Source organism: Pelovirga sp. C15f (assembly GCF_057178085.1).
Genome location: NZ_JBXUCV010000003.1, coordinates 1 through 57671 on the forward strand (window position 1 = coordinate 1; position 57671 = coordinate 57671).

At 53.2% G+C, this 57671-nt stretch carries 56 protein-coding genes and 1 pseudogene (1 of these 57 running past the window's edge); 28 read left to right on the forward strand and 29 right to left on the reverse strand.

Features of this window, described 5'->3' with window-relative positions:
- The 5 genes and pseudogenes from AC1931_RS09060 to AC1931_RS09080 form a co-directional block, all read left to right on the forward strand.
- A pseudogene (locus tag AC1931_RS09060) lies at positions 1-238 on the forward strand (hypothetical protein); the annotation flags it as partial.
- 294 nt (positions 239-532) lie between these two features.
- Positions 533-904, forward strand: coding sequence for a hypothetical protein (locus AC1931_RS09065; RefSeq protein WP_483876938.1), 372 nt, complete (start codon positions 533-535; stop codon positions 902-904).
- Between the two features lie 95 nt (positions 905-999).
- On the forward strand, positions 1000-1479 hold the full coding sequence (locus AC1931_RS09070) for a hypothetical protein (protein ID WP_483876939.1): 480 nt from the start codon (positions 1000-1002) through the stop codon (positions 1477-1479).
- 86 nt (positions 1480-1565) lie between these two features.
- On the forward strand, positions 1566-1862 hold the full coding sequence (locus tag AC1931_RS09075) for a hypothetical protein (RefSeq protein WP_483876940.1): 297 nt from the start codon (positions 1566-1568) through the stop codon (positions 1860-1862).
- A 272-nt stretch (positions 1863-2134) separates the two neighbouring features.
- The gene (locus tag AC1931_RS09080; RefSeq protein WP_483876941.1) at positions 2135-2584 is read left to right on the forward strand and encodes a ribose-5-phosphate isomerase; all 450 of its coding nucleotides are present in this window, start codon (positions 2135-2137) and stop codon (positions 2582-2584) included.
- Positions 2585-2647: 63 nt separating this feature from the next.
- Here the strand turns inward: AC1931_RS09080 and rsxE are convergent, their stop codons facing one another.
- The 8 genes from rsxE to AC1931_RS09120 form a co-directional block, all read right to left on the reverse strand.
- Positions 2648-3235: an electron transport complex subunit RsxE gene (rsxE, locus tag AC1931_RS09085; protein ID WP_483876942.1), complete on the reverse strand. Its 588-nt coding sequence runs from the start codon at positions 3233-3235 to the stop codon at positions 2648-2650.
- Complete coding sequence (locus AC1931_RS09090; RefSeq protein WP_483876943.1) at positions 3232-3834, reverse strand: RnfABCDGE type electron transport complex subunit G; 603 nt, start codon at positions 3832-3834, stop codon at positions 3232-3234. The genes rsxE and AC1931_RS09090 overlap by 4 nt, the downstream gene beginning before the upstream one ends.
- Complete coding sequence (locus AC1931_RS09095; RefSeq protein WP_483876944.1) at positions 3831-4832, reverse strand: RnfABCDGE type electron transport complex subunit D; 1002 nt, start codon at positions 4830-4832, stop codon at positions 3831-3833. The genes AC1931_RS09090 and AC1931_RS09095 overlap by 4 nt, the downstream gene beginning before the upstream one ends.
- A 1-nt stretch (position 4833) precedes the next feature.
- Complete coding sequence (gene rsxC / locus AC1931_RS09100) at positions 4834-6150, reverse strand: electron transport complex subunit RsxC (RefSeq protein ID WP_483876945.1); 1317 nt, start codon at positions 6148-6150, stop codon at positions 4834-4836.
- Positions 6151-6190: 40 nt separating this feature from the next.
- Positions 6191-7024, reverse strand: coding sequence for an RnfABCDGE type electron transport complex subunit B (locus AC1931_RS09105; protein ID WP_483876946.1), 834 nt, complete (start codon positions 7022-7024; stop codon positions 6191-6193).
- Positions 7025-7043: 19 nt separating this feature from the next.
- Entirely contained in the window at positions 7044-7625 is a 582-nt protein-coding gene (gene rsxA, locus AC1931_RS09110) for an electron transport complex subunit RsxA (RefSeq protein WP_483876947.1), read from the reverse strand.
- Positions 7626-7734: 109 nt separating this feature from the next.
- Positions 7735-8433, reverse strand: a complete 699-nt coding sequence (locus AC1931_RS09115) for a response regulator (protein WP_483876948.1) — start codon at positions 8431-8433, stop codon at positions 7735-7737.
- The gene (locus tag AC1931_RS09120; protein WP_483876949.1) at positions 8433-10043 is read right to left on the reverse strand and encodes an ATP-binding protein; all 1611 of its coding nucleotides are present in this window, start codon (positions 10041-10043) and stop codon (positions 8433-8435) included. The genes AC1931_RS09115 and AC1931_RS09120 overlap by 1 nt, the downstream gene beginning before the upstream one ends.
- Between AC1931_RS09120 and AC1931_RS09125 the strand changes: the two genes are divergently transcribed.
- From AC1931_RS09125 to AC1931_RS09140, 4 genes are all read left to right on the forward strand, one after another.
- Entirely contained in the window at positions 10023-10394 is a 372-nt protein-coding gene (locus AC1931_RS09125; protein WP_483876950.1) for a hypothetical protein, read from the forward strand. The two genes, AC1931_RS09120 and AC1931_RS09125, sit on opposite strands and share 21 nt — an antisense overlap.
- The gene (locus AC1931_RS09130; protein WP_483876951.1) at positions 10324-11295 is read left to right on the forward strand and encodes a Bug family tripartite tricarboxylate transporter substrate binding protein; all 972 of its coding nucleotides are present in this window, start codon (positions 10324-10326) and stop codon (positions 11293-11295) included. Before AC1931_RS09125 ends, AC1931_RS09130 begins: the two co-directional genes overlap by 71 nt.
- Positions 11296-11374: 79 nt before the next feature.
- Positions 11375-11815 carry a tripartite tricarboxylate transporter TctB family protein gene (locus AC1931_RS09135; RefSeq protein WP_483876952.1) on the forward strand — a complete coding sequence of 147 codons (441 nt, stop codon included), beginning with the start codon at positions 11375-11377 and terminating at the stop codon, positions 11813-11815.
- Positions 11815-13326, forward strand: a complete 1512-nt coding sequence (locus tag AC1931_RS09140; RefSeq protein ID WP_483876953.1) for a tripartite tricarboxylate transporter permease — start codon at positions 11815-11817, stop codon at positions 13324-13326. Before AC1931_RS09135 ends, AC1931_RS09140 begins: the two co-directional genes overlap by 1 nt.
- 156 nt (positions 13327-13482) lie before the next feature.
- Here the strand turns inward: AC1931_RS09140 and AC1931_RS09145 are convergent, their stop codons facing one another.
- From AC1931_RS09145 to AC1931_RS09160, 4 genes are all read right to left on the reverse strand, one after another.
- The gene (locus tag AC1931_RS09145; protein WP_483876954.1) at positions 13483-13794 is read right to left on the reverse strand and encodes a hypothetical protein; all 312 of its coding nucleotides are present in this window, start codon (positions 13792-13794) and stop codon (positions 13483-13485) included.
- Between the two features lie 67 nt (positions 13795-13861).
- The gene (locus AC1931_RS09150; RefSeq protein WP_483876955.1) at positions 13862-14785 is read right to left on the reverse strand and encodes an electron transfer flavoprotein subunit alpha/FixB family protein; all 924 of its coding nucleotides are present in this window, start codon (positions 14783-14785) and stop codon (positions 13862-13864) included.
- A gap of 10 nt (positions 14786-14795) precedes the next feature.
- Positions 14796-15569 carry an electron transfer flavoprotein subunit beta/FixA family protein gene (locus tag AC1931_RS09155; protein WP_483876956.1) on the reverse strand — a complete coding sequence of 258 codons (774 nt, stop codon included), beginning with the start codon at positions 15567-15569 and terminating at the stop codon, positions 14796-14798.
- An 84-nt stretch (positions 15570-15653) separates the two neighbouring features.
- Positions 15654-17660, reverse strand: a complete 2007-nt coding sequence (locus tag AC1931_RS09160) for a heterodisulfide reductase-related iron-sulfur binding cluster (protein WP_483876957.1) — start codon at positions 17658-17660, stop codon at positions 15654-15656.
- A gap of 249 nt (positions 17661-17909) precedes the next feature.
- Between AC1931_RS09160 and AC1931_RS09165 the strand changes: the two genes are divergently transcribed.
- Genes AC1931_RS09165 through AC1931_RS09175 form a run of 3 tightly spaced genes read left to right on the forward strand, consistent with a single transcriptional unit; the run spans position 17910 to position 19280 of the window.
- Entirely contained in the window at positions 17910-18320 is a 411-nt protein-coding gene (locus AC1931_RS09165) for a helix-turn-helix domain-containing protein (protein ID WP_483876958.1), read from the forward strand.
- Positions 18317-18733, forward strand: coding sequence for an acyl-CoA thioesterase (locus AC1931_RS09170; RefSeq protein ID WP_483876959.1), 417 nt, complete (start codon positions 18317-18319; stop codon positions 18731-18733). Before AC1931_RS09165 ends, AC1931_RS09170 begins: the two co-directional genes overlap by 4 nt.
- Positions 18734-18758: 25 nt before the next feature.
- On the forward strand, positions 18759-19280 hold the full coding sequence (locus AC1931_RS09175; RefSeq protein ID WP_483876960.1) for a PaaI family thioesterase: 522 nt from the start codon (positions 18759-18761) through the stop codon (positions 19278-19280).
- A gap of 85 nt (positions 19281-19365) precedes the next feature.
- Here the strand turns inward: AC1931_RS09175 and AC1931_RS09180 are convergent, their stop codons facing one another.
- Entirely contained in the window at positions 19366-19641 is a 276-nt protein-coding gene (locus AC1931_RS09180; protein ID WP_483876961.1) for a YciI family protein, read from the reverse strand.
- 159 nt (positions 19642-19800) lie between these two features.
- Positions 19801-21591 carry a methyl-accepting chemotaxis protein gene (locus AC1931_RS09185; RefSeq protein WP_483876962.1) on the reverse strand — a complete coding sequence of 597 codons (1791 nt, stop codon included), beginning with the start codon at positions 21589-21591 and terminating at the stop codon, positions 19801-19803.
- Between the two features lie 322 nt (positions 21592-21913).
- Here AC1931_RS09185 and AC1931_RS09190 point away from each other — a divergent pair, with 322 nt between their 5' ends.
- Positions 21914-22468 carry an NADPH-dependent FMN reductase gene (locus AC1931_RS09190; RefSeq protein ID WP_483876963.1) on the forward strand — a complete coding sequence of 185 codons (555 nt, stop codon included), beginning with the start codon at positions 21914-21916 and terminating at the stop codon, positions 22466-22468.
- 2 nt (positions 22469-22470) lie between these two features.
- On the forward strand, positions 22471-23493 hold the full coding sequence (locus AC1931_RS09195) for an FAD:protein FMN transferase (protein ID WP_483876964.1): 1023 nt from the start codon (positions 22471-22473) through the stop codon (positions 23491-23493).
- A gap of 8 nt (positions 23494-23501) precedes the next feature.
- Here the strand turns inward: AC1931_RS09195 and AC1931_RS09200 are convergent, their stop codons facing one another.
- Positions 23502-23795 (reverse strand): hypothetical protein, encoded by a 294-nt coding sequence (locus tag AC1931_RS09200; protein ID WP_483876965.1) that lies wholly within the window; start codon positions 23793-23795, stop codon positions 23502-23504.
- A gap of 18 nt (positions 23796-23813) precedes the next feature.
- On the opposite strand from AC1931_RS09200, the gene AC1931_RS09205 reads away from it, so the two are divergent.
- The 5 genes from AC1931_RS09205 (at position 23814) to AC1931_RS09225 (ending at position 30282) form a co-directional block, all read left to right on the forward strand.
- Complete coding sequence (locus AC1931_RS09205) at positions 23814-24515, forward strand: MgtC/SapB family protein (protein ID WP_483876966.1); 702 nt, start codon at positions 23814-23816, stop codon at positions 24513-24515.
- A 207-nt stretch (positions 24516-24722) separates the two neighbouring features.
- Positions 24723-26060, forward strand: coding sequence for an NTP/NDP exchange transporter (locus tag AC1931_RS09210; RefSeq protein ID WP_483876967.1), 1338 nt, complete (start codon positions 24723-24725; stop codon positions 26058-26060).
- Positions 26057-26995 (forward strand): aldo/keto reductase, encoded by a 939-nt coding sequence (locus tag AC1931_RS09215; protein ID WP_483876968.1) that lies wholly within the window; start codon positions 26057-26059, stop codon positions 26993-26995. Before AC1931_RS09210 ends, AC1931_RS09215 begins: the two co-directional genes overlap by 4 nt.
- Before the next feature lie 58 nt (positions 26996-27053).
- Complete coding sequence (locus AC1931_RS09220) at positions 27054-27746, forward strand: ABC transporter ATP-binding protein (protein ID WP_483876969.1); 693 nt, start codon at positions 27054-27056, stop codon at positions 27744-27746.
- A 25-nt stretch (positions 27747-27771) separates the two neighbouring features.
- Complete coding sequence (locus AC1931_RS09225) at positions 27772-30282, forward strand: ABC transporter permease (protein WP_483876970.1); 2511 nt, start codon at positions 27772-27774, stop codon at positions 30280-30282.
- A gap of 165 nt (positions 30283-30447) precedes the next feature.
- Here the strand turns inward: AC1931_RS09225 and AC1931_RS09230 are convergent, their stop codons facing one another.
- The 14 genes from AC1931_RS09230 to AC1931_RS09295 form a co-directional block, all read right to left on the reverse strand.
- Complete coding sequence (locus AC1931_RS09230; protein ID WP_483876971.1) at positions 30448-30900, reverse strand: gamma-glutamylcyclotransferase family protein; 453 nt, start codon at positions 30898-30900, stop codon at positions 30448-30450.
- A complete protein-coding gene (locus AC1931_RS09235) occupies positions 30885-31880 on the reverse strand; it encodes an amidoligase family protein (RefSeq protein WP_483876972.1) in 996 nt (331 codons plus the stop codon). The genes AC1931_RS09230 and AC1931_RS09235 overlap by 16 nt, the downstream gene beginning before the upstream one ends.
- A gap of 29 nt (positions 31881-31909) precedes the next feature.
- Positions 31910-32113, reverse strand: a complete 204-nt coding sequence (locus AC1931_RS09240) for a 4Fe-4S dicluster domain-containing protein (RefSeq protein ID WP_483876973.1) — start codon at positions 32111-32113, stop codon at positions 31910-31912.
- A gap of 211 nt (positions 32114-32324) precedes the next feature.
- On the reverse strand, positions 32325-33470 hold the full coding sequence (locus AC1931_RS09245) for an acyl-CoA dehydrogenase (RefSeq protein WP_483876974.1): 1146 nt from the start codon (positions 33468-33470) through the stop codon (positions 32325-32327).
- A 41-nt stretch (positions 33471-33511) separates the two neighbouring features.
- A complete protein-coding gene (locus tag AC1931_RS09250; RefSeq protein WP_483876975.1) occupies positions 33512-34291 on the reverse strand; it encodes an enoyl-CoA hydratase in 780 nt (259 codons plus the stop codon).
- A gap of 47 nt (positions 34292-34338) precedes the next feature.
- Positions 34339-35298, reverse strand: coding sequence for an MBL fold metallo-hydrolase (locus tag AC1931_RS09255; protein WP_483876976.1), 960 nt, complete (start codon positions 35296-35298; stop codon positions 34339-34341).
- A complete protein-coding gene (locus AC1931_RS09260; RefSeq protein WP_483876977.1) occupies positions 35295-37073 on the reverse strand; it encodes an acyl-CoA dehydrogenase family protein in 1779 nt (592 codons plus the stop codon). The genes AC1931_RS09255 and AC1931_RS09260 overlap by 4 nt, the downstream gene beginning before the upstream one ends.
- 175 nt (positions 37074-37248) lie before the next feature.
- Positions 37249-38421 carry an acetyl-CoA C-acyltransferase gene (locus AC1931_RS09265; RefSeq protein WP_483876978.1) on the reverse strand — a complete coding sequence of 391 codons (1173 nt, stop codon included), beginning with the start codon at positions 38419-38421 and terminating at the stop codon, positions 37249-37251.
- Positions 38422-38485: 64 nt separating this feature from the next.
- Positions 38486-40873, reverse strand: a complete 2388-nt coding sequence (locus AC1931_RS09270) for a 3-hydroxyacyl-CoA dehydrogenase/enoyl-CoA hydratase family protein (RefSeq protein ID WP_483876979.1) — start codon at positions 40871-40873, stop codon at positions 38486-38488.
- Complete coding sequence (locus AC1931_RS09275; RefSeq protein ID WP_483876980.1) at positions 40870-42705, reverse strand: AMP-dependent synthetase/ligase; 1836 nt, start codon at positions 42703-42705, stop codon at positions 40870-40872. The genes AC1931_RS09270 and AC1931_RS09275 overlap by 4 nt, the downstream gene beginning before the upstream one ends.
- A gap of 149 nt (positions 42706-42854) precedes the next feature.
- The gene (locus tag AC1931_RS09280; protein ID WP_483876981.1) at positions 42855-45185 is read right to left on the reverse strand and encodes an efflux RND transporter permease subunit; all 2331 of its coding nucleotides are present in this window, start codon (positions 45183-45185) and stop codon (positions 42855-42857) included.
- Positions 45186-45210: 25 nt separating this feature from the next.
- Complete coding sequence (locus AC1931_RS09285) at positions 45211-46170, reverse strand: YCF48-related protein (protein ID WP_483876982.1); 960 nt, start codon at positions 46168-46170, stop codon at positions 45211-45213.
- A gap of 179 nt (positions 46171-46349) precedes the next feature.
- Positions 46350-47711: a DUF1329 domain-containing protein gene (locus tag AC1931_RS09290; protein WP_483876983.1), complete on the reverse strand. Its 1362-nt coding sequence runs from the start codon at positions 47709-47711 to the stop codon at positions 46350-46352.
- A 21-nt stretch (positions 47712-47732) separates the two neighbouring features.
- The gene (locus AC1931_RS09295) at positions 47733-49781 is read right to left on the reverse strand and encodes a DUF1302 domain-containing protein (RefSeq protein ID WP_483876984.1); all 2049 of its coding nucleotides are present in this window, start codon (positions 49779-49781) and stop codon (positions 47733-47735) included.
- 464 nt (positions 49782-50245) lie between these two features.
- Between AC1931_RS09295 and hemL the strand changes: the two genes are divergently transcribed.
- The 9 genes from hemL to AC1931_RS09340 all read left to right on the forward strand — a co-directional run.
- Complete coding sequence (gene hemL, locus AC1931_RS09300) at positions 50246-51535, forward strand: glutamate-1-semialdehyde 2,1-aminomutase (protein WP_483876985.1); 1290 nt, start codon at positions 50246-50248, stop codon at positions 51533-51535.
- 99 nt (positions 51536-51634) lie between these two features.
- A complete protein-coding gene (locus AC1931_RS09305; RefSeq protein WP_191154302.1) occupies positions 51635-51895 on the forward strand; it encodes an AtpZ/AtpI family protein in 261 nt (86 codons plus the stop codon).
- Positions 51892-52263, forward strand: coding sequence for an ATP synthase subunit I (locus AC1931_RS09310; protein WP_483876986.1), 372 nt, complete (start codon positions 51892-51894; stop codon positions 52261-52263). Before AC1931_RS09305 ends, AC1931_RS09310 begins: the two co-directional genes overlap by 4 nt.
- Before the next feature lie 42 nt (positions 52264-52305).
- Complete coding sequence (atpB, locus tag AC1931_RS09315; protein WP_483876987.1) at positions 52306-52980, forward strand: F0F1 ATP synthase subunit A; 675 nt, start codon at positions 52306-52308, stop codon at positions 52978-52980.
- A gap of 96 nt (positions 52981-53076) precedes the next feature.
- Entirely contained in the window at positions 53077-53355 is a 279-nt protein-coding gene (atpE, locus tag AC1931_RS09320; RefSeq protein WP_191154305.1) for an ATP synthase F0 subunit C, read from the forward strand.
- Between the two features lie 349 nt (positions 53356-53704).
- Positions 53705-55558 carry a cytochrome C gene (locus AC1931_RS09325; protein ID WP_483876988.1) on the forward strand — a complete coding sequence of 618 codons (1854 nt, stop codon included), beginning with the start codon at positions 53705-53707 and terminating at the stop codon, positions 55556-55558.
- 69 nt (positions 55559-55627) lie between these two features.
- Positions 55628-55846 carry a hypothetical protein gene (locus AC1931_RS09330; RefSeq protein ID WP_483876989.1) on the forward strand — a complete coding sequence of 73 codons (219 nt, stop codon included), beginning with the start codon at positions 55628-55630 and terminating at the stop codon, positions 55844-55846.
- Between the two features lie 245 nt (positions 55847-56091).
- Positions 56092-57540 (forward strand): cytochrome c3 family protein, encoded by a 1449-nt coding sequence (locus AC1931_RS09335; protein WP_483876990.1) that lies wholly within the window; start codon positions 56092-56094, stop codon positions 57538-57540.
- Between the two features lie 70 nt (positions 57541-57610).
- On the forward strand, positions 57611-57671 hold the start of the coding sequence (locus AC1931_RS09340) for a cache domain-containing protein (RefSeq protein WP_483876991.1). The gene runs 419 nt beyond the window's last position; the window shows 61 of its 480 coding nt (coding positions 1-61); the start codon lies at positions 57611-57613; its stop codon lies beyond the right edge, outside the window.

Genomic DNA, 57671 nt, shown 5'->3' on the forward strand with positions numbered 1-57671 from the left:
AGAATGGATTGAAGCAGCCCTGGCCTCGAACCGGCAGCAACGGGAAGAGGTGTGGAGCCGAAGTATCGCCGTCGGCAGTGCCGCGTTCGTGCAGAAGACCAAGGAACTGCTGGGCTTGCGGGCCAAGAGGCGAAAGGTCGTCCTGGTGGGCGATGCTTTCATGCTGCGCGAAGCGCAAGAGCCATATGGCACCGATTTTACCTCTAAAAATAGACCTATAGGGGTGAAAACCGGGTAATCACGGGGCGTTTTCTCTTAAGTTTCAGGGGGATATCTTGGTCCGACCCCATCTGTAGCCGGAGCCCATGATTCAAAAACCTAGGAGCAAAATACGTCAAGGAAATTCCATCAAATATCCCTGGTCGAACTGTTTCATATTTGGAGTGGGCTACGGAAAATATCTAACAAGCAAATCAAGCGAATGGAATGGGGCTGGGTGCTTCCCGAAAAACAAAATCAAATTGTGGGAGTAGGCCGTTTCTTCGCGCCGCCACCGCTTATCGCGAACCGTTATGTGTAGGAGAGGGAGCCCATGATTAAAACTATTACCATAATTGGATTTCTATCGTTATTTATCGCCTTCAACGCGTATGCAGATGATAGTGATCGAATTGACCAGTTAGAAAAAGATGTTCAGGAGCTAAAGCTTCGAATCTCGAAACTAGAGTCTTTGCTTAGTAATCCAGCCGTTGCCCAAGATGTTGTAACCTCAAGTGATGGTTGGAAATCAATTTCGAATTGGAGAAAGCTAACCACAGGCATGAATCCAAGTGATGTGCGAAAAATACTAGGCGAGCCACAGAGGGTAGATGGAGGCAATATTGCATTTTGGCATTACCAAAATGGTGGAGTAGTCAATTTTTACAACGGAAAAGTAGACCGTTGGAGTGAACCGCGAGAGTGACACATAACAAGTGCATCGAGTCATTCGCTTCGCTCATTGGGACGCTCAAAAGCTACGCTTTTGTGCGGCCCTCACGCAAACGTTAAGCATATAAAATGACAAATAAAAAAATCGAAGATCAATTTATAGAGGCGCAAGAAGAAGCGACAAAACTACTCGCATCTTTAAAAATCGTCAAAAGTGCACCAAGAAAAATTTTAGGATTGGATGGTTGGATTTTTGAGCAAACGGTTCGCTATGCTATTGAAAAAGAATTAATAAAAGAAAAGATCTTTTGCGAATTTAAAGAACAAGAGGCAATTATTGGAAAAGCGAAGGTTGATCTTGTCTTTGGGCGTGCAGCAATTGAAGTTAAAGTGTCTGGATTTTATAGCGATGTTGAAAGTAAGTACTTGAAATATAAAAAATATTTGAATGAAAAAGGCTTAGAGTATTTTTACGTTACACTATACGAGGATTATTATCGCAATGTTGAAAAAGGAAGGCGGATATTTGGAAGAAATAGGATGTTCATATTAAAAGATGAAGGTGAATGGGAACGTTTTATAAAAGAATTAATAAAGGCCATAAAATAGCTTAACCACCCGCTGCAACCGATCGCTTTGCGTCGGGTGAGCTTGGCGTTAGGCGTGAAAATTAATATAAATTTGGAGGTGGTAATATGTCAGGCATGGCAGCAGACGATTTCCTCGTGCTTTTGGGAGGAATAGCCGGTTCAGCGGTGGGCGTTATTATCATTTTTCTCGTCATTTTCTACATCTTTCTATATTTTCTGATTCCCGTAATGGTCTTTTCAATTCATAAATCCTCTAAACGAACTGCAATAGCAGTAGAAAAAATTGCCAAACAGAATGAACAATTGGTCGACATCATTTCAAACAGTAGGGATTTCAGCTTTGGTGAAATTACGAGTGAAATATCAGAAAATAAATTCATCCAGTCCAAGAAAAAAGTTTAAGCTAATTGTTTGAACATTTGGCGCAATAAAACCTCCTAACAAACCAATGTCTTTAGGCTTTTAGTCAACTCGCTCTTTCACAATTCCAGACATAATGAACAACCTGACGGAAAAAACTTTTGCCGGTTTCGGAAAACTTCGGCGGTGTTCAAGCCGTTCATCGCTGCCGCTTATGGCTGGCGTTATCTGCCTTGAGCGTGGTTTGATCCAGCCAGCGACATGTAGACATGTATGAGATACGAATCATCCCAACCTGGAGTTAACTCGCAGATATGAAGATCGCACTGGGCACGGACCACGCAGGATATCGGCTAAAGGAGGCGGTCAAGGCTCACCTTATAAGGTTGGGCTATGACGTCGTAGATTTCGGTGCCGAGAACGAAGAATCGGTTGATTATCCCGATTACGTCATCCCTGCTGCCGAATGTGTATCTGCTCAGAATGCCGATTTAGCTATCGTGTTTGGAGGAAGCGGCAACGGAGAGGCGATCGCGGCGAATAAAGTAAAGGGTGTCAGGTGCGCCCTGTGCTGGAGCGAGGGGAGTGCACGTCTTGCGAAACAGCACAACAACGCCAATGTGATTGCGCTTGGCGGCCGGGTGGTTTCTCAGGAAGTCGGTCTCAAGATAGTTGATGCCTGGTTGACCTCAGACTTTGAAGGCGGAAGGCACCAGCGGCGCATAGATAAACTAACAACTTACGAATCGAATGGCGGCACATAACATGAGATAGAAGCAGGCAACAGAACCGCCTGGCCAGCGTCGCCATAAAACTGTTCATCTCCCCTACCGCTTTTCCACCTTGTTCATCAGCGCCAGCAGCAATCCCAGGGTGATAAAGGCGCCGGGCGGCAGAATCATCAGGATGACCGGTTGATAGCCGGCCCCGAAAACACTGAATCCAAGAAACTCACCGGCGCCGAACAGTTCACGAATGCCACCCAGGATAAAGAGGACCAGGGTAAATCCGGCCCCCATGCCAAGGCCGTCGGCAACAGCATTGCTGACCGGATTTTTTGAGGCAAAGGCTTCAGCACGTCCCAGAATCAGGCAGTTACAGACAATCAGGGGAATAAAGATGCCTAACGCCTGAAATAGATCGTAGGTATAAGCCTCCATCGCCAGTTGCACCACGGTAACAAAGGAGGCAATAATCAGGACAAAGCAGGGAATTCTGACCTTGGCGGGGATCAGATGGCGAAAGAGGGCAACGACGGCGTTGGAACAAACCAGCACAAAGGCCGTGGCCAGCCCCATGCCGAGGCCGTTTTCAGCACTGGTGGTAACCGCCAGCACCGGACACATTCCCAGCAGGAGTTTAAAAACGGCATTTTCCTTCCAGATCCCGCGCTTGAAATCAGTTGTCAGGCTCATGGGTTATCCCCCTGTGCGATGATTTTATCCTCATGCTCACGGTAAAGTTCCAGCCCGGTTCGCACCGCCCCGACCACTGCCCTGGAAGAGATCGTGGCACCGGTCAGTTGATCGAAGTCTCCCCCGTCTTTTTTTACTCGCCAATCATTGCTGTCAAGGGTCTTGTCGACAAACAGCGCCTTGTACCAGGGCTCGCTGATTTTATCCCCAAGGCCGGGTGTTTCCGAATGGGTGAGAATTTCGATAGCATGGACACGGTGATCGGGGCGTACACCAACCATCACTGTAATGTTGCCACTGTAACCGTCGGATGCCACAACTTGAAAGGCGGTTCCAACCAGTTGCTGGTCTTTACGTCCCCGATAAAAAATCGTATCGACTGGCCGGCCCTGACGGTCGCTGCCGGTGGTGATGGTCAGGGTATCGGTGTCAGGGCTGTTATCGAATTCCGGCAGTACGGCACTTAAGGCCCGCAGCATCTGCAGCCGGCGCTGTTCGGCAATCGGTTCGCGGGTCACGCTTTCAACCGCGGCGAGGATGGCGCCGGAAATGGCGGCAATCAGGGTCAGGGCAATGAGCAGGCGCGAAAATTCCTTCATTGCATCCCCCCGGCCTCATGGTTGTGGCCCCCATAGATTTCCGCCCTGGTATAGCGATCGATCAATGGAGTGGTCGCGTTCATCAGCAGAATGGCGAAGGAAACCCCTTCCGGGTAGCCGCCGAACAGGCGGATCAGCACAGTCAGCAGACCACAACCACAGCCGAAAATCAGCATTCCTCTTGCCGTAATGGGGGATGTGACCATATCGGTAGCCATGAAAAAGACGCCCAGCATCAGGCCCCCGGTCAGCAGGTGGAACAGCGGGCTGGGGTAGCGGGTCGGGTCAATCAGCCAGAAGATGCCGGCCATGACCACGACACTGCCGATAAAGCTGACCGGAATGTGCCAGCTAATTACTCGCTTAAAAATAAGAAAGAGGCCTCCCAGCAGCAGTACCAGTGCCGATACCTCCCCCAGGCTCCCTGCCATCAGTCCGTAAAAGTAGCGGTCAAAGCCACTGGTAGCCATCTCGGGCAATTGGCCGGTGAGCATCACCGCCGACTTCATTTCACCTAAGGGGGTAGCACTACTGACCGCATCAAACCCCATACTTAATGGTGCCGGGGCGGTCCAACTGGTCATCTGGACGGGGAAAGAGATGAGCAGGACAACGCGGGCCACCAGGGCCGGATTAAAGGGGTTATAGCCGAGACCACCAAAGATCATTTTAGCGATGACAATAGCGATAGCCGCGCCCAGCAGGGCCATCCACCAGGGACTGGAGGGCGGCAGGTTGAGGGCCAGCAGGATTCCGGTCAGGGCGGCCGACCCATCACCGATGGAAAGCGGCTGCTTCATCAGCTTGCAGCACAGCGCCTCACAGGCAACGCAGCCGAGGGTACAGATCAATAGTACCTTGAGGGCCGGCAGACCAAAAAATACCACCGCAACCGCAATCGCCGGCAGGAGCGCATAAATTACCAGCCGCATGATTTTGTCGGTGGTGACACCACTGTGGATGTGAGGTGATGAGGAAATATACAGGGCTTTGTCCACGTCAATGTTTCCTTTTGGCTTCCATAATCGCCCCCTTGATTTCACGAATCGATTGGACCAGGGGCAGGGTGGCCGGACACTGGTAGGTACAACAGCCACATTCGATGCAGTCAAGGGCATTATAGGCGTCGGCTTTTTCTACCAGACCGAGCCGCGCACAGAGGGCAATGACCGTCGGCTGCAGATGGATTGGGCACACTTTAACGCACTGACCGCAGCGTATGCAGGGGCCAGGCTTTTTAATTGAGATATCCTGGTGACGTAGCACCAACAGCCCGGAGGTGCCACGAATCACGGGAGCCTCCAGGGATATCTGGGAGCTGCCCATCATTGGCCCGCCCAGAATGATTTTCCCCGGGTCATCACTAAAGCCGCCGCATTGCTCAATCAGATGAGTCAGGGGGGTGCCGATGACGACCCTGAGGTTGTTGGGTGTGCGAATTCCCGCCCCGGTAACCGTTGTTATCCGTTCCACCAGGGGGCGGCCATGGCGCACAGCCGTGCTGACGGCAGCTGCGGTGCCGACATTCTGGACAACCGCACCACAATCCATTGGTAACTTGCCGCTGGGAACCTGGCGACCGGTGATCGCTTCGATCAGCTGTTTCTCGGCTCCTTGCGGGTATTTCACCGGCAGTGGTTGAACCTTGATCGGTGTACCGGCGCACAGCTTGCGCATGGCGTCGATGGCATCAGGTTTGTTGTCTTCGATGGCGAGAATCACCCGGTCAACGCCAAGAATTTTGCGCAGAATCAGAATCCCATCAACAATGGTGGGGCCTTCTTCCAGCATCAGGCGGTGGTCGCCGGTCAGGTAGGGTTCACATTCCACCCCGTTGATAATCAGGGCGCTGATCGGGCGATAAGCAGGGGGTGATAACTTGATATGGGTCGGAAACGTGGCGCCGCCGAGGCCAACAATCCCTGCCTGTTGCAACAACTGGCATAACTGGTCAGGGTTCAGGCTGTCCGGGTCGTTTGCCTGTAAACCTTCATGCCAGCGCTCAGCGCCATCCGGGCGAATAACGACGGCGGGTAAAGAGCGCCCGACCGGATGGGGACGGGCTTCAATGGCAATCACTTCGCCCGAGGTCGGGGCGTGGATCGGTACCGACACCGGGCCGACGGCAGCACCGATCTGCTCCCCTTTGGCAACCTGTTGACCAACCGAGACACAACATTCTGCCGGTGCACCGATATGTTGCAGCATGGGAACTATCAGCTCGTCCGGCAGCGGGCAGCTAACAATTGTCCTGGTGGCCGTGGTTGCTTTGTTGTCGGGGGGATGAATCCCGCCGGGGAATGTTGGTAGCTTCATGTTTTGACACTTTTTTAAGGCGGTTAAAACCTGCCGAACTCTACTCTGCTGATGACGTTGCTTCCGGGTCCGGATCTTTTGCCTCGCCGTTGTCAGCCAGATCGCGGATACATTTCATCGGACATTTGGCAATCGCCAGGGCCGCACTGTCTGCCTGAGCATAATTGACCCGGGCAAGAAAGTTATCGATGGTATAAGCCTCCGGGACGGTTTTTTTACAGATGTTGCAACCGATACAGCCGACCTGACAGTATTTTCGTACCTCGGCCCCCTTGTCGTGGCTGTTGCACAATACGTGGGTGGTCACCGCCTTGGGTGCCATGATGATCACCTGGCGGGGACAGGTTTTGAGGCACTGCTCGCAGCCGGTACATTTGTCACGATCAATAACAGCGAGATGTTCCGGAGTTATCGTGATCGCACCAAACAGGCAGGCGCGCACGCAGGAGCCAAGCCCAAGGCAGCCACCGGGACAGGATTTGGGGCCACCGGCCAGCTTTTGCGCGGCATTACAGTCCTCAAGTCCCAGATAATGATATTTCTGTCGGGCCAGATCGTCCCCGCCCTGACAGATCACCACAGCGACCGCCGGCTCTTTAACCGTGATCTTGACACCTAGAATAGCCGCCAGCGCTTCTGCTGTCTGCTGTCCGCCCGGTGGGCACAGATTCGGAGCCAGCCGCCCTTCGGCCACTGCCCGGGCGTAGCCGGAACAGCCTGGTTCGCCACAGGCGCCGCAGTTGACTCCCGGTAATGCGGCCAGAATGGCTGCTTCCCTGGGGTCGACCTCGACGGCAAACTTTTTGGCGGCGATCCCGAGAGCGGTGGCGGCGACCAGGCCGATGCCACCCAGGCAGGCTACGGCTGCAAGCATCAGCTTATTCCTTTTCTCATTACATTTTCACCAGTCCCGCAAAGCCCATAAACGCCAGCGACAGCAACCCGGCGGTGATCAGGGCGATGGCGGTACCGCGAAAGGCATCAGGAACCGGGCACAGGTCGATGCGTTCGCGCAGTCCGGCAAACAGCACCATGGCCAGGGTAAAACCGATCCCCGCGCCAATGGCAAAGACCAGCGATTCAATAAACGAGTAGGAAGTCTGAATGTTAAGAACTGCAACCCCGAGAACGGCACAATTGGTGGTGATCAGCGGCAGAAAGATGCCTAACGATTGATAAAGGACCGGACTGGTTTTCTGGACAATCATCTCCACCAGTTGCACCAGTGCCGCGATGACCAGAATAAACGCAATGGTTTGCAGATAATCAAGGTTAAAGGGGGCGAGAACGAAATATTGAATGAACCAGGTGACGACGGATGCAACCGCCATAACAAAGATAACAGCCATCCCCATACCGATAGAGGTCTCGACTTTTTTGGAAACGCCAAGAAACGGGCAGATGCCGAGAAATCGCGCCAGTACAAAATTATTGACAAAAACGGCACTGACAAGAATCAGGATGAGGGAAACCATAAGCGACACTCCCGTAGACATAACAACCGAGACGGCACACCATCATGAATGGAGGCCCCGGTTTTGTCAAAGAGATTTAACCAAACGCTGTTCGTCGGACGGGTCAGGATCAGGTTGACGGACGGGTCTGCTGCTTGAAATAACGGCGCTCCGGACGACCGACGGTTCCATACACCAGTTCGGTGGTCAGCTCGTTATGAGCCACCAGATACTCGAGATAACGCCTGGCTGTGGTGCGTCCGGCGCCGATCAGCGCGGCAACCTCTTCAGCACTTAAGCCCTGGGGGTGAGGTTGAACAAAAACCGCCTGGATTTTTTTCAGGGTCAGGGCGTCAATTCCCTTCGGGTGGATCGGCTCGCCGGCGGTGGCACTTTTGTAGGGATGCAGCAGGCGATCGACAGTGTGTTGATCCAGGGTTGCTTCAGCAGTCATACGCAGACGGTATTCACGAAACCGTTCAAGGGCTTCTTTGAAGCGCTGAAACATGACCGGTTTGAGGATATAATCGAAAACGCCGCCATGGATAGCTTCCTGCAGCGGTTCAAGTTCCTTGGCTGCGGTAATCAGAATAACATCGGTGGCCTGGTGACGGGCACGCAGGTTCCAGAGAATTTCAGTGCCCTTGCCTTCAGGAAAGTACAGATCAAGCAGAATCAGGTCCGGTTTCAGCAGGTCACTCATTTTTTCTGCATCGTCGAGATTGCCGGCAATGCCGCAAACACAGAAACCTTCCAGTTTTTCAGTGAAGTGGCGGTGAATTTCGGCAATCTGGGGATCATCATCAACAATGAGAATTTGTAGCGGCATCAATGACTATCCTTTTCTTTTGGGATGAAAACACTGAACATCGCCCCGCCCAGGTCACTATCGGAGATGGTCATCTGCCCGGCCAGGTCGGCCAGGGCAAGTTTTGCAAGATACAAGCCCTGACCCCTGTCGTTGCTTTTGGTGGTGAATCCGCGCATAAATATATCATTGGTCAATGCAGCCGGGACGCCGGCACCTGAGTCCTCGATTTCAAAAACCAGATCGTTGCCGATATCGGTCATTGTCAGCCTCACCCGGGGCGGACGGGTGTGGATGAGGGCCGCATCGAAGGCATTATCGATCAGGTTGCCGAGAATGGTGATGGTTTTTTCCCGATTGAGGGAGGCTGGAACGTCGATCAGCTGACTCTCCGGGTCGATGGTGAAATCGATACGCAACTCCTTGGCGTGGTTGTATTTGCCGATCAGAAATGCGGCCAGAATCGGATGCGGCACTGCTCGCGCCAAAAAGGCGATCAATCCCTGATAGCCGGCGGATTCCCGGCTGATCAGCTCCAGAGCCTGTTGGGCATGACCGGTCTGGATGAGTCCGGCGATGGTATGAAGTTTATTGGAATATTCATGGGTTTGCGCGCGCAGCATCTGGGAGTATTCCTTGACCTGGGAGAGTTGGCGCGCCAACGTGTCAATCTCATCCTTGCTTCTGAAGCTGGCTACAGCCCCGCAAATGGCATCATTTTCAATCATTGGTACCGTGTTGATAATCAGGGCACGGGTTCCTACCATCAACTCCTGGTCGACCCGTTGCTCGCCGCCGTCAAGAATTTTACTCAGTTTAGCTCCCGGTAAGACGTCACGAATGTGATGCTGCAGGACCTCCTGCTTGTCCTTCTTGCCTAGAATTTCCAGTGCCTGCTGGTTGACAACCGTTACGGCAGCATCGCGATCGATGGCAACAATGCCTTCGCGGATCGATTGGATGATGGTATCCCGCTCAGTAAAAAGATGGGCAATCTGTTCCGGTTCGAGATTGAAAATCGCCTTTTTGAATCGCCGCGCAATGGTGATCGCGCCAAGGATGCCCAGGAACATCAGGAGACTGACCATTCCCACCGCACGCAGACGATGCATCAGGACGATGTTTTCAACATCATCCAGAAGATAGCCAACCGACACAATACCGATGATCTCACCGGCCTGGTTAATAATCGGTGCCTTGCCCCGGATGGAAGGCCCCAGCGTGCCAACTGCGCGCGAAACATAAAACTCCCCCTGTTCAAGGGCCCGGTCGTTGTCGCCGCCGACCATTTCCTTGCCGAGACGATCAGGCATAGGGTGGGAAAAGCGGATGCTGTCGCGATTACCGATCACAATAAATTCAGCACCTGTCTCCTGGCGCAGATTTTCCGCCAGTTTCTGCAGTACCGCTTCCGGATCGGATGCGACTACCTGTTCTTTTACCTGGGGCAGCTGGGCGATCATTCTGGCGGCCTGCAGCGCCCGTTTGCCGATTTCATCTTCCAGTACATTGCCGATAATCAGGGTGTGGAATCCACCGACAATCAGGGTCAGCGGTAGGACCAGCAGACACACAAGCAGAATCATGCGGCTTTGCAGGCTGGAGAATAGTTGGGACAGGCGCAGCTGCATAGATGGTTCTCGCTCCCGGTTTTTTGTTCGGAAATGCTATTGCGCTGGTATGAAGCCGCCAATCTGCCGAAACAACGAATGCTACAGCGATGGATCAGGCTGACATTGTTGCATGAACAAAATGAACAGAATAGTCCTTATGAAACAAAAAATCATTATGGTGGAATTCTTTACAAGTTGCTTTGGTGGGCTACAATGACAAAAGAAAATCAAACACTGTTTTTGGCGGACTGCGGCATTGTCCGTATTCCTTGTTCCCCAGCCTATAAAGGAGATCGTGATGAAGTATTTAAAAGCTCTGGTTCTGGTCTGTGCGTTTTTGTTCATTCAGCAGTCGGCGATGGCGTTTGAGCCGCGTAACGTTCTGTGTATTGCCCCTTCTGATCCGGGCGGTGGCTGGGATTTCACCTGCCGCAATATGGCGCCGATTCTCTCCGACCTGGACCTGGTCAAAGGGCGGATCCGCACCCAGAATATGCCGGGTGCCGGTGGTGGCGTCGCTTACGCTCATGTGGTTGGTCAGCAGAAGGGTAACGCCAATCTCCTGGTAGCCGCATCGACGGCGACAACGACCCGTCTCGCGCAGAAGATGTTCCAGGGCTTTGATGCTGCGGATGTCCGCTGGGTCGCGGCTCTGGGTGCTGATTATGGTATCGTGGCCGTATCCCCCAAAAGTCGTTTCCAGACCCTGGATGACCTGATCGCAGCCCTGAAAGAAAATCCCGCCGGGATGAGTTTTGTCGGTGGTTCCGCCGTCGGTGGCTGGGATCATCTGAAAATGCTGATGCTTGCCGACGCAGCCGGTGTTCAGGATCTTAAGTCAGTCCGTTACACCAGTTTCAGCAGTGGTGGTCCGGCGATTATCGAGATCATGGGTGGTCGTGCCGATGTCTTTACCGGCGACGTCAGCGAGACCCTGACCCAACTGGAAGCCGGCAGCCTCAAGGTGCTCGCGGTTCTTGGTGACGAGCGACTGCCGGGAGTGCTGGCCGATGTGCCGACAGCTAAAGAACTTGGTTACGATGTCATCGGCGCCAACTGGCGTGGTTTTTATATGCCGGCGGGCGTGACAGATGAGGAATATGCTTACTGGAGTGATGCCATGAAAAAGCTGGCAGCATCCGAGAAGTTCATAGCCCTGCGTGAGCAGAACGGACTCGCCGCTTTTGAGCGCACGGGAACGGCAATGGATGAGTTTGTTCTGAATCAGGTCAAATCGCTGGAAAAATTGTTCGCCCGTATGGGGCAATAAATCAGAATTGTTGATATATCGGGTCCGGCCCTTTTTGGGCGGACCCGATAACTGCCTAATACGAGAAGAGAGCGGAACCATGAGCGATCGTATTGTTGCTGTTATGTTGCTGGTACTGGCACTGGTTTTCGGGCTTCAGGCCCTGGCCTATGTGCCGATTGGATTTACCGACCATCTGGGCGCACGGGTTTTTCCTCTGGCCGTTGCCCTGTTGATGGTGCCCTTGACCCTGGTGCTGTTCTTCGGTCGGCACATGGCCGGAGTCTGGCCCAGTGCACGAGCCTGGCGGGTGGTGATTCTGGCCCTGTCGGTGCTGGTGGTTTACGCGCTGGTGATTGAATCTGTCGGATTCATCATCGCGACAATGGGCGTATTCATTGTTTACGGGAAGCTCTATGGCGCCTCGTGGTGGAAAACTGTTGTTACCGGGATTATCGCCGCGATCGCCCTTTACGCACTTTTTGTCCTGGCCCTGGATATGTATCTGCCCCTCGGGTCGTTTTTTGAGGAGTTGTTCTGATGGATGCTTTTCAGTCATTAATGCAGGGATTTTCCGGTGCGTTGATTCCCCTCAATCTGCTGGTAGTGTTTCTCGGGGTCACGGCGGGGACCGTTATCGGTATGCTCCCCGGCATCGGTCCGATTAACGGGATTGCGATTCTTATTCCCATTACCTTCGCCATGGGAATTGATCCGACGTCGATGCTCATCCTCTTTGCCGGGATTTATTATGGTGCCCAGTATGGCAATTCCATCAGCACCATCCTGCTCAATGTGCCGGGAACGCCGTCGTCGGTTGCCACGGCGCTCGATGGTCACCCCATGGCCAAAAGTGGACGCGCCGGCCCGGCTCTGGCAATTTCTGCTATCGCTTCCTTTATTGGTGGGACGGTTGCGGTTGTCGGCTTGATGTTTTTGGCCCCGGTCCTGGCAAAATGGGCGATCCGCTTTGGTCCGGCGGAATATTTCGTGCTGATTCTGTTTACCTTTACCATGCTGTCAGCTTTGTCCGGGAAGCAGTTTATCAAAGGGTTGCTGGCCACCGGTATCGGCCTGATGCTGGCGACCATCGGCATCGATGCGGGAACCGGAATTCCACGTTATACCTTTGGTCATCTGGCTTTTTATGACGGGCTGGATTTTGCCGTGGTCACCATCGGACTGTTTGCTATTTCCGAAGTTTTTCTTCTGATCGAACAGACCCGGGGCGTCACTGAGTTGAATACCAAACTGGGTCGGGTGATGGTGACGGCAAAGGAGTTTGTTTCCTGCTGGTGGGGAATGATTCGTTCTGCTGTTATCGGCTTTTTGATTGGAGTTCTGCCGGGAGCCGGGGCAACTATCGCCAGCTTTATGGCCTATGCCACCGAGCAGCGCCTGACGGATAAAAAAGGAACCTTCGGGACGGGGGACATCCGGGCGGTAGCGGCACCGGAATCGGCCAACAATGCGGCGGTGTCAGGTGCTCTTATTCCGATGTTGACCCTTGGGGTGCCCGGTAGCGGCACCACGGCGGTGATTCTTGGCGCCCTGCTGGCCCTTAACCTTAATCCCGGCCCGTTGTTTATCGCTCAGCATGGTGACATGTTCTGGACCCTGATCGCGTCTATGTATATCGGCAATGTGATGCTGCTGATCCTCAACCTTCCCCTGGTCGGCCTGTTTGTTAAAGTGCTGTTGATTCCCCGTTATATCCTGGTGCCGGGAGTGGCGATGATCAGCTACGGCGCCATTTATGCCGCCAGCAGTTCGATAACTGACCTGATGTTGATGACCGGTTTCGGGTTGCTTGGTTATCTGATGCGCAAAACCGATTTTCCTCTGGCGCCGGTCATTCTCGCCCTGGTGCTGGGGCCGATGATGGAAACCAGTCTGCGCCGGGCGTTGTCATTGTCCAACGGTGACTGGGGGATTCTCTTTGCTTCCCCCCTGGTGATGGTACTGTGGGGACTGGTAGCGTTATCGGCACTGGTACCGATGATCCGTTCATTACGCCGCGCCCGTGCATACAACGACAGCGAACAGCATTGACGAGCGCTGGCAGGGATTGTTCAACAAAAAGATGTTGGTGACAAAAAACGGCTATCCGCGATCAGCTTCGTGGATAGCCGTTTTACTTTAGTGGCGATGCTCTCTTCAGGATCACAGCGCTTGAGTAGATACGGGTGCCAGCACTGCTCAGAAGGATCAGCTTTTACCACAGGCTTTCAGAAACAGCCGAAGAATATCAGGCTGGTTGGCTTTGATGTTGCCGGCCAGAAAGTCAGAGAGCCCCGGGCGGTAATCATCGTTCCAGACCTTGAGAAAAAACTCCTTGCTGGTTTTGCAGACACAGTCGGCCGCATCGGTCGTTCGTCCCTGATCGACTTTGCATTCCGTCGGATAAAGCCAGACCGTTCTTTTGATTTCGTCGATGGAAAAATAGATGCTGGTTGGTTCCCGGACGATGCCGGACTGATAGCTCTGCGGCAGATCGGTGAATATCTGTTCAATCATCATAAACTGCTCCGTAGTGCAGACAAGATCAGATGCCCGTAACCGGTTTTAAGGTTACGGGCATCGCTCGTCAGGAGTGCTGAGCGTTGATTTTCTCTGTCAGCAGCGGTACCAGCTGTTTCAGGTCACAGACTGCAAGTACGTCGGCGACCTCGCCGATAGGAGCATCCTTGTCGGTGTTGATGGCGATGACAAACTCCGATTTTTTCATGCCGGCCAGGTGCTGGATCGCACCGGAGATGCCGCAGGCAACGTAGAGTTTTGGTGCAACGGTCTGCCCGGTGGTGCCAACCTGGCGACTATGCTCAGCCCATTCGGCATCAACGACAGGCCGGCTGGCGGCATATTCGCCTTTCAGTGCTTTAGCCAGAGCGTCGATCATGCCTAGGTTTTCCGGCTTGCCGATGCCCCTGCCGGCGCCGACGATCACCGTGGCTTTTGACAGATCGACGCCCCCCGCTGCTGCCGCTTCATAACCATTGAAGCTGATCGTTCCCGGTTCCACCCCCGGCAGGTCAATGACTTGCGGCGTTGCCGACGCCGGGGTTTGAGGGGTAAATGCGCCGGCCTGCAAGGTGACTACGGTCAGGGCTGTTTTGACTTTAACCTGGCGGCGCAGTTTGCTGTTACAGCAGGGAACGATCAGGGTCCCCTCTGTCACATCAACCACTTCAGAAACCTGGGCAGCCTTGAGGGGCAAAGCAACGCGTGGTGCCAGATCCCAGCCGTAGGAGGAGTGGGGGAACACGATCATCTGCGGCTGCTCTTTGGCAACCACGTCAAGCAGGAGTTTTTTGTGGCCGTCAGGATTGAAATCACCGACGCCGGCGCTGTCGGCCAGGTACAAGGTTCCGGAAAAGTTGGGCAGGGAATTTTTTGAGCCCACCAGGAACATGGTCGCTTCAGCACCCAGGCGGGACGCGAACTCAATCAGTTCGGCACAGGTTCCCAGGGTTTTACCGTCTCGAGATTCGCCAACCAGAAGTATCTTCATCGTGGTCTCCTTACGCCAGGACCGTGGTTTTATCTTTAATGATCTTGAGGAGTTTTTCTGCCAGTTCGGCCGGATCCCCCTCAATAATCAGGCCACCGCTGCGTTTTTCAGGCAGGGTGACAGCGAGGGTTTGCTGCTGGGATTCCACCGGTTTGAAGTCGGCAAGGGGGACTGTCAGCAGCTCTTTTTTCTTGGCCTTCATGATGTTCGGAAGGGTTGGATAGCGAGGTTTGTTCAGACCCAACTGACAAGTAACCAGTGCCGGACTGTTGCAACTGACCAGTGCTCTGGAGCCCCCTTCCAGCTCCCGCTTGGCGATGACTTTACCGTCACTCCAGGTGAATTCTACCAGGGTCGTAAGGCTCGGCAGGCCGAGCATTTCGGCAACCAGAACCCCTACCTGCGCGCTACCGCGATCCTGGGATTGCATGCCGGTAAAAATCAGGTCAAAGGTGTGTTGGCGGGCGTATTCGGCAATGACAGCAGCTATTGTCATGGGGTCACGTTGGTGACTGTCGGAGTCCAGAATATGCACTCCTTTGTCCGCGCCCATGGCCAGGGCTTTCTTGATGGTTTCCTTGACCCGTTCCGGCCCGATACACAGGACTGTCAGCTCGGCCGTCCCGACCTGTTCTTTCAATTGTACTGCTTGTTCCACCGCATACTCATCGTATTCATTCATGCGCCAGGCAAGGTCAGTGTCGTCATACCAGGTCCCTGCGGCGTTGACCTTGAAGCGAGATTCCATATCGGGAACCTGTTTGATGCAGACAAGAATCTTCATAAGTTACTCCTCTATGTTGATTGCGGCTGAACCCGGTTGCGCGCTTTGACCAGAGCCGTTGTTAAGCAGACCCAACATCCGATTTCACCCTTTTTTATTGATTGCCATCTCCGCAGGTAGTCGGCTCAGCAGCAATTCCGCCAGGTCCAGTGGTTTAAGCTGATCACTCAGGTCGGCGCCCTTGATACCGTCTTCAAACATGGTCAGGCAAAAGGGGCAGCTCGACACCAGGGTGCCGGTGCCGGTGGCTGCGGCCATTTCAGCACGTGCTTCGCTGATCCTGCTACCAATGGTTTCATCAGCAAGTATCCGGCCACCGCCGGCACCGCAACAGAAAGACTCCTGTCCGTGCTTGTTCATTTCTGTCAACTGTGCCCCGGCAGCTGCCAGGAGCGCGCGCGGCGCCTGGTAGAGATCGTTATGCCGGCCCAGATAGCATGAATCATGATAGGTGCAATCGGCCTGTTCCGGCTGCAGTTGCAGCAGGCCGCTGTTGATCAGGCCGGCGAGAAAGTCGGTGTAGTGATGAACCGGCAGAGTCAACCCGAGCTCACGATAATCTTTATTCAGGGTGTTGTAACAATGGGGACAGGTGGTGACGATCTGCGGCGCGGAAGTCGCGGCAATATTCTCGATGTTTTCCCGGGCCAGGGTTTGATAGAGATATTCGTTTCCCATTTTGCGCATCGGTTCGCCGCAGCATTTTTCGGTTTTGCCGAGAATGGCGACTTTAACTCCGGCGGCAGCACAGAGGGTGACGAAGGCTTTGGCGACCGCTTGATTGCGTTTGTCAAAAGAAGCATAGCAACCGACGAAATAAAGAATGTCAGGGTTTTGGGTGTTTGTATCCACAGCCGGTAATCCCTGTGCCCAGTCACCACGCCCGGCAAACGCCAGACCGAAAGGGTTGCCGTTGACCTCGGTATGTTCCATCGCCGCGGTCACCTCGTCACCAGGGAATTCCCCTTCCATCAATACCAGGTTGCGCCTGACATCGACAATTTTGCGGACGTGTTCGATGACCGCGGGACAGCTTTCCTGACAAGCCAGGCAGGTCGTGCAGGACCAGAGGACATCCCGCTCAAGGGTCTCCGCCAGATTGGCCTGGGGTTGCTGGAAGGCGACCTCACCTATCTGCTTGACCAGTTTCATCGGCGACAGGGGTTTGTCCGTTGCCCACGCCGGACAGCGATCCTGACAGCGTTTGCAACTGGTGCAGGCATCGGCATCAAAGATATCCTTCCAGGTCAAGTCCATTACCGTTGCGGCACCGTAATTTTCGGCATCTTCGTTTTCCAGATCCACCGAGGTCAGCATCCCCTTGGGACCGAGATCGGAGAAAAAATAGTTGAGACTGGTAGTAAACAGATGGCGCAACTTGGTTAGCGGGATAATGGCGATAAAAAGGATCGCCAACAGTAGATGCCCCCACCAGGTGATCTGATGCAGGTTGCGCAGGGCCGTCTCCTCAAAACCGGCAAGACGGTTGGCAACGAGCAGGCCGATGGGCGACCACAGAGCCAAGGGCGTGCCAAGTTCGGTAACCGCCATCCGCGCCCCTTCGATGATAAAACCACTGATCAGAATTGCCACCAGTAAGCCGTGGATGATCCAGTCATCCTTGATGTTGTCGAGCCCCGGAGGGCGAACCAGAGTGCGTCGGATCAATAACCCTGCCAGCATGAAAATGGCCAACACACCGGCAATATCGAGAATCAGGGAAAAAAACAGATAGAAGGTGCCAGTCAAAAAGCGAACATCAAACAGGGGGTCTGTCAGGTCAGCCTGGATGAAGATCAGCAAGGTACCGATAAACAGGAGCAAAAAACCCCAGAAAAACAGGGCATGGGCGCTACCCGGAAGGCGCTGGTAAATGACCCTGGTTTGCAGCAGCGTGCCGCGGATCATATGCTCCAGACGCACGGGCCACTGATCAAAGCGACCCAGAGGCTGTCCCAGCCGATAGGTCTTGATGCGTCGTGAGAACTGATAGCCGAGGAAGGCAACAGCTGCTAGCGCCAGCAGGTACATCGGGAGCAGGGTGCCCAGGCTCTGGCCGATATTCCAGTAGATTTCGCGTGTATACTCCATGGCGTTCCTTAAAAAAAGACGGTGTGTTGGTATTGCTCAATGTCGATAAAAAAGAGTATATATCAGAGTTGCTGTCAACGCCTTGTGATTTTCTTTATATTACCTTAACGTAAAGGTTAGTTTAAAAAATAACAGCATTCTATTCATATTTCAACAATTAAAGACCCCATCAGGACAGTTTTCGAGCGGGATTGACAGCCTGAATCGAGGGTGTTATTAAGTGGAAAAGCTAACGTAAAGGTTACTCTCTTGAAGAATAACGACAAAGAATTGGTGCAGATTGGCGAGTTGGCCAACAGGTTGGGAATTACAACCCGGACAATCCGTTACTATGAGGAGATCGGCTTGATGGGACCTCCGGAACGGCGGGTTGGCGGGACCCGGACCTACGGTCGGGAGGATGTGTTACGTCTGAAATTTATTCTCAAGCTCAAAGAGCTGGGCATCACGCTCAAAGAGATGCAGGAGCTGGCGCAGAATTTTGATATCAATCAGCAGGATTTTCACACCATCACGCCAAAGCTGCTTGAAATTCTCGATACCCATATCGCTAAAGTAGATAAGAAAATAGCAAGCCTGGCCTCTCTGAGAACTGAAGTCGTGGCTTATCGATCCCGCATACTGGGTATTCTTAATGAAAGGGTCCCGGTAGTGAAATGAGCGCTGTCTCTTTTGAGTATACGACCGCGATTGAAATTCGCTTTGCTGATCTCGATGCCTATGGCCATGTCAATAACGCACTATTTTTCACTTATCTAGAACATGCTCGCGTCAAGATGTTTCAGGAATATTTCGGAGATTTTCTCGACAGCCCCCTGCTGTTTCTGGTGGTACGCGCCGAATGTGACTATCGCCTGCCCATTACCTTGAATGACCGCCTGCAGATTACCCTTAAGGTTGAACAGCTCAGACATTCAAGCTTTACCTTAACCTATCTGCTCCATGATGGCGGCAGTCGCGTTTTCGCTACGGCCAAAACCGTCATGGTCAGCTATGATCCGCAGGCGAAAAAACCAGCTGCACTGCCTGTCAACATTCGTGAAACCTTTGCCCGCTGTGGTTCGTCCGGGTGAGCGTGTCCTGGGTAAGGAGATTCTTGTGACCAAAACACAGAACACAACCTATCAGATCGTCGGCATGCAGCCGATTTCCCGTGAATGTCTGGTTTGTGGGACGGAAAACGCCCTGGGAATCAAGGCCCAGTTTTTTGAAACGACAACGAAGGAGTTGATCGCTCTTTTTACTCTGCACAACCAGCATCAGAGTTATCCCGGCATTGCCCATGGCGGTATTTCCGCCACCGTGCTGGATGAAGTGATCGGGCGGGCGATTATGATCGATCACGATCATCAGACCTTCGGCATCACCCTTGATCTGCAGGTGCGTTACCGGCAACCGGTGCCTCTGGATGTTGAGCTAAAGGTGGTAGGGCGTATCGACGCCAACAAGGGGCGCCTGTTTGAAGGTAGTGGAGAACTTTACCTGCCTGATGGTACCGTTGCGGTTGAAGCCCATGGTAAATACATGAAGCGCCGCATTGACCAGATTACCACCGCTGATTTTACAGAAACCTCGTGGGTGGTGCCCGAAGACGAGACCCCTTCAACAATTGTCATATAGTCTCTGTCCAACGCCGGAGCGGGAGTCCTGCACCCTGTGCTGCGACGGAGCAAAATACAGCCCGAAAAAATATATTATCAGGACGTTAGGGCAGTACCTTATTCCAGCGATCAATTGCCACCTGCTCGAACAGGCCGGCTCTGGCGTAGGGATCGCCGGAGGCAAAGCTTTCCGCGGCCTGGCGATCGGGCAAATCAAGAATAACCACCGATCCGCACATCTGTTCATCCCCATCAAGCAGTGGACCGGCAGCAAAGAGCTGAGGGCCGAAACTTTTTAAATACTCAACATGAGCGGGGCGATTTTTCTGCCGCACAGCCAGATGGCCTTTTTTATCAATACAACGGATGACAAAGAGCATGGTTGGCCTCCATTTTTTTTGATGTGATTGGTTTTTTAGGTAATCGAGACTAGCATAAACACAGAGGAAGGGTGAGACGATTTCGCTTTTCTATGGCCCCGAGGCCCTTCTTTACAGGCAGTGACAGGGGCAGCATCATTTTAGCCCCTGCCAGAGGATCTATTTCAATAAAATTTTCGGGTCAAAGCCGATTCTCACCCCTCCCCAGTGTCTGCCGTTGACGGTGATCGGCAGGGAAAGATCACACAGAATTTCCCCCGTATCACGCATATAGGTCTGGAGCAGAAAGCTTTCGCTGTTGCGCGCGCTGCGCAGACCGGTTTTGTCATTGAAGAGGCGTTTGTCGCGACTGTTGAGGGTGTCAAAATGGGGGTCACCCGTAATCGGTCTGGTATACTGACTGTTGTGGGTGGGCGCGTATCCATTGGTATCGACACAGATGGCAAAAATTCCGGAGGCAACTTGCTGCAAGGTTTGATCGCAAAGGGGCTGCAGCCGCTGGGCAAAAACTTGATCGTAGCTGGTGCGGTATTTAGCCGGTTTGGTATCAGGAACCTGCTGGTAAGAGGTGTCGAATACATTGGTTCCGGATTTCGCTAAATTTGTAATGTGTTCAGTGACCTGTTCCCGGAACTGTCGTCCGGCGCTGAGAACCTTCTCAAAAGGACCTTCGCCGGTAATAAAACGGGAGACCAGTTCCTGCAGGTCTTCACTGGTTTTCTGCAGATCAGTAGCCACCTCTTCAGACGAGTCGGTCTTTTCGGCAACGATCATGCTTAATTCATTGATGTTTTCAACCTGCTCATGGGTCTGCATGTTGGCTGCCGAGATCTCTTCTACTGAAGCGGTAATATGAGTCAGCAGGTTGTGGTTTTCCTCAAAGTCTCTGATCATCCCTTCATAACTGTCATAGGCGGTTCGTGAAGCGTTCATGGTGTGACCGGCAGCTTCATTGATCGCCCTGGATTCGCTTAGGGCGCGGTCGATGCTGGTCAGCATGTCGGTAATTTGTCCGGCAATCTGCTCGCTTGCCTGGTTGGCTTGCTCAGCCAGTTTTTTAACTTCGCTGGCAACAACGGAAAATCCCTTGCCCGCCTGGCCGGCACGGGCAGCTTCAACGGCTGCGTTAAGGGAGAGCAGCCCGGTTTGGAATGATATCCCCTGAATAGTCGAGATGATTTTCCGAATGTCGCGGGATTTGTCCCCCATCTCCTTGATGGAGAGGTCATGTTTGTGAATCTGGGTCAGCATGGTTTCCATGTTCTGGTTGACCGACTGCAGTTCCTTCATGGCTTGGCGTGCGGAATCGAGATTCTCCGAGGTAGAAGAGGCGATCTGCTGGGTGTTGTCGGAAATAGTATTAAGGGTTTGGGTAGCAACCTGACTGTTACCGAACACCAGTCGCGACAGCTCGCCCTGTTCGCAGGCTTTGCTCGAAGCCTCCTTGGCCTGTGACACCACGGTGGCGGCTCCCACTGCCGTATTGATTCCCATACGCCGCAAACTCAGGACCGTTTCTTTGAGACGTGATATGAAATTATTATAGTTTTCCGCTAAAGTACGAAATTCATCGTGGGTTTCTGCCGACAGTTTGCCGGTCAGATTCATATCGCCGGTATTCATGGCTGAAAGTTGCTGATTGAGTTTGCGTACCGGACGGACAACGAGATAGATCAGAAACAACAGAGAGCCGATCATGGCGATGGCTGATACGCCGATTATGCTTGCCGCCTGCCACAGGGTTCGATCAGCAATCCTGGCAATCTGTTCCGGCGGTGGAACGCTGTTGCCGGCCAGGAGTTCGCGCAGACCGATGATATTCAGATAAAGAGTTCCCAGCAGGATAAGTTGCAATACCAGCAACAGAACAATATTACCGGAGAGCTTAAGGGTCAGATTGTAAAAGAAACGTTTTTCCAGCCAGACGTATAGCTCACGAAAAAGATTCATGGTGAAGCCTCATTATGGGTGTTTTGAGGTACTGGCACCGGGGACCCAGCGCTTATTTTCAGAATAAATTATGTGATACGGCCTAAGACTGCTTTACTATATTAATCAGTTGGCCGGGGTCCCCTCCAAAATAAAACAGGGTTATTTTTCCCTGGAGGTCCAGATTCTTATAGAAACAGGAGAAAGTCAACATAAAAATAAACACAAACTCATTGTTCTATGCTAACAAAAAGGGTTGAAGTTGCTTTTTTGGTAATATACGTACTCGTGACTGCGCCACAATATGGCAAACGACAAACATCAAAGGTGAGGAAATTCAACGATGGAAAAGCTCAACGTATTGGGGATCTGTGGAAGCTTGCGTAAGGCGTCGACCAACCGGGGGCTGCTGCGCTGGGCACAGGGTTGCGCGCCGGAGGGAATCCAGATTGAGACAGCTGATCTGAGAGAAATTCCTTTTTTTAACGCCGATCATCAGCACGATAAACCGGAATCGGTGCTGACCTTGATGAACCAGACTGAAGGTGCCGATGCCCTGTTGCTGGCCTGCCCGGAATACAATTATTCGTTGGCGCCGGCCCTTAAAAATGCCCTTGATTGGTTGTCGCGGGCACCGGACAATCGCCTGTTGACGGGCAAACCGGTGGCGATCATGAGTTCGGGTGGTGGCCAGGGCGGCGCCAGGGCCCAGTATCATCTGCGCCAGGTTTGCGTCTACCTTAATCTGCACCCCCTCAATAAACCGGAAATATTCTGCCATGCATTCAGCGGCAGTTTTGACGAGCAGGGGAATCTGGTTGATAGCCGGGCCCAGCAGCAGGTCCGCGAGCTGCTGGTAGCGTTGCGTGACTGGCACAGTCAAGTCAGCCACCATTAAAGATGCTGTTACGGACCTCTTTGATTGGTGCGCTGCTCCTCGTGGTTGTGGCTTGCCAGCAGAACCGAGCTGACCGCTATGTCCATCTTTCCGGCGAGACCATGGGTACGACCTGGTCAGTTATCCTGCTGCCTGTCGATGCTGATACGAGAGCAATAAAGCAGGGGCTGGAGGGACACCTCGAACGCATCAATGCGCTGATGTCCACCTATAATCCGGGATCGGAAATATCCCGTTTTAATCAGCAGTCCGGCAGTGACTGGTTTTCTGTCAGTGAAGATACCGCGCGGGTGGTTGCGCTGGCGCTGGAGGTCAGCCGTCTGACTGATGGTGCCTTTGATGTCACTGTCGGGCCCCTGGTCGATCTCTGGGGGTTTGGCGCGGTACGGCCGGAGTCCTTACCCCCTTCTCCAGAGCAAATAGCCGAGATTGCTGCCGCTGTCGGTTACGAAAACCTGCAGCTGCGCCAGGAACCTCCGGCGATCCGCAAAAAAATTCCGCAGCTACACATCGATTTCGCCGCTATTGCCAAAGGGTACGCCGTCGATGTTCTGGCGAACTACCTGGATCAGCAAGGGATCGAACAGTATCTGGTAGAAATTGGTGGCGAGCTGAAAATGAGGGGGGTACGCAGCGACGGCAGTCCCTGGCGCATTGCGATTGAAGCACCGTTGGAGGAGGTTCGCGAAGTCGCGACGGTATTTTCATTAACGGATATCGCCCTGGCAACCTCCGGGAATTATCGCAATTATTACGAAGAAGATGGGCAGCGTTATGTTCATACCATCGATCCGGCCAGTGGTCAGCCGATTCAACATCAACTTGCTTCAGTAACGGTTCTTGACCCTGTTGCCGTCCGGGCGGATGCACTGGCAACAGCGCTGATGGTGATGGGGGAAAAACGCGGAAAGATGTTCTGCGAAGAACACCGGATTGCCGCGTATTTTATCATTCACAGCAAACCGGAGACGATTAGCTACTCCAGCCCGGCTTTTCAGGCGCTGTTGCAACAGATAAAACCTTGAAAATCTGTCTATAATTGAAGGCAGTTCACCAGGAATTTTAGTCGGTTTTCGAGGATCAACGGCGTATTCGCACCCAAACCTACCCATAATTTTTTGGCTGCCCCCGCCGCTGGTGGATGATCAGTAGCAGGTGCTGTGAGATTCTTCTGCATAACGAAACCTAAGTCAGGCAATCCCAGCAATTTAAGCTTGAGATGCCTTGCTGCTAGCGTTTTTGTTGTTAGAATTCTATTTACAGGTTCAGCAAATATGCTATTGGTGGAGCTCTTTACCGGAGAGCTTTGATCCGTTTGCTTACTCATTGTCCATTTGAGGCAGTTATGTATTTTGACTCAACCCTGCTGGAGAATTACGAGCTGGCTATCTTCGTCAAGATTATTCTGGCTGCTGTGGCCGGGGCAATTATTGGCCTGGAGCGAGAAGTTCATGGTCGCCCGGCGGGGTTGCGCACTCACTTGCTGGTTGCTGCCGGTTCCTGTCTGATGATGATCGTCTCTGAGGCGTTTTTTCTGAAATATGGTGACCTGCCGGGAACGGGCGTGGTCAGGCTTGATCCGAGTCGGGTGGCGGCCCAGATTGTCACCGGTATCGGTTTTCTTGGCGCCGGGGTGATTATCAAAGAAGGATTGATTGTTCGCGGCTTGACTACGGCCGCTAGTTTGTGGATGGTCGCCGGTATCGGCATGGCTTACGGTATGGGGATGCTCACCGTCGGCACTATCGGCACTGCAGTTTCCTTGTTTTCCTTGTTGGTTCTCAAAAGATTGGAACCGCGCATCAAAAAAAACCGTTATCTTCATCTTACAGTGACGGCAAGGGCGGTGCCGGATGTGTATCCCCAGCTTGAACAGGTGTTCAGCGAGAACAATTTACGTATGACTGATATCGAAGCCGATCTGGATATCGAAAAAAATCAGATTGTCTATCGCATGGTTTTAACCCAGCATAGAGCCCGCATTGGGCGTGAAATGTCTAAGATCATCTCGGGGATTGATGGAGTACAGAAAATCCTGTACAAATAATTTGAGAATCTTTATAAAAACTGCGGGAAATAGTTTTCCCAGCCAGAAAGGCATGCTGAAGCAACCCAGCGGCAATTAAATGCCCGGAAGCGGCTCTTTCCTGCCCTCCTAAATGACACGACGCATCCTGTCCGCGGCTCTTTTCTTGACAACTCCTTCTGATTTATAGTGGTTGAAACCCATGCCTTATCGTGGAGGTCAAGCTCCATGGCCAACCTGTATCATTCGACCGCAGACAGGTTCCGATCCTTCCTGTTCAGACTGGTCAAAGTGGAACTGGAAGAGATCAAGCCGCTGTTGTGGTCTTTCAGCTATTTTTTTGTCCTGCTTTGTTCGTACTACATCGTGCGACCCTTACGGGATGAAATGGGCATCGCCGGCGGGATCGAACATCTGCAATGGCTCTTCACCGGAACCTTCCTGGCGATGCTCGCAGCGGTCCCGCTGTTCGGCTGGATTTCTTCCCGTTTTCCGCGCACAAGATTTCTCCCCCTGGTTTATCTCTTCTTCATGGGCAACCTGCTGATATTTTATCTACTGTTCCATTCCGGATTGACCCATGCCTGGGTGGCTCGGGCCTTTTTTATCTGGACCAGCGTCTTTAATCTGTTCATCGTTTCGGTTTTCTGGAGCTTCATGACCGACCTGTTTACTGATGATCAGGCCAAACGTTTGTTCGGCTTTGTCGCCGCCGGTGGCACCGCCGGAGCTCTGGCAGGCCCGGCGATCACCGCTTCTCTGGCTGTCCCTCTTGGTGCGACCAACCTGCTGCTGATTTCTGTGGCGGGTCTGGGTTGGGCGATCCTCTGTATTTATCAACTGAGTGCCTGGAGTGAAAAGAAATCGCTTCCTTCGCCGATTACAGCGAGCCCCGACCAAAAACCACGCACAGAAAAAAATTCGGTTCTGGGTGGCGGAGCCCTGGACGGGTTGCGAATGATCATGACGTCGCCCTACCTGCTCGGAATATGTCTACTGATCCTGCTCTACACGACCCTTTCCACTTTTCTCTATTTTCAACAGGCTGAGATCATTCGTGACAGTTTCAATGATCCCGCTCAGCGAACCAGAGTCTTTGCCGCTATGGATCTGGCAACCAATGCGCTAACCATCCTCCTTCAGCTTTTTGTGACTGGCCGGATCGTCAAACGGTTCGGATTAGGCTGGGGCCTGGCACTGATCCCTCTCCTTTTGAGTTTTGGGTTTCTCGCGCTGGCATTTCTACCAGCGCTTGGAGTGCTTGTCGGCGTTCAGGTTGCGCGGCGAGCAGGGAACTATGCTTTAATGAAACCAGCGCGGGAGATGCTCTTTGTGATCCTTGACAAGGAGCAAAAATACAAAGCGAAGAATATCATCGACACGGTCATTTATCGCAGCGGCGACGTTGTCAGTGCCTGGGCCTATGCCGGTCTGCAGGCGCTCGGTCTGGGGCTATCCGCAATTGCCCTGTTCGCCGTTCCGCTCTGTGGCGGGTGGGCATGGGTCAGTTACCGCCTCGGCAAACAGCAGGAATCACGGACAGCAGAAAAGGAGATGACAGAATGAAAACCAATGAGCTCTCATTATCCAGACGGCAATTTGTCGCCACCATCAGCGTTGCCGTAGCATCCTTATATCTCACTCCCTGGCAGCTTAAAGCAGCCGAACCCGCTCTGTTGCGTAAAATCATTCCTGGAACTGCGGATAGTTTACCGGTGATTGGCCTGGGCAGTTCGCGTACCTTCGATATCGACAGCGACGCCGCGCTTATTGCAGATTTTGTGACATTGATTCGGGAATTCTTTGCCCAGGGTGGCGAGCTGATCGATTCATCCCCGATGTACGGTTCCGCCGAACAGGTCATCGGCATCTTGCTGAATAAGGCCGGTATAGGTGACCGATTGTTCGCCGCGACCAAGGTCTGGACCGATGGAGAGCAGGCCGGGATCAGACAAATGGAGAAGTCAGCACAACACTGGGGTGTTGACCGCTTTGATCTGATGCAGATCCACAATCTGCGTGACTGGCAAACCCACTTAAAAACCCTCAAAACCTGGAAGGCTGAGGGGAAAATCCGCTATCTGGGGATCACCACCTCACATGGGCGCAGCCATCGTGAGCTGGAAACCTTGTTGCGACAGGAGCCCTTTGATTTTGTCCAGCTCAGTTACAATATCGAGGATCGGTCGGTCGAGGAGCGATTGCTGCCGTTGGCGGCCGATCGCGGTATCGCGGTCTTGGTGAATCGCCCCTACCAGCGTGGATCGCTGTTCCGCGCCGTCAAAGGAAAAACTCTGCCCGACTGGGCTGCCGAGTTTGATTGCCGTAGCTGGGGCCAGTTTTTCCTCAAATATATTGTCTCTCACCCGGCGGTGACCTGCGTCATCCCGGCAACCACCAAACTACACCACCTTCAGGACAACATGGGTGCGGGGATTGGGCGGCAACCGGATGCTGCGCTGCGCAAAAAGATGGAGGTTTTTTTTGACGCACTGATCTAGAAGCGTCGAGATATAATATCTAACCGATTGAATTAAAAAGAAAAAACAGATTATCACATTGACAGGAGGCTTAGCCATTAGTACAAACTTCATCCTTGATCTTCATGAAACCCGTCTTGCTTACTCTTCAGAGAATGGTGAGATTGAGGTTCTTTGCGGTATCGATCTCTCCCTCGTCCCCGGTGAAACCGTTGCGGTTATGGGCCCCTCCGGATCCGGAAAGTCCTCGCTGATTGCCGTCGTCGGGGGCTTGGAAGTTCCGACCGGCGGAAGCACGAAGGTTCTCGGCCTTGATCTGGCAGCTGTCGGAGAAAAAGCGAGGACGCATCTACGGCGACAGCAAATAGGAGTAATTTTCCAAGCCTACCACTTAGTCCCGGCCATGACTGCTTTGCAGAATGTCGCCCTGCCGCTGTTGTTGGCTGGGGATGCCGGCGCGAATCAACAGGCAGAGCAACTGCTGAGAGATGTAGGCCTGGCGCATCGCCTGACGCATCGGCCGAGTGCGTTGTCTGGTGGAGAACAGCAACGGGTTGCCATTGCCCGCGCATTTGTTGCCAAACCGAAACTGATTCTGGCCGATGAGCCGACGGGTAATCTTGATCAGGCGACCGGAGCGGCCATCTCCGAGATCATGTTTTCGATGACCCGCGAAAGTGGCGCCTCAATGCTACTTGTCACCCACGATGCTGATCTTGCCCGCAGGTGCGATCGGATGATTACCATAGACGGCGGACGGATCAAGGTCTGATATGTCAATATTCACCGAGCGCCAAATGTCTCTTCGCATCCTTGCTGAGCTTCTTAAGACGGAACTGGTCGCCGGAGTGCTCGGATTGCGCTTGTTCCTTGCCTGTGTCGTGGTTGCGACGGTGATGCTGGCATCCGTGTGGCTGCTCGGCCAGGGGTTGAGCGGAGCGCTGGACGCTAGCGGACCCCGAATCCTCGGGGGTGATCTGGCGATTTCCGTTGTCAATGTTTCTCTCGATCAACAGTTACAGCAGCGTCTTACGGAGCTGGGAACGCTTTCGCGGGTGGCCGAACTGCGTACCTCTGCAACTGCAAAAAACAAGAGTCTGACGGTCGAACTCAAAGCCGTAGATGAAAACTATCCTCTCTTCGGCAACCTTGAGGTGCACAGCGAAGCACCGTTCTCCAACGATCTGCAGACGCCAAATGAACGCGGGGAGGCCTTGGTCGATCGTAGCCTGCTCGCGCATCTGGGTATAGAGCTGGGTGACACACTTCAGCTGGGAGAGACATTCTTCATCGTTCGTGCCCTTCTTGAGAGGGAACCTGATCGTCTCTCCTCTGGTCGTTTCATGGTCGGTCCTCGCGTGTTGATTTCTTTAAGCCGGCTTCCGGAGACAGGGCTAACCGGGTTCGGTTCGCTGATTGATTATCGCTATCGTTTGCGCCTTGACGATGCAGTTGATCTCGATAGCGCCCTTAAGGTCCTGGAACAATTGAGACCTGAGCATGGCTGGGAGGTGGAAACACCCGGGGATGCCGCCGAACGAGTTCGCCGAACGATTGAGCGGACAACGACTTTTCTGGGCATGGCCGGTATTGTCGCATTGATTATTGGCTTGAGCGGAGCCTGGGCGTCAGCTCAAGTTTGGGTTAGCCGTCGTTCCAAAACTATTGCGCTGTATCGCCTGTCAGGAGCGACCCCAAACACGGTGGTCTGGTTACATGGCACCATTATCGCCTTAAGTGGCGGGATGGGATTAGGCCTCGGGTTACTGCTGGCGATTGTGTTGGTCTACGCTCTCATGGAACAGGCAGTGGCCCAACTCCACCTGAACTGGGAGCTGTTGTCGCTCTTGGGTCCGGCGCTGCAAGTGAGTACCATCATGGCAATCGGACTGGTTGGGGCCAGTTGTGCGGCGTTATCCAGTGCTGCGAAAATTTCCCCCGGTGCGGCGATGCGCAGTGGCGAAGCGCAATTAACAGCACACCCTCGGCATGTCTGCGCCGGCGCCATCATCGTCGCCCTGGCTGTTCTGATAGCCGTGTTATCTCTGCCGGATCCGAAACTTGCCGGTACCGCCGCTGCAGGCCTTATTTGTGCTGTCGGTCTGCTAGGGCTGGGGGGCTGGCTGCTTGCTCGACAATCCACCAGGATCGTTCCTCGACGATTTACTTCCCTGGTTATATTGCAGGGATTGTCACTGTCGGGAGCAGTGGCCATCAAGGTCATTTCGATTGGTATTGGCATTGCCGGTATCACGGCAATTGTTGCCGCACAAAGTTCACTGGAGAACGCCCTGAGATCAGAGCTGCCTGATAAAATTCCTGACCTGGTGTTGCTGGATGTTCAGCAACACCAGGTCGATACGTTGAAAAATCATATCGAGCAAGATGTCAATCTGGGAGGGCTGCAATCCTCGCCTTTCATGCGAACCCATATTTTAGCGGTGAACGATGTACCTGCTGAGAAAGCCCTTGTTTTGGAACGAAAATCCTGGGTTATTGAAGGGGACCGGAGTTTTGCCTGGACGGCGGAAGCGACCGGCGCCGAACTGCTTGCAGGAGAGTGGTGGCCCCCCGACTATACAGGCCCGCCCCTGGTTTCCGCCGAGGAAGACCTGGCCGAAGCCTTCGATTTGCAACCGGGTGATAGGCTGACCTACAGTGTCCTGGGTAGAACCTTCAATTCTGAAGTTGTTAATATTCGTAAAGAATATCATCGAACCTTCCGCCCGGAGTTTCTCCTTGTCGCTTCTCCGGAACCCTTTCAGGACGCGCCGCATTCCTGGGTCATGTCGCTTGAAGCGACCAACGATCCTGCCGTTGATGGATTTATCAGACATCTGCAGAGATCTTATCCCAATATCACCACGATCGATGTTCGACCCATTGTTTCGGCCATTCGCGATATTCTCGATGGAGCCATCCTTGCGTCTTTGATCGTCGCTATGACGTTGTTGATGGCGGGAGCTTTATCACTCACGGCCGTGATTGCTGCTGATGTCGATGGCCGCAGGGGCGAAGCTCTGGCCTTTACCCTGATCGGAGCGTCCCGTCGGGAAATCGGCCTGGCACGGTTGGGAGAGGCCGCCAGTATTGGGGTATTGGCGGCTCTTATCGGTGGGTTAGGGGGCCTCCTGGGAGGCTACTGGCTGACACAGGAAGCGCTTCATATCAGCTGGCAGCCGGGGGGGTTAGCCTGGGTTATCCCGGTTTTGCTTGGACTTGTTGCTGCCCTGGTTGCCGGCACTGCCGGAGGATTGGGGGCGCTACCCAGAGGTCGTGGTGAGGTAGCACGCCACTTAGCCAACTGATTTTGTAAAAGGTGTTTGAATTAAGGTCGATACTCGCTCAGGCAATGTTTGCGAATTCAACAGTCATTCCTTGTTGAGCTGCCGCTTAACAAGGGATGGTGTGGACTGAAGATCCCCGGTACGGTACAAGGGGAGATTTCTCCCTGTTGTCCTCTGCTTCTCCTCTTATAGTCGCTGATAGACCCATGCGGTTTTCCCATCTGTCAGGGTTAGCTGGAGTCGATGATAGCGTTCTCCCGCCCGTTCATAACGGTCAAGACGCCGCAATCCCTGCGGAGTCACAGTAAAAACCACGCCCAGCGTTTTTGCTGATTCAGCTTCAATAATATCAAGCCCCTGTTTGCGGTAGCCGGGCAGGTGCGCCGGGGCTGGGTCTGTCAGTTCGCGGGTAATGAGCAGTCGCACCAGCGGATTGCGGAGGGTACCGTAGGCAAAAACACGCTGCTCACCAGCGTTTATCTCAACAGCAGTAGAAATGGGCGGAGAATAGTTAAACGGGCTGACGAAGGTCCACCACCCCCAGCCGCTGACAACCAGCACCAGTATGATCACCAGGTGCAACAGGCGTTGGCGCAAGGTGAATGGCCGGCGAGCAGGTCTGATCAGGGGGCCAGCCATTTATTTTCCAGTTCTTCACGCCAGCTACCGAACCAGCGCTGCAACGGGTTGCGCTGGAACTGTTGAAATCTTTCGCAGCAGGCATTAAGCCGCTCTGTATCCGCTGCTAATTCTTCGATTCTGACCCAGTCGTTCCAGGATAGATGAAGGCCCCAGTCGGCTTTATGAATATCGCAATTGGGCAGGCGATAGTGAAAGGTCGGTCGCGCTTTGATCAGTTCGTCGGCGGTTACGTTACGCACCCGTTTTTCATCAAGATGGAGAAACAGGGGAAGCATGTCCAGAGCGCGATTACGGGTCGGGTTGTGGTGCAGGTAGTCGTCGATCAAGGTGTCCATGTCAGGTTGGTAATCGGGATCGACGACCTTGAGAATGTATTCACTGGGGAAAGGATCAACGTAGCTGGTGATGCGGCGGGTGAGGTCAACAGCGGCACGATCAGCAATCCAGTCATAACAGCATAAAAAGGCTTTGAAGATAGCCCCGATGATGGCCGGGTCGGTGGCAGGTACTTCCGGGTTCAACTGCATACCAAAGGCGTTGACAATATGATCGGAGGTGCCCTTGGCTCCTGTGGCACGGAGTTTTGCAATGAGGTCTTCGGTCTGCGGCAGTCGCTCAAAGGGGAGCGGCGGGGAAACAATTTCCAGAGGGACAATGGTCTCGGCAGCCCAGGCGACCACTTCCTCAACTGAATTTTCGAGCCCCCCCTCCAGGGTGGTTGAGTCACGGGTTTCGCGCCCCATTTTTTTGAGCAGATTAAAATCCAGCTCAACCATCCAGTCACCGGCATCGTCACCATGCAGGATGCGGGCATAACGCCCATCGGAGGCAATTTCGAGCTCAAGGAAATCGGCGACAATGGCAGCCAGCTGATTGAGATCAAGGCCGCTCATTTCCAGTTCTATACCAACCCGGCGCGGCTTGCCCTCCGGATTTGTAAGCCATGGTGGCATCTTAAGCTCATGTTGCTGTTTCATCTTATTAAACCCTCCAACGGTGTCAGGCTTTAATTATTAGCCTTTTTGGTGATGGCACATAAGGGGCACTGATCAATGCAGTTACCACACCCGCTGCACAGGTAGGGGTCAACCACTGCCTTTTTTCTGCCATACCCCTGGGGCTGATCGCTCGACAGGGTCAGGGCAGCAAAAGGGCATGCAGCGACGCAAGCGCCACAGCCACTGCAGCGTTTGCTGATAGTAATTGTCATGGCAAGAGGGCTCCTTTTGCTGCAGCGGTGGTGTGGAACATTATGCAGAAAAGTCACCCACAGGAAAAGGTGGAAGGTAGTAGAACCTGCCGGCACCAGCCATCATCCTGGGGCACTGAGGATTTCAGCTTTCAGCCGCTTGAGGGATGTCTTTGAACATACGTATTCGCCAATCGCTTTTTATTGGCGGCAAATGTTCTTTAACGAAGACTTATCTCATCAGTGCCGAACCGATGACCAGCCGATGAATTTCATTGGTGCCTTCGTAGATCTGAGTGATCTTGGCGTCACGCATCATCCGCTCTACCGGAAAATCCCGGGTGTAGCCGTAGCCACCAAGCACCTGAACGGCTTCGGTAGTGACCCGCATGGCGACATCAGCGGCAAACATCTTGGCCATTGCTGCCTGTTGCCCATAAGCTAATCCATTACCGGCCCGGTACGCCGCCTGATAGACCAGCAGACGCGCTGCTTCAATCTCGGTTGCCATATCAGCAAGCTTGAATAAAACACCCTGAAAAGTATAGATTGGCTGGCTGAATTGTTTGCGTTCTTTGGCGTAGCTGGTTGCGGCTTCAAAGGCTCCCTGAGCGATGCCCAGGGCCTGGGCGGCGATGCCGATACGCCCGCCATCGAGGGTCTTCATCGCAATCTTGAAACCCTGCCCCTCGTCGCCCAGCAGATTGTCGGCCGGAATCCGGCAGTTGTCAAAAACCAGTTCCATGGTGGGCGAGGAGCGGATACCCATTTTCAGTTCTTTTTTGCCGAAGGAAAAACCGGGGGTGTTTTTCTCGACGATAAAGGCGCTGATTCCCCGATGTTTTTCGGCATTTTTATCGCTGCGCGCCAGGACGATATAGGTATCGGCGTCACCGCCGTTGGTAATGAAGTTTTTGCTGCCGTTTAACACCCACGCGTTGCCGTCTCGCACGGCGGTGGTTTTGGTGCCACCGGCATCAGAACCGGCACCACTTTCGGTAAGACCGAAGGCGCCGAGGGTAAGCCCTTGTGCCAGGGGCCTAAGATAGCCCTGCTTCTGTTCTTCGGTGCCGAACATAAAGAGCGGATTGGCTCCCAGGGAGAGGTGCGCTGACAGGGTGACCCCGGTCGAGGCACAGACCCGTGACAGTTCCTCCACCGCAATGGCGTAGCTGATATAATCGGCGCCGGCACCACCATACTCTTCCGGAAAAATAATCCCGGTCAAACCCAGCTCTGCCAGTCGGTTATGCATCAATGTTCGGTCAAAGCGCTCTTGTTCGTCCCGCTCAGCGGCAGAAGGAGCCAGCTCCGATTCAGAAAAGTCACGCACCATCTGACGCATCAATTTGTGTTCGTCGGTCAGCTCAAAGATCATGATCGTCTCCTGTTGTCATCCGCAAGGTGCTGATTCCATGTTTATGAGAATTGCGAAAAATCCGCCTTGCGCCCCTGTAAAAATGCGCTGATGGCTTCCTGTGCTTCCGGCTTCGCCAACTGGTTCAGGAACAGTTCTCCCTCTTTGCGCATGATTTCGGCAATTCGGGACACTTGGTGTTCCTTGAGCAGGGATTTAGTCAAACGCACGGACTCCGGCGGCTGGGCTGCCAGTCTGGTCGCTTTAGCGAGAACTTGCTCCTCCAGAGTTGCAGAGCCACAGAGTTGGTTGATCAAACCGTATTCCAGGGCTGTTACGGCATTAATCATTTCACCCAGCAGTAACATCTCCGCCGCCCGCTGCGGGCCGATTCGTTGGGGTAAAAGAAAGCTGGAAGCCGCTTCCGGACACAGACCCAGGTTGACAAAGGGCAGTTGAAAGCGTGCGGTTTCATCAGCGTAAACCAGATCGCAATGCAGCAGCAAGGTTGTGCCGATACCGACCGCAGGACCACTGACCATCGCCAGCAACGGCTTTGTGGCCTGGCTGATTGTCCGCAGGAAGCGGAACACCGGGCTGTTTTCTCCCTGCGGCGGGTGTTTGCTGAAATCAGACAGATCATTGCCACTGGTGAAGCAGTTGGCGGTGCCCTGTAACAGAATGACCCGCACCTGCCGATCCTGTTCTGCGGCTTCCAGGGCCGAGCTCAACGCATCGTACATCGCCATGGTCAGAGCGTTACGTTTCTCCGGTCGAGCAATCCCGATTCTGAAAATTCCGTCGTTAAAGCAGGTTGTTATAAGGGGTCTTTCGGTTGCCATTGGTTCTCCTTCCAGGAAAAACAATCATCCAGGTAGCAGCTCTCAGCTCAGATCGGTGTCAGTGCCGCGTCATAGAGATCGGCAACCGGGGAAAACAGACCGATGGTTTCCAACGCTTGCCGCAGCTGCCGGGGCTGGTGGAGAAAATCACGGATAAAGACCAGCTCCGAGGCTTTCAGGTAAATAGCAAATGGCGGACATTGTTTGCCGGCAAGGAGCTGTTGAGCAACCTCGGCGATTGAGTAAGCCGGGTCGATCTGCTTGATCTTCGTTGCGCGCTCCAGAAGCTTGGTGACGTAAAAAAGGATATTGGTATCGACTCCTTCAATTGAGTAACGATGACCGGGAAGAATGGTCCTGTCGCGCAGTTTGGCAAGCTTGAGCAAGGTCGCACAATAGGCATCGTAATTGCGAAAACGTTCACCGCTGAGAAGATCTACATCGAGCAGTGGTGACTGAAAAATTCCACGCAGCAGCACATCACCGGTGACAGCCCAGTGCGGGCCGGCCAGGACCAGATCGCTCTGGGAATGGCCCGGGCAGGGGATCACGTCGATGCCCAGATGGGATGGCAGTTCGTCCTCAATGATGAGGTAACGGGTCGGCAGAGCGGGAAACACCGAGCCATCTTCCATGCTGGCCGCAAAGCGGCTGAGAAATTCTTTGCTGAAGCCAAACACCTGCAGCAGTTCGTACATCAGTTTAAGACGTTTTTCGTGCTGTTCAATTTTCAGGCTGTCACGAAACGGTAGATAGACCGTCGCATCTGTGTTTTGCTCCAGCCAGTGGGCCAGCCCATAATGATCAATGTGGCAGTGGGTGATGATGACATGGCGCAAGCGCGTCATGTCGAGGTGCCGGAGCAGATATGTCTTGGCTTCCGGCGACGGCGGCCCGGTATCAAACAGAACATCTTCGCCGGCGATGGTTGTTGTATAACAATGAACCGGGCCGACCAGATAAGGAGTGTCGAGGGTATGCTGCTGCGGTAATATCTGCTGTTTCAAAACAGATATTTTTCCTTGTCAATTGCCGCTTTCGCCAAGGTTCGTTTGGCGTTGAGCAAGCCACCGGCATCATATTTGGTAAAGCGCCGAACCCCGGACAGGATCATGGTTAAGGTATCCCCCTCCTCCACAAAGTAGGCGGCCTTGCGGGCGGCGGTGGCCGCCTCCTCGCTGGCGTTGAAGGTGAAGACTTTAACCGCTGCAGCAAGCTGCTCCCGGCGCGCCCGGCTTAAGCCCGCGCTGATTTTTTCGGCGCGCAGAACGGCACTTTCAATGGCAAAAATCTGGATAATGATATCCGCCGCCGCCATCAGGATTTCCTGTTCATCGGAAAGTTTCTCCATGAATTTCTGAACGCCGGCACCTGCTAAAATAAGAAATAAAGTCTTCAGGTTCTGGATAGTTGCCTTTTCTGTGGCGAAGGGGATGCTGGTGTCGATCTCTTCGAAAGAAGGAGTCATCAGCGCTTCAAAGGCTTTCATTGCCTCGCTTTGGAGGGGTAATTCTCCTTTCATGGAGCGGCGCAGAATCACCCCCGTGATCAGCAGGCGGTTGATCTCGTTGGTACCTTCAAAAATCCGGTTGATCCGCTCATCCCGGTAGTAACGTTCAGCTGGATACTCACTGCAGAAGCCATAGCCGCCGTGGATCTGTACGACTTCATCGACGGTTTTGGCCAGGACTTCACTGCAGAAAACCTTGGAGATACCGCATTCGGCGGCATACTCTTCGATGGCCTTCTGATAGTGCTCGTAGTAGTCAGGAATCCCTTTTTCGATGGTTGCCAGCTTATCGTCAAGTAATCCAGCTAAACGGTAGACCAGTGACTCAGAGGCGTAGATGGCAGCGCTGAGATCGGCAATCTTCTCCTGGATGGCTCCAAAAGCGGAAATCGGCTGGCCGAACTGTTTGCGTTCATTGGCGTAACGGATCCCTTCTGCCAGGGCCATTTTGGCTGCACCGGTGACACCGGCGCCCAGCTTGAGGCGACCGATATTCAGGACGTTGAAGGCAATTTTGTGGCCTTTGCCGATCTCACCCAGAACGTTCTCCACCGGTACCCGGCAATTATCGAGAGTGATCTGGGTGGTCGAGCTGCCTTTGATTCCCATTTTCTTCTCTTCATTGCCGACGATCAGACCAGGAAAGCTTTTTTCCACCAGAAAGGCGGTAAAATGCTCTTTGTCGATCTTTGCAAAGATGGTGAACAGTTCCGCAAAACCGCCGTTGGTGATGTATTGCTTGGTGCCGTTTAGCAGGTAATGAGTGCCGTCGTCGCTTAAGGTGGCGCTGGTTTGAGCGCTCAAGGCATCGCTGCCGGAACCGGGCTCGGTCAGACAATAGGCAGAACACCAGTCTCCACTGATGATCTTTTCAAGGTACTTTTCCTTCTGTTGCGCCGTTCCGTAATAGATCAACGGCAGGGTGCCGATGCCGGTGTGGGCGGCAAAAGCAACCGAGAAGGAACCGCTGGTGGAGATCTTTTCACCGACCAGCATGCTTGACGCCTTGTCCAACTCCAGACCGCCGTCTTCCTCGGCAGCATCCATCATCAGCAGGCCGAGTTCGCCACACTTGCGCATGCCGTCAACGACGTAGGAAAACTCCTGGTTTTCAATCTCCTCCAGATGGGGCAGGATTGTATCGGTGACAAATTTTTCCGTCGTTTCCGCAAACGCACGCTGCTCATCGCTGAAATCTTCCGGGGTAAAAACATCCTGACATTGTGTGTCGGCAATGAGAAAATCTCCGCCCTTCCTGATCTTTCCAGCCATAATGAGTACCTCGCAAATAGTGTAAAAGTGTGTAAGCTTTATCCATACAGGTCATTTTAATGATTTATCAATGGGAGTACGTTTCCTTGCGGGTAAAATTCGTTTTGCTTTAAACAGCTACCCGCAGCGTTCGCGCACATCCAACTGCAGATGGATAAATCTTCATGCACCAGCGTCATATTTTCTCAAATATCCCCGCCGCCCCCATGCCGCCGCCGATGCACATGGAGATCATGCCGTAGCGGCAGTCGCGGCGTTGCATCGCGTGCAGCAGGGTGGCGGTCAACTTGGCGCCGGTGCAGCCCAGGGGGTGCCCCAGGGCGATAGCGCCGCCGTTGACATTAATCAGCTCCGGATTCAGATCGAGATCCTGGATGACGGCCAGCGACTGGGCCGCGAAGGCCTCGTTGAGTTCGATCAGGTCAATGTCGCCTAATTTCAGCCCGGCCATCCTCAGTGCGGCCGGAATCGCCTCGACCGGACCGATACCCATGATCTCCGGGGGGACTCCTTTGACGGCAAAGCTGACAAAGCGTGCCAGGGGTTTGGCAGTGAGCGTTTTAAGAAACTCCTCCGATACAACCAGGACCGCAGCGGCACCATCGGTCATCTGCGAGCTGGTGCCGGCAGTGACCGTGCCGTTCAGTTTGAATGCCGGAGCGAGCCGGGCGAGCCCTTCGATGCTGGTGTCGGCGCGCACACCATCATCAATGCTGATCAGTTTTCGATTTTTCTGCAGCTTATTGTTGACAATTACCGTCTCTTGAGCTTCTACCGGAATTATTTCGTCACTGAAGTTGCCGGCGGTAATCGCCGCCGCTGCTTTGCGGTGACTGGCAACCGCAAAAAAATCCTGCTGCTCACGGCTGATGGCATATTTGTCGGCAACTAACTCGGCAGTGATGCCCATGGAGGCGTAGCTTTCCGGCCAGGAGTTCACCAGTCCGGGGTTGGCGCTGTACTTGTTGCCACCCATGGGAATCATGGTCATGGACTCGGCACCGCCGGCAACGATACAGTCGGCGAAACCGGCGATAATCCGTTCGGCAGCGCTGGCAACAGTCTGCAGGCCCGAAGAGCAGAAACGATTGATGGTCTGGGCCGGAACCTGGTAGGGCAGACCTGCTTTTAATGCAGCGATACGGGCGAAGTTCATCCCCTGCTCCGCTTCCGGAAAGGCGCAACCGATCATGACATCATCAACGTTCATGGGATCAATGTTGCTGCGTTCGATCAGTCCCTTGATGGCAGCAGCGGCCAGATCATCCGGACGCATATCCTTGAAGCCGCCCTTTTTTGCCCGGCAGCCGGGAGTGCGGTAGGCCGCGAGTATGTATGCTGTTTTCATGGTGGTTTTCCTCCCGATATTATCCGTAGGGGCACGGCGCGCCGTGCCCCTACCTGAATTCTGATTAGTTACGCAACGGCTTGCCTTTTTTCAGCATGTGCTGAATGCGTTCGGCGGTTTTCTTGTTGCCACAAAGCTTAAGGAATGCCTGACGCTCCAGCTGCAGCAGATAATCCTCGGAAATCATGGTGCCGGCGGCAACATCACCACCACAGATGACATCAGCGATAATACCGCCAATCTCCTTTTCATAGGCGGTGACATAGCCACCCTGTTCCATGTTCCAGAGGCTGGTTCTGATGCTGGCAGCAATATCGCGGCCAGGTGCCGGAATATTTTCCAGCGGCTTCTGTGGACGGTAGTTGACGGCCAATCCGAGGACCTTCTGTTTGGCGTCCGCGATCAAACGATCGAGATCCATGCTGATGCTGTCACCGCGCCGCATGTAATTCAGTTCGTACATCTCAGCTGCGCCCATGGACACCGTGGCCATGCCGATCTGCTTGAAATATTTGAAGATAAAAGGACTCGGATCGATATCGCCGTGGCGCGCCAGCTCGACCGCACGCAGGCACATCTCCTTGGTGCCGCCCCCCGCCGGGATCAGACCTACACCGATTTCAACCAGTCCCATATAGGTTTCCGCGTAGGCGTTGATGGCGTCGGCATGGAGGCTGAATTCGCAGCCACCGCCGAGGGTCATACCGAAAGGCGCTGCTACCACCGGGACCTCAGAATATTTGACGGCCATGGTGGCTTTCTGAAAGGCGCGAACCATCATGTCGATGTCCTCAAAAGCCCCCTCCGCCAGCGCGACGGCGAGCAGCATCAGGTTGGCGCCAACGGAGAAGTTGGTACCCTGATTGCCGATGACCAGTCCAACCCCCTCTGTCTCGGCGCGCCTGATCGCTTTGTGGGTCATTGCCAGAATATCGCCGCTGATGGAGTTCATCTTGGAGTGAAATTCAAAACCAAAGACCCCGTCGCCCAGATCGAGCAACGAACAGCTGGCATTTTTCTCAACCACGCCACTGCTTTTCTTGAGGATCTGCAGGTTGATCTCCCCGTCTTTTAAGGGGACGGGGCGATACTCACCGCCGTTCAGATCGAAATATTCCTTTTGGCCCGCGTCGTTGAAGCGGTAAAAGGAGGTCACCTTTCTCAGTATGGCCGGAACCGCCACGCCATCCTGCTCAGCGCGTTTCGCGAAGTCAGCAACGCCAATGGCATCGAGCATTTCAAAGGGGCCGATTTCCCAGTTGAAACCCCACTTCATGGCATTATCGATGTTAAGCACATCGTCAGCTATTTCCGGAATCCGGTTGACTGTATAGATCAGGGTGTCGCGCAGGGTCTTCCAGGCGTATTCCGCCGCCTTGTCCTGTCCGCTCACCACCATCCTGATCTTCTGTGCCGGATCATCGACCATTTTGACGGCCGTAATCGATGCGAACTTCGGCTTTTCAGCTGGTTTGAATGAACCACTGGTGTAATCGTAGTAGAAAATCTGGCGCTGCCCGTCGACTTGCTGTTTTTTGTAAAACCCTGCCCTGCTCTTGTTTCCGAGCAGGCCATTGTCGATCATCTGCTGCATGAATTCAGGGACGACAAAGGTCTCCCGCTGTTCGTCGTCGGGGAGCAGTTCGTAGGAGTTTTTACAAATGTGCGCCAGAGTGTCGATACCGACCAGGTCAACGGTACGAAAAGCGGCTGATTTTGGGCGTGCCGTGGCCGGACCGGCAATGGCGTCAACCTCTTCAACGGACATCCCCATGGCAAGCATGTGCTCGATTCCTTTGAAGATGGCGTAGACACCGATGCGATTGGCGATGAAGTTGGGCGTATCCTTGGCGTAAACGATGCCTTTGCCGAGGCGGCGGCTGATGAAGTCGGCCATGCCCGTTACGACCGCCGGATCGGTTTCCCGGCAGGGGACGATTTCGAGCAGGCGCATGTAGCGGGGTGGATTGAAAAAATGGGTAATCAGAAAGTTTTTGCGGATCGCGGGCGGCAATACCTGTGACATCTCGTTGATCGACAAGCCGCTGGTATTGGAGGAGAGAATCGCTCCCGGCGCCAGATGGGGAATCAGTTTTTCGAACAGCTGTTTTTTTATCGGCAGATGTTCGATGACGACCTCAATCACCCAGTCACAATCTTTCAGTTGTGGCAGATCATCCTCGAGATTGCCGATGCTGATTCGGTCGGCGTAGGCGGACAGGTAGAATGGCGCCGGCTTCATTTTGAGCAGTCCCGCCAATCCATCGTGGGCGATCCGGTTGCGCACTTGTCGATTTTCCAGGGTCAACCCTCGGGCCTGTTCAGCGGCGTTCGGCCCTTTGGGAATAATGTCAAGGAGCTGCACGTCAAGGCCGGCGTTGGCAAGATGGGCAGCAATGGTGGCTCCCATGACTCCAGCCCCGAGAACGGCGACGCGTTTGATCTGTCTCATTTTTCACCTCCGTTGGCCAGATAGAGTTTTTCTATCTGCTCTTTGTGGATGGTATAGATTTCCTTGCGCTTCTGCTTCATGGTCGGGGTCAGTTCTCCCCCTTCAATAGAGAACTCCCGGGCGAGCAAGGCAAACTTTTTAATTGTTTGATAGGAGGGTTGACCCTGATTGAACAGCTCTACCCGTTCGTGAAAGAGCTCCAGCACGCGGCGGTTGTTAACCAGTTCGTCGACCGCCAGGTAGTCAAGTTTCTCCCGCTGTGCCAGTTCAATCAAACGTTCAAGGTTCGGCGTCAGCAGCGCGACCAGATAAGGTTTGGTGTCACCGTAAACAAAGGCCTGTGAAATATATTTATCCAGCTTCAGGGCGTTTTCCAGTAGCTGGGGAGGGATGTTCTTGCCGGCGGCGGTAATGATAATCTCTTTTTTTCGGTCAACAATGGTAACGAACCCCTGGTCATCGATGGTGGCGATATCGCCGCTTCGAAGCCAGCCGTCAGCCATGGCTGCTTCGCTAGCGGCTTTATCTTTATAGTAGCCCTGCATCACCTGCGGCCCTTTGATCAGCAGTTCACCATCTTCCGCAAGTTGTAGCTGGGTCCCTTTCAGGGGGGTGCCTACCGAGCCAAAGCGCAGATTCTGGTGATTGTTCAGGGTCACCGCCGGACTGGTTTCGGTCAGCCCGTAGCCTTCAAAGACCGGCAGGCCGATAATCCACATAAACTCGTTGATGGTTTTATCCAGGGGGGCTCCGCCGCAGATGAACGAGCGCAGATTACCGCCGAACTTTGCGCGAATCTTGCTGAATACCAGCTTGTCATAAATACTGTACTTCAAGCCCAGCAATCCAGGAGGTTGCTTGCTAATGTAGCGTTTTTGGACATAATCACGCCCGACCTCAATCGCACGGTGGAATAGCTGGCGTTTCAGAGGAGAACTTTGGTGGACGCTTTCGTAGATACGTGAGTGGATCTTTTCGAACAATCGCGGCACGCTGACAATGAAGGTCGGTTTGATTTCAATAATATTTTCAAGGACGGTATGGACACTCTCGGCGAAGGCTATATGGCTGCCGAGCAGCAGCGCGCTGTGATAGCCGGCGGTGCGCTCCAGAACGTGACTTAAGGGTAAAAAGCTGAGGAAGGTGTCTTCCTCACTCAAGCCACCGAGATGTTGATGGCCGGTTGTTGCGTTGCTCAGCAGATTGGCTTGGCTCAGCAGCACTCCCTTGGGTTCACCGGTCGTGCCCGATGTATAGATAATTGTGGCCGGCATGTCAGCAGTGATCGAATCAACTTCATTTTCAATGAGCGTTTTTTCGTCTGCGGTCAAAGGATGTGAGATTTCAGAAAGCTGGTAAAGAGTGTAGACCGGCAGTTTCTGGTCGCCAAGAAAGCGCTCAAAAGAAATAATCAGTTCTACCTGAGGCAGTTGATTGCGCACCCCCAGAAGTTTTTCATACTGCTGTCGATCGGAGACAAAAATGATCTTCGCGGCGCAGTGATTGATGATGTAAGCGGCCTGGGCGCCGGTATTGGTGGCGTAGATTGGAACACTTGCACCTCCGGCGGACTGAATACCGAAATCTGCAATGGCCCAGCCAATGCGGTTTTCGGAGAAGATGGCAACATTATCGCCAAACTTCATCCCGGCTTTACGCAAGCCCCGAGCTGTCATCAGCGCCCTGATGTAAAATTGCTGGTAGTTCAGGGTGATATAGCTGCCGCTGCGTTTATTGCTGAGTGCCGGCCTTGCGGCATGGAGTTCAGCGGTTCGGCGCAGCATCTGCGGCAACGATTGATAGGGACAGTTCGCATGAGGGGTGGTGGTCATGGTCTGAGTCTCTCGCTGGTTCTGGTAACGCTGCGGTGTAAATCCGGCTGTGCATTGTTCGTTTAGTCTATCTAACCTTAACGTTCACGTCAAATTAATAAAACGTTTTTCTATTGCCCTGCAGAGGATTGTTGGCACCACAGATATGGCTAGGGTTGTTCGGATTTTTTTATCGGCAGCAGCATGCAGGCCAGCGCCGGCAGCAATAGAATGGCGCCGAGCATGTTTACCAGAAACATGAAGGTCAACAGAATACCCATGTCGGCCTGAAACTTCAGGGGCGAAAAGATCCAGGTCGCGACGCCGATGGCAAGGGTGACCCCGGTAAATACAACACCGTTTCCGGTGACTGCCAGGGTATGCAGATAGGCCTGTTGCAGGGTCATCCCCTGACTGAGGTTGCTGCGCAGACGACTGAAAATGTAAATACCGTAATCAACCCCGACGCCAACCCCCAAGGCAACCACCGGCAGGGTCGATACCTTCAGGCCGATTTCCAGCAGACTCATCAGGGCATAGGCGAGCAGTGATACCAGTCCGAGGGGCAGAACGATACAGAGTACCGCTCTGATCGAGCGGAACTGGGCATAACAGAGCAGCATAATCGCACCGAAAACATAGAGCAGAATGGGAAACTGGGCTGCCGAGACCTCTTCATTGGTCGCCGCCATCACGCCGACATTGCCGGTCGCCAGACGAAAAGAGATGTTTTCGTGGCTCTGTTGCTGACGGTAGTTTTTCACCTCCATGATGATGCGATCTATGGTTTCGGCTTTATGATCCTCGGTGAAAATCATGATCGGCATCACGCTGCAATCGGAATTGAGGAGGCGACTGCTGGTCGGAACATAACCGACTGCCTGCACCATGCTCGACTGGTTGCGGGGCAGCACGCGCCATTTAAGGCTTCCTTCGTTCCAGCCGGAATAGATGGTTTTGGCTATTCCCGGCAACCCGACCACCGATTGTACGCCGGGTACGTTGTTCATGTGCCAGGCAAAACGGTCAATAGCGGTCATGATATCATGATCAATACAGCCATCCGCATCGGTCTCGACGATGACTGACAGCAGATCAACGCCGATGGAAAAATGGCTGGTAATGACCTCGCTGTCAATGTTGTAGCGCGAATCGGTGCGCAGCTCCGGTACCCCGCGATGCATATCACCGATCTTGACATCAGCACCTTTCCAGGCTCCAAACGCAAAAAGGACCAGCGCTATGGCGATAATAATACGGGCAGGGCGCGGTTCGGCAGCTTGTTCGAAAAAACGCCACACCGGCTTGAGCACCTCAACCTGTTGATTAACCCGGCGGTTGTAGCGGTTGCCGGTTCTGACATAGGAAAGCAGGATCGGCAGCAGGATCAGATTTGTCAGAATGATGGCGGCGACACCAAGGCTGGCGGTGACTGCCATCTCCTGAATCACCTGGATCTCGATCAGGTGGATGGTAATAAAGCCGATGGTGTCACTGGCCAGGGCTACAAAGCCGGGCAGCAGCAGTTGCCGAAAACTGGCCCTGGCTGCGTCAATCCGCTCGGTGCCGGCCCGGACTTCGGCCGTGTTAGCGGTAATCATCTGCACCGCATGGCTGACCGCGATGGCAAAAATCAGAAATGGTACCAGCAGCCCCATGGGGTCGATTCCGTAGCCGAGAAGCGGCAGCAGGCCGAGTTGCCAGATCACTGCGGTTAAGGAACAGGCCAGGGGGATGAGCGTGAGGATCACTGAACGGGTATAGAGAAACACCAGGATCGTGGTAATGACAAAGGCGATCAGAAAAAACAGCACGACCCGCTGGGCACCGGCAGCAATGTCTCCCACCACTTTGGCAAAGCCGATGATGTGGACATCGATCTGGTCGCTCTGATACTTCTCGCGGATCTGCTCTTCGAGCAGGCGGGAGACATGGATAAAGTCGAGTCGTTCGCCACTGCCGGGATCAATTTCCAACAGTTCAGCGCTGATCATGGCGCCGCTGAAGTCCGTGGCTACCAGACGCCCGACGATGCCGGCTTTGAGAATGTTTTCGCGAACCCGCTCAAGCCCTTCCGCGGTGGGGGTAAAATCGGCCGGAACCACATTGCCGCCGGCGATGCCATCTTCTACCACTTCGGTATAGCGGACATTCGGAGTAAACAGGGAGCTGACCTGGGAGCGGTCGACGCCGGGGATGAAGAAAACGTCATTAGTCGCCTGCTCAAGGGTTGTAAAAAACTCAGCAGTAAAGATGTCTCCCTCTTTGGCCATCAGGGCGATCATGACCCGATTGGCGCCACCGAATTCCTTGCCGTGGTCAATGTAGGTCTGCATGTACTCGTGCTCAAGCGGGAGCAGTTTGGAAAAGCCGGCATCGATGCGCAGCTGGCTGAGGGAGATCGCCATCAGGATGGTAATAACGAGGAAAATGCCCAGGAGCAGTGGGCGCTTACCAAAAATAACACCTTCCAGCAAGTTGGTGATCCGATCGCGTTTCATGTTTTTCTCTCGTCGTAAGCGACAGTTAGTGGAGCAGGGATTGCGGCAGCAGGGTCACACCAAAATCTCCAACAGCAATGACCTGGCCGGCAGTCGTTTCCAGCAGTTTGCTGAACCCCTTCCGATCCGGTTCCTCGCGGGTCTTTATGCTGAAATCTTGTTCAGTAACAATAAGTAACGTGCCACTTAATCCCGCAATCAGCAAAGTGCCATCTGCAAGCTGCACAGCGCTGGTCAGGCCGGCATCGGTGCCGGTATCGAGTGGGCGCCAGGTTTCCCCCCCATCGTCAGAATGGAACAGATTGCCACGCAGGCCATACAGGAACAGGCTGTTTTCAGTGACCGGGAGAAGGCCGAAAAATGACCCCTCATAGTCGGGGTAGAGTTCATTAAAGGTTTCGCCGTGATCGCCGGATTTGTATACCGTTCCAGCTTCAGCCGCGATGTAAATGGCGGTGCCGGTAGTGGCGATGGCGTTCAGGTGGAAATCATCCTCGCTGATCCAGCGCTGTTCCCAGTTGAGCCCACCATCGGTTGACTCAAAAAAGGTTCCGTAGGCACCAACCGCAAAGGCAACTTTTTCATCGATAAACAGGACATCGAGAAAGGGTGGTTGTTCGTCGCGATCTTCGTGAACCAGCTGCCAGCTGTTGCCACCATCCGCAGTACGCAGAATGGTGAGATCGTGACCAACGGCCAACCCCTGCTGGCGGTCGCTAAAGGCAACGGCGGTAAGGGTAGCCCGGGTTGGAACGATGATCTGCTGCCAGCTTTTTCCGTTGTCGGTACTGCGCAATATGTGTCCGCGTTCGCCAACAACGATCAGGGTGTCATCCGCTTTTGCCGCTCCCAGCAGCAGGGACTCCGTCGCCAGGAGGGCGGGGACGGAATTGTCGGCGGCTGTGACATTGATCGGACCCATGGTGATAATCAGCAGACAGATCAGGCTGATGAGTTGATGTGATGTTTTGATGAGAAGACTCATAACATTCCTGCTATGTCGAGGGCGATGGATATTGAGGGGAATTGCAAAGGGCGGGTTTGATTCCCTCCAGGTGTTGCCGTCTTAGGGGTGCCGCATTCCTCGCCTGATGTTTCGGTGCGGTTGATGGCTGACCGGGTGATGGCAGGGGCGCCGCATGCGCCGCCCCTGCCGGTTTAACCTCAACGCCGTCCGGCGCGTCGCAAAGCGCCCTGAGAGAAATCCTGCTCGCTCAGGGTTACATCGAAATTATAGGTAGTCGACTCATTGTCCATTCCCAGCGCCAGATAGCGCCCCGACTGCAGGTCATAATGAGCTTCCACCGTGGTCCAGTAGGTGGGCACATCATAATAGTTGATGCCGTGCCCTTCCGAGACCCGCCACAGCTGGTCACGGTTATCGTAGAGATCGGCGGCGACGATCTGCCAGGAGTCTTCATCAACATAAAAGGTGCGTTTTTTGTAAAGATGGCGTGATCCGTCACGCAGGGTTGCTTCGATCACCCAGACTCGATGCAGCTCATAGCGCAGATGCTCCGGATTCAGGTGCAGCGGGGTGAGCATATCGCTGTAACGCAGCTGATTGCTGTGGAGCTTATAGCTGTTGTAGGGGACGTACAGTTCTTTTTTGCCGATCAGTTTCCAGTCATAGCGGTCAGGGGCGCCGTTGAACATGTCGAACTGGTCGGTGGTGCGCAGGCTGTCCGAGGCGGTGCCGGGGTTGTCGTAGGCGACATTGGGTGCACGTCGGACGCGGCGCTGACCGGGATTGTACACCCAGGCACTGCGTGGCTCGGCCACCTGATCGAGGGTTTCATGAACCAGCAGCACTTCACCTGCCAGACGCGCCGGAGCTGTGACCTCCTGGCGGAACATGAGGATGCGATTGTTCATTTTCTCTTCGGTCATCCCTTCCTGGGAATAGACCAGGCTGAACATGTCCTCAAACTGAACCAGAGTATAGTCACCACCTCGTGTTAATGCCGCCTGGGCAATGCTGCGGGTAGCATAATCTCCACGATAGCGCAGCATGTGATTCCATAGCACTTCAATCCCGCTTTTGGGAATCGGGAAGGGGATACCGACAACGGTACCTTTGACGCCGTCACCATTGTTGACCAGCTCGGCCGTCTGGGCGACCTGCTTGGTGGCGTCGTAGATGCGTTGCGGTACCGAGGCGCTGCGGCGGGTCGGATAAACATTCATCACATAAGTATCGTAGTTTTCCAGCAGGGCCTGATGACCGACAGTCAGCCTGTCGCGGTATTGATCGATATTGGCGGCGCTGATGGTGAACTGAATCTGGTCCCCGGCAAAGGGGTCGACATGGTGCTGGCCCTTGACATAGCCGGCGGGTGGGTTAGTGATCCCCCCGTCCCAGGGCGGGATGGTGCCGGCGGCGTTGGCGGCGCGCTCAGCGCCCAGGGGGGTCAGATCCTGCCCGAGGCGGGCGGCCTCTTCAGCGGAGATGGCTGCCAGAGAGGTGCCGGCAGTGCCGACGATCAGCAGTGCTGCGGATAGCCAGGAAAATATATGCTTCAACATGGTGGTGGCTCCTTGTGAAAATTAGAAAAAGTACTTGATCTCAGCGGCCAGGAAATCACGATCATTAATCAGATTGTAACGTCCGGCACCAAAAAACTCGGTATAGCTGATATCGGTCGCCCATTTGTTCTGATAATTAGCGCCGAGGCCCAGAGTGACCGCCTTGCGTCCTTCAACAAAGTTGCCGCCCGGTCCGGGAGTGGTTCCGCTCACATCATGCGCCCAGGCAACCCGTGGCGACAGAGTGACCGAGCCGATGGCGTTGTTGAAATCCAGCTTGGCGACCATGCGGTAGCCCCAGGAAGTAGCGTCGGCAAAGGCAGAGGAGGGTTCGGTTTCCCCGTAATGCGCGCTCGCAAGTTGTTCGTTTCCACTGATCGGAGTGCCGGGGCCATCAAATCGGAGTTCTTCCTTACTCGGCATGCCATGGACGTGAGTCAAACCGACTTCTCCAACCAAAGTAAACTGGCTGGCCCCGAAGGTAGGCCCGAAAAGTTTGGTCGCAGTTGTTTGAAGCTGAGTGACATCTTTGAGTTGATAACCCTGGATGTAATGTTCATAAGGATTTGTCAGGGTGTCTGTATTGAAAATTTGGTTGAAGTTGGCAAGGCCGGGGTTGATTGGTCCTAGAGCTGCAAATAACAATTCAATGTCGTCCATTTGAAGTGGAACATCTTTTTTATAGGAGATCTCTCCCTGAAGAGCGATCCCTGTATTTTGAAGGAGGGTATTGAAGCTTGCCCCAACAAGCTTGATATCTTCCGGATACTCAACAATGTATTCGGCTGTTTTAGCATATTCATTTACAGCATATGCCTGTGCTAGAGCAGCATCGCCCGTTGTGGCTGCATTAACTGCCCCTGTGGCGACTGTTTGTGCCGTTGTCACGTCAAGGCCCCCGGAAACACCGGCAGTAGTCCCTGCTGTAATTCCGGCACTAATAGCGGAGGCAGGATCTGATGGATTGGAGGCAAATGTTGCCGCGAAAGTTTGCGCAGCGGTTCCAGCTACTAGTGTTCTAAGTGCCCCTATTCCGGTTCCAGTACGAGCACTAAGAACCGGAAGACGACTATGGTAGTTAACAAAGAAAAAGCCAAATTCAGTGTCATTAAGCCCCGGAGCAAACAGGCGCATGGCGATACCATACTGGCCGTCGTCATCTGCATAGATGGTTTTCCCGCGCGGCACCATGTTAAACCGATCATCAGAATCAGAAAATAAGGCTCCGGTCCAACTTTCACCTTGATCGGACCATTGTCCAAAGCCGAGCATAACCCTGTCACCACTTTCGCCGGCAAAATCATTGGTGCTCCAGTAGCTGCCGGTCGGGTCAATCTTGGTTTCTTCCCATTCGTACTGATAGAAGGCTTCAAAGCTGATATTTTCCGTCGTGCTGATAGAGCCGGAAACCATGCCTACCGGAACCAGCCCTTCACGCAGTTCGGCCCCGGCGACACGCAGCTTGCTGACATCGAAGGGGTTGATGATGTTGATGCCGTTCTGGATGAAGGTGCTCTCTCCCCAGCTTAGCACCTGCTGGCCGACGCGTAGCTGAGCCGGAGCGGAGGCGATGTCGAAATCCCAGTTGAGGTAGGCATCCAGCAGGGTGGCATCCTTGCCGACCATATCCTTGGCATCGCTGCTTAATTCCGTGCGGGCACGGCTGCCATCGTTGTTCTCAAAATCGTAAAAGGCGGTGCCGCGTACAAACAGGCCGAAATTACGCCAGTTCAGGGCCAGCTCACTGGTGACTTTGGCGGTATGGTTGATCAGGTCGCCTTCGTCGTAGTTGAGGTTGCCGTCATCAAAGTTCAGAGAATAAGCATCACCTTTGCCGGAGTTATACTGCCGATTGGCCACACCGATCAGGTCTGAATCTCGGTCCTTCATGCGCCAGGCGGCACCGTAGGACAGGGTGGTGTCGAGGTTGCCGCTGACTTCATCTCCAAGGCTGAACTGGAAAGCGGCAGCAGGGGTGGCCATGCTGATCGGCAGCGCCACCAGGACGCTGACCAGCAGGGCATTGAGGCGGTGAACCAGAGGGTGCTTTGACGCAGGTCGGCTGTTCATTCGGTTCCTCCTTGAATCGCTAGTGTACGGCAGGGGCCGCATGAAAAACCCTTTAAAATACTCATCTCAGGCAGCATATTGAATTTGCCGTGACGATAATGCCAGGATGAACATCTTTGCCGGGTTTATATAAAATAAAGCAGAATCTTAGCCTTGACGATCTGGAGGTGCAAGGATAAAAAACCGTTACATCCGTTGCTCGAAGTACTTTCTGCTGGTGATGGGTCCCCCTGAAGGAAGAACATCTATCATTATTGACATGTCATGTTCTTCAGGTTTTACTTACATCTTACGTTAAGGTCAATAAAAAAAATAACATCGTTCTGTTTTGGTGGCGTCTGTTTCTCTTTCCGGGATTGCGGTAGCGGATATTTTCCTTGGCGCCTGACAGGCGAGCCTCTATAATGCCGAGCTGATGGATAGCAAACCTTTTCCCCTGTCTTTATCGAAGGAGCAGCTTGTTTATGCGATATCAAAAGTCTCAAGAATTTTTTGCCCAGGCTCAGCAGCTTATCCCCGGTGGTGTTAACAGTCCAGTGCGGGCGTTTAAGTCAGTAGGAACGCAGCCGATTTTCATTGATCGGGCGATGGGCAGCAAACTCTATGATGTTGACGGCAACGAATATGTCGACTATGTCGGCTCCTGGGGCCCGATGATTCTTGGTCATTGTCACCCCAGAGTGGTCGAAGCAATTCAGCAAGCGGCAACCAGGGGCGCGTCTTTCGGTGCGCCAACGGCCCTTGAGACTGAGCTTGCTGAGCTGGTCAATCAGGCCTACCCCAATATCGAAAAAGTCCGGATGGTTTCTTCCGGTACCGAAGCGACCATGAGTGCTATCCGCCTGGCGCGGGGTTTCACCGGTCGTGACAAGATTCTCAAGTTCGACGGTTGCTATCACGGTCATGCCGATTCCCTGCTGGTCAAGGCTGGTAGCGGTGCAGCGACCTTTGGCGTACCGACCTCCCCCGGGGTGCCGGCGGACTTTGCCAAATATACCCTCACTGCCACTTACAACGACCTGGCTGAAGTCCAGCAGATGGTGGCGGCCAACAAGGGAGAGATCGCCTGCATTATCCTCGAGCCGATTGCCGGTAATATGGGTTGCGTACCGCCGCGCGCGGGTTTTCTTGAAGGCTTGCGCACGCTCTGCGATACGGAAGGCATCCTGCTGATCATGGATGAAGTCATGACCGGTTTCCGGGTAGCTTATGGAGGCGCCCAGGAACGCTATGGTGTGCGCGGTGACCTGGTCTGTCTCGGCAAAATCATCGGCGGCGGACTGCCCGTCGGTGCTTTCGGTGGCCGGCGCGACATAATGGATTCTCTTTCGCCGCTGGGGGGCGTCTATCAGGCCGGGACCCTGTCGGGTAACCCGCTGGCCATGAGCGCAGGTATCGCCACCCTCAAACTGCTGCAGGCAGAAGGTTTTTATGAGCAGATTGAAGAGAAGACTGCTTATCTCGAAAAGGGGTTGCAGCAGGTGTGTGCTGCTCAGCCGGTAGCTACCCGCTGGCAACGGGTTGGTGGCATGTTCTGCACCTACTTCACCGAAAGGGAAGTTTTCTCCTTTGCCGATGCGGCTACCAGTGATACGGAAACCTTCGGGCGTTTTTTCCGTGCCATGCTTGATCAGGGGATTAATCTGGCGCCCTCACAATTTGAAGCGGGCTTCATGAGCGTCGCCCATTCGCGTGAAGATCTGGACAAGACTATCACCGCCGCCGACAAGTCCTTAGCTTCCCTGAGGGGCTGAGAGCGCCTGATGTAGCGTAGAAAAGCGGTTGACTTGAATGGGGCTCTGTGCTAGTTAAGGGTCGCTTTGGCGGCCATTTTCCGGCTGGAAAAACCTTACATGAACGAACAGGAACGCGAACAGAAGCGCAGGTTGTACCGCAGTCTCGGTTTTTTGTCGTCCATCGGTATTTCGATGGTAGCGGCGACGCTGCTGGGTCTGGCAATCGGTTACTACCTTGATCAGTGGCTCGATACGCGTCCGATTTTTACTATTATCATGTTGATGTTCGGCATCGCCGCCGGTTTCCGCAACGTTTATGTCCTGACGTCATGGGAACTGCGCCGACAACAGAAAGATCAGGACGAGAACCCCCAATGACTGATCAGGATGCCGGTCTGGCGAAAGCTCTGGCGCGGCGTAACTGGGTGATCCTGGCACTGATGGTCGCTATCAGTCTGTTGTGGCGCTCCGCTGCGGTGACCCTCGGCGTGCTTGGCGGTGGTCTGGTTATCGCCCTCAATTATCACTGGATGGGGCATTCTTTGACCAAATTGCTGGCCGACCCACAACGGGCGCCGCAGCGTAAAGTCTTCGCCGGGATCAACTATCTGCTGCGCCTGGTGGTGATGGGTCTGGTGATTTACCTGCTGCTTGCTCATGTCAAGGTTCATCCCATTGGCCTGGCTGTCGGCTTATCTCTGTACGTTGTCAATCTGATGTTCAGCACGATCAGGCGATTGTATTAAATATAATATAGGTAAAGTTTAAAAACGAAAGAGAGAGCTTTTATGGTTCATCCTTTTATGTTTCTCGAATGGTTTGCCGATTTGGTCAGTCTGCATGTCGGCCCTCACGTTCTCTATACCTGGCTGGCAATGGCCATTCTGCTGTCCGGAGCCTGGTTGGCGAGCCGAACCATCAGCATGGTGCCGGGCAAAATGCAGAACTTTATGGAAGCGGTCATGACCGGTTTCGACAGCCTGATCGAAAATGTCATGGGCAAGGACGGCAAACCGTATTTCCCTTTGATTGCCACTATCGGCATGTTCGTCCTGGTGGGGAATCTACTGGGGTTGGTGCCTTCGTGCTTTCCGCCGACCGCCAGTCTTAATACCAATGCCGCACTGGCTCTGACGGTCTTTTTTATGACCCACTATATCGGTATTAAAAAACACGGCTTTCATTACATTCAACACTTCATGGGGCCGATCGTCTGGCTGGCTCCGCTGATGATCATTATCGAGATCCTCAGTCACCTGGTGCGTCCCATTTCCCTGTCGTTGCGTCTGTTCGGCAACATGTATGGCAAGGAAATCGTATTGATGATCTTTTTTGCCCTGGTGCCGTTGTTCATGCCGATCCCGATCATGTTTCTCGGGGTGCTGATCAGTATGATCCAGGCGTTTGTTTTTGTTCTTCTGTCGATGATTTATATTGCCGGCTCCCTTGAGGAGGCCCACTAAAATACAGTTTATTCATGTCTTCACAGGGGTGAAGACATAAGTCCTATACTTTTAGGAACAATCACTATTCACAACCGCACAAAAAGGAGCAGTACCATGGATTTTTTCACCTGGAGCATCATCGCAGCAGCATTCGGCATGGGGATCGGTTCTATTGGTACCGGTATCGGTATGGGTATCGCAATCAGCAAGGCGTGTGAAGGCGTTGCCCGTAATCCCGGCGCATCCGGTAAAATTCTGACCAACATGATGGTCGGTCTGGCCCTGATCGAGTCCCTGGCAATTTACGTCTTCGTTATCTGTATTATTGCGCTGTATGCCAACCCTTTCACCGACACCGTGGTTGAACTGATTCGTGCCGGTATGGGTGCTTAAAAAATAGTTTTTAACTTCTGCAGATTTAAGGGGCGATCCTCACCTGGGTTTCGCCCCTTTTTTTGTATATTGTATACAGATAGTAAAATCACACTATGCAGATTTTCGCCGATGTTTCGGTGTTTTAATGAGGATTGCCGCCAATATTGAGGGATTTTTTGTTGCAATCGAACGGCGTTCGGAGTAGTGTTCGCGCTGTATGTTTAAAATGTACATCCAGGCTTGCTGTCCTGGATTCAATTCTGCCACTGAGGTGTTGAATCATCGGGTTCTTCTCCTCTTGCCTTTTCTTCGATGTATGTCTGTTGTGCTGGATCTCGAACGAGGTATTTTTTCAAGGAGAATATCAATGCGTAGGCTTCTGTTCTGTTTTGTTCTGTTGCTAAGTTTCATGTCGGTTGCAGCGGTTGCTGCAGCAAGCAACCTGGTAGCGTCGCCCGAAACCTGTCTGATGTGCCATGAAGATGTCGTTTCCGCAGACAGCTTTGCGGCATCCGTTCATGGTCCCAATGGCTGTGTTGCTTGTCACGTTGATCTGGTTGATGTTGAAGCACATATGAGTGGTGAGCTGATGCCGCAACCACCATCCTGTGTGCGCTGTCACAAAGCAGAAACGCAAGAACACTACACCAGCGTTCATATGCTCTCTGGAATTGAGTGCTCCACCTGTCACTGGGACATTCATGAACACACCCCCTGGCAGGGAAATAAAGCTACAGCTTCGGCAAAATGCGCCGAATGCCACTTCGATTCCCATGATGTCTGGCAGGACTCGAGTCACGGACAGGCCGTACTTAATGGAAATATGGAATCGGCTGGTTGCCTTGACTGCCACGAACTTCACGCGATTCAAGAAGTTGGCGAGCCCGGCGATCGGGGTTACTGGGAGTTTCATACCGATGCCTGTCTGAAGTGCCATGCAGATGAAGAGATGATGTCGCGAAATGGCGTCACGACGGTAGCGGTTGGTTCATATCTTTCCAGCTATCACGGTAAAAATTACCGACTTGGGTATGCCGAGAATATTGCAGGGTGCTCTGATTGCCATACGTCCCATGCGGTTCTCCCCCATGATAACCCGAACTCGAGCCTTCACCCTGACAATCTGGTAGCTACTTGTGGCGCCTGCCATGAGAATTCGTCATCCCAGTTTGTAAAGTTTTATTCCCACGGGGACATGACGGACAGCGAAAACTATCCGATCCTTTACTGGACTTATGTCAGCATGACAACCCTGTTGGTGTGTACCTTCGGGGTGTTCTGGATTCATACGTTGTTCTGGTTGTTCCGGGGTTTTGTTGAAAATCGCCAGAAACATCGCGCCATGATCGCCGGGCATGTCCATGTGATCCCTGACGCACATAAGATTTATCGTCGTTTTACCAGGGTTCATATTTTCCTGCACCTGCTGGTCATTATCAGCTTCCTGCTGCTGTCATTGACCGGGATCCCGCTCAAGTTTGCCGATCAGACATGGGCGAAGATCATGATGGACTTCCTGGGCGGAGCGGCTAACGCGGCCTTCATGCATCGCATTGGTGCCGCTATTACCTTTATATACTTTGGTGCTGCCCTGTTTATGAGTGCCAAGTTCTTGTTTTATAAACTTCAGTATCCGGCTGAATTCTTCCAGCGCCTGTTTGGTCCGGAGTCCCTGTGCCCCAACCTGCGGGATATTCGCGACGTAACCGCGATGGTTCGCTGGTTTCTCTTCCTCGGGCCTAAACCGACCTTTGAACGTTGGACCTATTGGGAGAAATTTGACTTTATCGCCGTCTTCTGGGGTATGTTCGCCATCGGTGGATCCGGTCTGATGCTCTGGTTCCCTGAGTTTTTTGCGGCCTTTTTGCCGGGCTGGTCTCTTAATGTTGCCACTATTGTCCACTCGGATGAAGCCCTGTTGGCAACCGGATTTATCTTTACTGTCCACTTCTTCAATACCCACGGAAGGCCGGAGAAGTTCCCCATGGACTTTGTTATCTTCAATGGTGAGATGAGCAAAGAAGAGTTCATCGAAGAGCGCGCCGATCAATGGAAGCGTTATGAAGAAGAGGGCGTTCTTGACCAGTACGTTAAAGAGAAACCAAGCGGTATCGCTTATGATTTCTTTATCAAGGGCTTTGGCTTCCTTGCCCTGTTTACCGGTTTGGGACTATTGTTCCTGATGATTTATGCTTTTATCTGGGGTGGATTTTCCCATTGACCCTAACGAGTTAGTGTCTGTAACAAGGGGCTGCCATTGGCGGCCCCTTTCTTTTACAGGAGAAAAAAGATGAAAAGAGATCTTATCTTTTCAATAGTTGCGATTTCGATCTATATCCTGGGAGGATTGGCAACCTTTGCCGGCGTCGGGCTTATCCTGCTGATGAAGGGTAAGGATTTATGGGGTCTCGGCGACGGGCATACCCTCGGATATTTGTTTGTCTGTGTCGGATTGGTACTTTCAGTCCTTGGGGTGATGGTAATGCGTATTTTGCGCAATCGAATGTGAGAAGCGACTGGGGAATCATCATTCTTGCAGTATCGTTTTAAAATGGTAAAATTCATCCGGTCAGGGTTGCGTGGCTGTTCTCTGGCGTTGACAGTTGTTGAGTAAAGTGCTAGCTTTCGTTACCCTGCCACTTAAAAACATCGTTTTATTTAGGGCCATTTTAGGTGTTCGAAAATTTAGTCATTTTATTGCCGTCCAGACTTTGCGGCACGATTTGATTGCGCTGACATGTGAAGGAGAGTGTTATGGATACGAAGTTGGCCGATATCCCCAAGGCCTTTTTTAAAGGCATTGCTCGCAGTAGAATTGCTTTGCTTGGTGCGATGGTCGTGACGGTTACTTTCCCTTTTTTGGTTGGGGCCGTTCTCTATGATCTGCTGGTCGGGATACCAAACGCTTATTTAAGCGGTTTTCTCTATATGATCCTTGGCCCTGGATTTGTGGGCGGACTCTTTTTGATTTTTATCGGTCTTTTCTTTGCCAGGGGCAAGGAAGAGGTGCGGCTTTTTACCCTTGATTATCTACGCGACATGCTGACCGATCCTGAAGGCTACAACAGGGTACGCAAGCTGGTTTTTGTCGGTGTTTTTCTCACGTGTGTCAACCTCTTTGTCGTTGGTGTCCTGGCCTACAGCGGATACCATTATATGGAATCCAACGCTTTTTGTGGTGAGGTTTGTCATGTCCCCATGACACCCGAATATACCGCCTATCAGAACTCGGCCCATTCGCGGGTGGCCTGTGTTGACTGTCACATCGGCAGCGGTGCTGACTGGTTCGTCAAATCAAAAATTTCCGGGGTGCGCCAGCTTTATGCTGTGGTCGCGGATACTTTTTCGCGCCCCATTGAGACCCCGGTTCATGGTTTGCGGCCCGCCAGCGGAACCTGTATGCAGTGCCATCGTCCCGAGATGTTTCATGGTGATCGCCTGCGGATTAAAGACAAATATCTGGAAGATGAGCAAAATACCCATGTTCAGACCGTGCTGTTAATGAAAATCGGCAGCGCCGGTGATCTGGCGGCTGAATCCCACGGAATCCACTGGCATGTCGATCCGGGTAATGAGATTACTTACGTTGCCGCAGATTGGGCACGGAGTATTATCCCTGAAGTTAAGCAGAAAACCGCCGACAGTGCTCAAATTGTTTATCGTGATGCAGAGGCCGATGATCAGATTGCCAACGCGACCCATCTTCAGGAACGGGTGATGGATTGTATTGATTGCCACAACCGTCCGAGCCACGTATATCTTGACAGGGATGATGCTCTGGATAAAAAGATTCTGTCGCGTGAAATCCCTCAGGAACTTCCCTTTATAAAAAAGCAGGCCAAGGAAGTCGTATCGGTTGTATACGAGACCCAGGATGAGGCGAAGGCTGCAATTGCCAGCGAACTGAGCAATTTTTACCGCACCAACTATCCCGATATTTATAACAACAAAAGCCAATTAATTGATCGGGCCGTGACCGGAGTACAAGCGGCTTATACACAAAATGTCTTTCCTGAAATGAAAATTCAATGGGGTACTTACCCAAATTGGCTGAGTCACGATGGTTGCTTCCGTTGCCATAACTATGAGCATGAGGCTCAGACCGGGGAGCTCATTTCCATGGACTGTGAAACCTGTCACACGATTCTGGCAGAAGAGGAAGAGAGTCCGGAAATTCTCAGGACACTACTGGGGAGTCAATAATAATCAAGGTAATGATTCACTGCTACTTAAACGCATTGGTATTGTAGCAATCACTTGAAAAGGAGCAATCATGATGAAATCTGTGGTTACGGGGATGTTGGTATTACTGACCGTCTTTTTTGTCAATAGCA

Excerpts from the sequence above, each read along its gene's own strand:
- AC1931_RS09065 (WP_483876938.1), top strand. The coding sequence starts at position 533 with ATGATTAAAACTATTACCATAATTGGATTTCTATCGTTATTTATCGCC.
- AC1931_RS09070 (WP_483876939.1), top strand. The coding sequence starts at position 1,000 with ATGACAAATAAAAAAATCGAAGATCAATTTATAGAGGCGCAAGAAGAA.
- AC1931_RS09075 (WP_483876940.1), top strand. The coding sequence starts at position 1,566 with ATGTCAGGCATGGCAGCAGACGATTTCCTCGTGCTTTTGGGAGGAATA.
- AC1931_RS09080 (WP_483876941.1), top strand. The coding sequence starts at position 2,135 with ATGAAGATCGCACTGGGCACGGACCACGCAGGATATCGGCTAAAGGAG.
- rsxE (WP_483876942.1), bottom strand. The coding sequence starts at position 3,235 with ATGAGCCTGACAACTGATTTCAAGCGCGGGATCTGGAAGGAAAATGCC.
- AC1931_RS09090 (WP_483876943.1), bottom strand. The coding sequence starts at position 3,834 with ATGAAGGAATTTTCGCGCCTGCTCATTGCCCTGACCCTGATTGCCGCC.
- rsxC (WP_483876945.1), bottom strand. The coding sequence starts at position 6,150 with ATGAAGCTACCAACATTCCCCGGCGGGATTCATCCCCCCGACAACAAA.
- AC1931_RS09105 (WP_483876946.1), bottom strand. The coding sequence starts at position 7,024 with ATGCTTGCAGCCGTAGCCTGCCTGGGTGGCATCGGCCTGGTCGCCGCC.
- rsxA (WP_483876947.1), bottom strand. The coding sequence starts at position 7,625 with ATGGTTTCCCTCATCCTGATTCTTGTCAGTGCCGTTTTTGTCAATAAT.
- AC1931_RS09115 (WP_483876948.1), bottom strand. The coding sequence starts at position 8,433 with ATGCCGCTACAAATTCTCATTGTTGATGATGATCCCCAGATTGCCGAA.
- AC1931_RS09120 (WP_483876949.1), bottom strand. The coding sequence starts at position 10,043 with ATGCAGCTGCGCCTGTCCCAACTATTCTCCAGCCTGCAAAGCCGCATG.
- AC1931_RS09130 (WP_483876951.1), top strand. The coding sequence starts at position 10,324 with ATGAAGTATTTAAAAGCTCTGGTTCTGGTCTGTGCGTTTTTGTTCATT.
- AC1931_RS09135 (WP_483876952.1), top strand. The coding sequence starts at position 11,375 with ATGAGCGATCGTATTGTTGCTGTTATGTTGCTGGTACTGGCACTGGTT.
- AC1931_RS09140 (WP_483876953.1), top strand. The coding sequence starts at position 11,815 with ATGGATGCTTTTCAGTCATTAATGCAGGGATTTTCCGGTGCGTTGATT.
- AC1931_RS09145 (WP_483876954.1), bottom strand. The coding sequence starts at position 13,794 with ATGATGATTGAACAGATATTCACCGATCTGCCGCAGAGCTATCAGTCC.
- AC1931_RS09150 (WP_483876955.1), bottom strand. The coding sequence starts at position 14,785 with ATGAAGATACTTCTGGTTGGCGAATCTCGAGACGGTAAAACCCTGGGA.
- AC1931_RS09155 (WP_483876956.1), bottom strand. The coding sequence starts at position 15,569 with ATGAAGATTCTTGTCTGCATCAAACAGGTTCCCGATATGGAATCTCGC.
- AC1931_RS09160 (WP_483876957.1), bottom strand. The coding sequence starts at position 17,660 with ATGGAGTATACACGCGAAATCTACTGGAATATCGGCCAGAGCCTGGGC.
- AC1931_RS09170 (WP_483876959.1), top strand. The coding sequence starts at position 18,317 with ATGAGCGCTGTCTCTTTTGAGTATACGACCGCGATTGAAATTCGCTTT.
- AC1931_RS09180 (WP_483876961.1), bottom strand. The coding sequence starts at position 19,641 with ATGCTCTTTGTCATCCGTTGTATTGATAAAAAAGGCCATCTGGCTGTG.
- AC1931_RS09185 (WP_483876962.1), bottom strand. The coding sequence starts at position 21,591 with ATGAATCTTTTTCGTGAGCTATACGTCTGGCTGGAAAAACGTTTCTTT.
- AC1931_RS09190 (WP_483876963.1), top strand. The coding sequence starts at position 21,914 with ATGGAAAAGCTCAACGTATTGGGGATCTGTGGAAGCTTGCGTAAGGCG.
- AC1931_RS09195 (WP_483876964.1), top strand. The coding sequence starts at position 22,471 with ATGCTGTTACGGACCTCTTTGATTGGTGCGCTGCTCCTCGTGGTTGTG.
- AC1931_RS09200 (WP_483876965.1), bottom strand. The coding sequence starts at position 23,795 with ATGAGTAAGCAAACGGATCAAAGCTCTCCGGTAAAGAGCTCCACCAAT.
- AC1931_RS09205 (WP_483876966.1), top strand. The coding sequence starts at position 23,814 with ATGTATTTTGACTCAACCCTGCTGGAGAATTACGAGCTGGCTATCTTC.
- AC1931_RS09210 (WP_483876967.1), top strand. The coding sequence starts at position 24,723 with ATGGCCAACCTGTATCATTCGACCGCAGACAGGTTCCGATCCTTCCTG.
- AC1931_RS09215 (WP_483876968.1), top strand. The coding sequence starts at position 26,057 with ATGAAAACCAATGAGCTCTCATTATCCAGACGGCAATTTGTCGCCACC.
- AC1931_RS09225 (WP_483876970.1), top strand. The coding sequence starts at position 27,772 with ATGTCTCTTCGCATCCTTGCTGAGCTTCTTAAGACGGAACTGGTCGCC.
- AC1931_RS09230 (WP_483876971.1), bottom strand. The coding sequence starts at position 30,900 with ATGGCTGGCCCCCTGATCAGACCTGCTCGCCGGCCATTCACCTTGCGC.
- AC1931_RS09235 (WP_483876972.1), bottom strand. The coding sequence starts at position 31,880 with ATGAAACAGCAACATGAGCTTAAGATGCCACCATGGCTTACAAATCCG.
- AC1931_RS09240 (WP_483876973.1), bottom strand. The coding sequence starts at position 32,113 with ATGACAATTACTATCAGCAAACGCTGCAGTGGCTGTGGCGCTTGCGTC.
- AC1931_RS09245 (WP_483876974.1), bottom strand. The coding sequence starts at position 33,470 with ATGATCTTTGAGCTGACCGACGAACACAAATTGATGCGTCAGATGGTG.
- AC1931_RS09250 (WP_483876975.1), bottom strand. The coding sequence starts at position 34,291 with ATGGCAACCGAAAGACCCCTTATAACAACCTGCTTTAACGACGGAATT.
- AC1931_RS09260 (WP_483876977.1), bottom strand. The coding sequence starts at position 37,073 with ATGGCTGGAAAGATCAGGAAGGGCGGAGATTTTCTCATTGCCGACACA.
- AC1931_RS09265 (WP_483876978.1), bottom strand. The coding sequence starts at position 38,421 with ATGAAAACAGCATACATACTCGCGGCCTACCGCACTCCCGGCTGCCGG.
- AC1931_RS09270 (WP_483876979.1), bottom strand. The coding sequence starts at position 40,873 with ATGAGACAGATCAAACGCGTCGCCGTTCTCGGGGCTGGAGTCATGGGA.
- AC1931_RS09275 (WP_483876980.1), bottom strand. The coding sequence starts at position 42,705 with ATGACCACCACCCCTCATGCGAACTGTCCCTATCAATCGTTGCCGCAG.
- AC1931_RS09280 (WP_483876981.1), bottom strand. The coding sequence starts at position 45,185 with ATGAAACGCGATCGGATCACCAACTTGCTGGAAGGTGTTATTTTTGGT.
- AC1931_RS09285 (WP_483876982.1), bottom strand. The coding sequence starts at position 46,170 with ATGAGTCTTCTCATCAAAACATCACATCAACTCATCAGCCTGATCTGT.
- AC1931_RS09290 (WP_483876983.1), bottom strand. The coding sequence starts at position 47,711 with ATGTTGAAGCATATATTTTCCTGGCTATCCGCAGCACTGCTGATCGTC.
- AC1931_RS09295 (WP_483876984.1), bottom strand. The coding sequence starts at position 49,781 with ATGAACAGCCGACCTGCGTCAAAGCACCCTCTGGTTCACCGCCTCAAT.
- hemL (WP_483876985.1), top strand. The coding sequence starts at position 50,246 with ATGCGATATCAAAAGTCTCAAGAATTTTTTGCCCAGGCTCAGCAGCTT.
- AC1931_RS09305 (WP_191154302.1), top strand. The coding sequence starts at position 51,635 with ATGAACGAACAGGAACGCGAACAGAAGCGCAGGTTGTACCGCAGTCTC.
- AC1931_RS09310 (WP_483876986.1), top strand. The coding sequence starts at position 51,892 with ATGACTGATCAGGATGCCGGTCTGGCGAAAGCTCTGGCGCGGCGTAAC.
- atpB (WP_483876987.1), top strand. The coding sequence starts at position 52,306 with ATGGTTCATCCTTTTATGTTTCTCGAATGGTTTGCCGATTTGGTCAGT.
- atpE (WP_191154305.1), top strand. The coding sequence starts at position 53,077 with ATGGATTTTTTCACCTGGAGCATCATCGCAGCAGCATTCGGCATGGGG.
- AC1931_RS09325 (WP_483876988.1), top strand. The coding sequence starts at position 53,705 with ATGCGTAGGCTTCTGTTCTGTTTTGTTCTGTTGCTAAGTTTCATGTCG.
- AC1931_RS09330 (WP_483876989.1), top strand. The coding sequence starts at position 55,628 with ATGAAAAGAGATCTTATCTTTTCAATAGTTGCGATTTCGATCTATATC.
- AC1931_RS09335 (WP_483876990.1), top strand. The coding sequence starts at position 56,092 with ATGGATACGAAGTTGGCCGATATCCCCAAGGCCTTTTTTAAAGGCATT.